Raw genomic sequence first — 57,260 nt, 5'->3', positions numbered from 1 at the left:
ACTGAAGAACAGCTTCGGGCGGCGGTCCAGGGAGCGATGGCGGGCCTGACGACGGCGGCGACCGAACAGCAGAACGCCAGTCAGGTAGCGATCGTCGAAATAACGTTTCAGGTGGCCGAAGGTGCCGCCCACGGCGCGGTCACGGGTGCTACCGAAAACCCGGAAGTAAGTCCAGAGATAATCGAAGCAGCCGCGAGGGGCACTGCTGCGGGCGCAGTCGATAGTTCGCTGTTGAATCTCAACGCGTCCCTCGACGAAATCTCGTACGTGACTCACCGTACTCCGTGGGCAGCGACGAACCTGGTGGGAGAGAACGAAGCTGACCCGTCGATCGAGATCGCCGGAGCGGCCTCGCAGTTGGCTGCGAACGAAACCGAACGGATTGCGTACGTCTTCACGAGAACCAGCCTCATCGAGTATCCCGCACCGCCATCGGTGACGAACGGGACGGTTGCCTGACCGCACGGTCTCTCGACTATTTATGAAATCCAGACGAAGATTTCTGCAAGCAGTCAGCGTCGGAATCGGAGCAGGCATCGCAGGATGTATCGGAGGCGTATCGACAGAGTTCGCAACTAACGGGGAGAACGCAGCACTGCAGGGAGGGGGTTCTGATCAAGAGTACGTTCCCATCTATCGAGCCGTCGCCGACTCTGTGACCGGGGTGCGAACGTACGACGCCGACGGGCCGACCGCATCGGGGTCGGGATTCGTCTACGACGACTCACACGTCCTCACGAACCAACACGTCGTTGAGGATGGAACGGCGTTCGAGGTCAGATACCGAGGCAACGACTGGCGAACCCCCGAAATCGTCGCGACAGATATTCTTAGCGACCTCGCAGTGCTCCGGGTACCAGACCACCCAGACTACGCAACTCCGCTCGCCTTGCGACGGAACGATCCGACGGTCGGCGAGGAGGTGATTCTCGTCGGGAATCCGTTGGGCTTCGAAGATTCCGTGTCGGCCGGTCTCGTCAGCGGCGTCGACCGCTCGGTCGATGCCGGAGGCTACACGATTCACGATACTATCCAGACCGACGCAGCGGCCAACCCCGGCAACAGCGGCGGGCCGCTCGTCACGATGAATCACAAGGTCGCGGGGGTACTCTCGCGTGGTCCCACCGAAGCACTCAACTTCGCAATCTCTGCATCGCTCGCCCGTCGCGTCGTCCCGGCACTGATAGAGAGGGGTGAGTACCGTCATCCGTTCCTCGGCATTCAGGTGGTGACGGTCGATCCAATCGTCGCGGAAGCGAACGGGGTCGTCGAACCTAGAGGCGTCCTCGTTACCGACGTGACGACAAACGGGCCTGCTGCGGGACCCCTCCGCGGAAGCAGCGGTCGGCAGGTCGTCAGGGGTGTCTCCGTCCCGACCGGCGGCGACGTCATCGTCGCGTTCGGCGGCCAACCGGTCGAGACTGAACGCGACCTCTTTACGTACTTGACGCTGCAAGCGAGTCCGGGGGAAACCGTTCGCCTCACCGTCGTTCGATCGGGTGAAGAAGAGTCGATCGACGTACCTGTCGGAGCGCGGCCGGAACCGTGATCTCGTTTTCCGGCCTTCTGCTACCGTTCGAACAGTTCGGTATCCCGTCGCCGGTCAACATTCTAAGTCCAGCAAGGCCTGATTCATCTCACACGGCACGCAGTTCCACTGGTCGGGTAATTGGATGTACTTGGGGGCTGAACCGACTTGTTCGACAACTTGACTCGGCAGTTCAAAGAATTCGTTGGGGTCGAGACGGGTTCTCCTGTAGCCGATTTCGATGTGGAGATGCGGCCTGGCAGCGTTCGCGTTCCCGCTGATCCCTACCGTGCCGATCTCTTCGCCAGCACAGTAGTAGTCCTCCGGCTTACGCGTCCCGAGGTGTGCGTATATGAAACTGTTTCTCGACCCGCTGTCTCGAAGGACAATGTAGTCGCCGAACCCTGTTTTCTCGCCGGTTTCCTTGTTCTCCTGAGTTCGATGAGTGATTCGCCCACTGACTGCAGCCTTTACCGGTGTGCCGACGGGCGCGTGAATATCCCACCCTCTGTGTCTCACCTTACAACCACTCCGGTAACAGCCGAAGATCGCTCCGCGCCATCCTGAAGGCCCAGGTGATTGGAGCGTAGACATATCGTCTAAGGGGTCGTGCTGGTTGTCACCGCCGCACCGCGTGAGCGAGTCGGAGACTTCTATCTCGTTACAGCTATCGACCCAATAGCCGCTCAACGTGTGACCATCTTCTGAAACCGTCAATTCGAAGTCTTCCCAGATGACCTGCCCATAGCAGGGCCAGTCCTCGTCGGTGGACGTGTAACAGATCTCTTGGGTCCCCGTGAGCGTGTCGTCGGTGAACGTTGCCTCCATTACCAAGTCGGGCGACTCCTGATCGCCCGTAGGAACCCAACCATTATCCCCGTCACATTCGGCGTCACCCATCGTGTATCCATACACAGTCGATCCGATGTGGTCGAGTGTCCACTCGTTTCCGTCTTCGGTCTCCCATCGACCCGTCAGGTCCGGCGGGCACGTGTCCTGCGCCAGCGTATCGGCTTCCGCTACCGCTTCGCTTGAGCCCCTGCTCCGAGCGCTGGTGACCCCCGTTCCGACGGCGAGGCCACTACTGGCACCCACTGCCTTGAGTAATTTTCGTCTGCTGAATTCCTGTGTCTTTCGCCCCGTGCTACGATCCCTCATGGTCCATCCACAGTCTTGGACGTCGCCGTCTTTCATAGCCTTATCGCGGGCTGGCAAACAGGTGCGTCGCGATATGACTTTCCGGACCGCCTAAACCGGGCTTCGTTCGAGAATTGCGATACGTCCACGATACCGTGCAATGGTGGCCCGCCGACGGTGGTGGTCTGACGTGGGCGACAGACGCATTCGGGAACCCCGGCGACGATTTCGAGCGGTTCCGTACGGTCGAATCAACTCGATAATCGAAAGACACGTGTCGATTCCACGCGGCGCTGACGGACGATAATCTACCTACGGTCGCCAGCCGATTGTTCGTAAATCGAAGACTACCACGTTCCCGCGACCTCTGGGATTGTTCAACTCGGGATTGTCGGGAGCGCGAATCACTCCGTACTGTAACGAATTCTGTATTGCGCGTGTCTTTCGGTGCGGGCGTCGCTGAATAACAAAGATGGAGAAGGTCGACGAAACTCGACATGCGAGTCCTGTACGTTTTCGTTACTGTCGGACTACTACTGGCTTCGACCACCGGTGCGAACAGCGTTGTCGAACAGAACACCGACGCCTCTCCGCAACAAATCGACTCCTGTACCACGATCACCGAGTCCGGTCGGTACGTCCTCACTGGAGATATCGTAAACAGTACTGCAGAAACGTGCATTCGGATCGAAGCGAGCGACGTCGTCTTCGATGGTGGTGGTCACGTCGTCGATGGGAACTGGAGCGTCCTCCGAAATCGAACCGTTGGCGACGAGAACATCACGGAGGAGTATCTCAATGATAGCGAGATTCCCGCAACGACTCCCAATCCGACGACGAATCGGTGGGCATATCATGGCGTTTTCGTCACAGGTTCGTCGAACGTTACGGTCACCGCGGTAACTACGACTGACTGGGTGTACGGTGTCGCTGTTGCTGGCACGTCCGATGGTCTAGTGACCGGAGTGACGACAGAGCAAACGGTGACCGGAGTCGGTCTCTATCGAACGACCGGGATTCGGGCGACGGAGAATCAACTGACAAACAATAGCGTTGGTATCGTTCTGGACGGTCTCGACGGAGGGTCAGCAACCGTCAACTCGATTGTCGAGAGCAAACTCGACGGTATTGCGCTCCTCGACTCGACCGGCGTGACAGTGTCGAATAACACGGTGAACAGGACGCAACGATACGACGGTATCTACCTCCGGAATTCGAGCCGCAACGTTATCACCAGAAACACAGTTTCGAATTCCGTCCTCTCTGGAATCACCGTTGCCGACAATTCGAACGGAAACACAGTAGCGGAAAACCTAGCAAGCGAGAACGGGCTCAACGGGATTCTGTTGATGCAGGACTCCAGTCAGAATACGATTCGCGGAAACGACGCGATGGCCAACGAGCACAGTGGAATCGCCCTCGTATCGGACGCCAACGAGAACAATGTTATCGACAACACCGTCGTCAACACGTCGGGAACAGCTACGTATACTGTTGAACTAAACTACTCTGCAGGTATCGTCGTCAATGGGTCCGACGACAATCGGTTCATCGGGAACTATCTATGGGGCAACGTGCATAGTGGAATCACACTCACGTCTCAAGCAACCGACAACGAGTTCGTCAACGACGTCATTCTGAATACGACTACACTTCGAGCCTTCGAGTTCGAAGGGAACTACACGTCCGCAATTGCGGTCAGAGGGTCGGGTGACAACAGCTTCAGGAATACGATGGTTCGCGATACCAATGGATGGTCGTACTTCTCGTTTGACAACCCCTCTCCTAACACAGTCCAGAACCTCACCATCAGTCATCTTAAGCGACTCAACGTCTCTTCGTCGCCCGAACAAAACTTCACGCTTGTCGACGTCGCTGCCGACGTTTCGTTCGTCGGCCGAGACGTCGCCGTCGATATCAACACGACTCGTTCGAAGATTGAACCGGACTGGAGTCCGCGTCGGATAGGCCCGCGAGTGACTTACGTCCAAACAAGTCCCGACGCACGCATCACGAATCTATCAGTCCAGTGGAGAATCCTGAACGTTTCGACGACGGTGCAGACGACCCCGCACACGGAACAAACATCTGATTCGACCGATCGAGGGAGCACAACGAACGAAATCCCCGTAGTGTGGCTTAATGTGAGGGAGGCTGGTTCTCCAATCGGCGAAGAACCAAGAACGTCGACTCGTTTCCCTCATCCCCCTCGTCGTCCCACGGGTGCCCAGTAGTCCTTGAGTTCTGCGTGCAGTTGAGTGAACGTCTCCGCCAACGTGACGAACGACCCACGGTAGTCTTCCATCGCAGTCACCCATTCCTCGTCGAGGAGGATGGTCTGGTCGTCGCCACCGAAGGGTGAATCGGCGAGTGCGTCAGTGACACTCGATTCGAACACCGACCACTGCCTCGGAGTGAGATTAAATACTTCGTTCACGTACGCCTGATTCTCGTCGGTTGCCCACCATTCGGTGAACTCCTCCGTCGCGACTTCACTATCGATCCCCGAATCTTCCACATCTGCTTCCTGTAGGATCGCGTTTATCTGCGACTGCAACGCGATTACATTGCTAACTAGTTTCGCAGCGTCTGCTGCATTTCGAGCGATGGCCCGAATTTGTTTTATTTCGATCTGTGCCAGTGACCAGGCGAACACTGAGTCGACATATGCCATCGATTGGAATTCTTGTCGAAGTCGGGTGACAGTCTCGTATCGCCGAAGACTCAGTGCGATGTTATATTGTGTCGATGCGAGGTACAGCGCGTTCGCAGCGAGGTCTTGAACGGTGGCCTCTATTTGGTTCGCGGGGTCGTCGAATTGGAGGTTCCACGGGTCGAACGCTGCGACCTCTCGGTAGTTGTAGTCAATCGATTCGTAATCGATTTCGATTCGAGTGGGTTGTGCGGCCAGAAAACGCCGTGATGACACTCCACTGTTCGATTCAGTACCCCTCTGAATTTCGCTCCGACCCGCATCCCAGGAGTTTCGAGCGCTTGTCGTTGTTGGTCCGTTGTCCGATTCTCCGTCAGCGCCTGCCCCGCAGTCTCCAAGTCGTTGCACCTGTTCTCCTGCTTGCTCTGCCATGTCATCCACTTCCAGGGTTAGTTCTTCGAGTTGGTCTATCGTGGCCAGCCACGACGAAATTGCTGCGCCCGCTGGTGGGACGAGTCGAAAGACTGGGACGAGTCCGCCGAGGACTTGTCGCGCCCCGTCTAACCCTTCTCGAAAGCCGTTCGTTAACTCTCCGAGGCTATCGAATAGGAGCCCGAACAGATCCAGTGCCACTTCACAAGGTAATTCGGGCGTCTCTTCCGGCGTTTGGGGCTGGCCCTGTCCACCACCTCCACCGGGTGATTGACCCGCCCCGTCTTCCGGTTGGTCGAGTGTCTCGCACGGTTGATTATAGGCCGCTTCAAGCTCGTCAACGCGTTCTTGGAGCCCTGTGCAGTCCGGGGCACTGTAGCCTTCTACAGGATCACGTCGGACACCGAATTCAGGGAAATTTTCGAAGAACTCTTCGATGGCTTGCTCTTGCTTCTGCTGAGCTTCAACTTGTGCTTTGAGACAATTTTCTAAGAGGTCGTTTGCCCAAGCGAGGTCTTGTAATATCTCTCTTCTTATTGCTTCACAGTCCGGTGGTTCTTCTTGCCCCCTAGACCTCCATAGAGCATCGGATGACCGCTCAGAAGACCGATGTTGTCCTCCCGAGCTACCTGATGCAAGTCCAGAATAGGAACCGATACCGACCGTAAGGGCACCTGTGGCCCCTACTTCTTGCAATATCGCACGTCTGGTCTTGGTTACTCCCTGAGCTTCGTTGGTTCGCTCGGCATCGTCAACAGTCTTGAATGCCGAAACTAGCTCATTGAGAAATGAAATATACGGCTGGCGAGCTCCGGTTTCGGTTACTTCTGTCCGTTCGTTCGTCGGCGTGTCGTTTGACATCGAACTGTTTTCTCTGCACTGTTCGTCTACTTAGTTATCTACTGGATTCCCAAGGTATTCACGATGAGTGACGTACTGTTCGTGATCTTCCAAGCCTCAAACACTCCGTGATAATACGTAACTTCATGTTAGAGAGACTATCGACGAAGCGAATATTTCGCTACAGCGAATCGAAAAACTAGGTGGGGGAACGGAGAACGGTTGATAGATTGCTCTTGGTGCACATCGTTACTGGCACTTCGCTAATAACAAATTCCGTAGAACTGTATTCGGTGACGACTATTATGGCGTGCGCCGTCCGTTCCTGCTGCCAACATTCAAGAGAAGTAGTTTCTAGCGTCTCTCCGAACAGGTTAGCGAGTCGTATGGGCACGACCGCTACAACGCGCTCATTTCTCAAACCACGCTAACAAATGTCGTTAGACCGAGCCGAAACTGCGGATGCCGTCGCGCTCGCACCGGTCGTGTTCGCGTACCTGCAACTGGGCTACCACGGCGACGTGACTGCGAGCGAGGACTACACGTCGCCCGGCCGGAACGCAGAGCGCGTGCTGGAGCGTGCGGTCCACGAAGCCAGTGTCGAGACTCGTGGGGAGTACGCGTGGACCGACCGCGACCTCGCGGTGTCAGAAGTTCGGTCGGAACTAGAACCGAGGGTGAACTCGTTGCGCTCTTCACGCGTCGAATCAGGAACCGCGTATCGCGTCTCGTACAACCAATCGGCGGCGCAGGCGTGGCGACAGGACAACTGTCTGTCCGGGTCGAATCGAGACTTTGGCGGGTGTATCGTCCGACAGGGTGTCGTCGTCCAGGAGCGCGCTGGCGAGACGCACGTCCTCGCGGTGGCCTTCTACGTTCGGGTGACGACGGAGCGCGGGACGACAGAACTGACGATACTCGTTCGGCCGGTCGGCCGGTAGGAATCGTCCTGTCTCACCACGCTATTCACCTCGACCGCGTCCCTTGCCGCCGAAGAGATATTGTGCCGCCGATCGAACCCAGAAGGACACGGATGTCCGACCGAACTGAATCCGCGGAGGTCGTCGTCGTTGGCTGTGGACCCGGTGGTGCCGTTCTCGCGTATCTCCTCGCACGGAGCGGTGTCGAGGTTGCACTCGTCGAGCGAGCGGCTACGTTCGAGCGCGAGTATCGGGGTTTCGGTTGGAATCCCGGCGTCATTCGGTTGTTCGAGGAGATGGACGTCCTCGAAGACGTGCTTGACCTCGCTCACGAGACGGTCACGGACGGGTCGTTCTCGTTGTACGGCGGAGCGGTCTCGGTACTCGATTTCGACCTGCTCGACACCGACTATCCCTACGCGCTCATGATGGAACAGCCCGCGCTCTTGGAGTGTCTGGTCGAGCGCGCCAGCGCGTACGACGGCTTCGCGTTCTACCCTGCGACGACGGTCACCGACCTTCGGACCGACGACTCGGGTGGAGTCTGCGGAGTGGTGGCCCACGACCGCGAGGTAGACGAGGACATCACCTTCGATGCGCGTGCCGTCGTGGGTGCCGACGGCCGGTACTCCACCGTCCGCGAGCGTGCGGGCATCGACCCCGGCTGGTTCGAGTCGCCCATCGACCTTGTGTGGTTCAAGCTCCCGCAGGGTGCCCTCGACGCCCGGAATCAGGGGCGAATCGACCGCGACGGCGTCCTCGTCTTCTTCGGACTGGGCGGCGGTGACGTTCAGGTCGGCTACATCGTTCGGGACGGCGAGTGGCCCAGTATTCGGGAAGCGGGTTTCGGTGCATTCTGTCGCCGAATCGCAGCCATCGACCCGGAACTGGCCGCGGCCGTCGATGCTCATCTGGACGGCTTTCGAGACACGACGTTGCTGGACGTCTCGCCGGGCGTCGCGAACTCGTGGACTCGCGACGGTCTCCTACTGTTGGGTGACGCCGCCCACACTGCGAGCCCTATCGGTGCGCAGGGCAACCCGCTCGCCGTCGAAGACGCCGTCGTCGCTCATCGCATTCTCGTGGATGCGCTCGCGGAGCGTGACGGCCCGGAGGGTGACGGGATACTGTCCGGCGACCGACTGCGCGAGTTCGAAGTTCGTCGTCGTCCGACGGTCGAGCGCGTTATCGCGCTCCAGCGGCGTGCCGCCCAGAACCTCCGTTTCTGGCTCGATTACGGTCGGTACGTCCCGGCGTGGCTCGTCCGCGGGTCAGCGTCGGCGTTCGGCTGGTTGGCTCCACACTCGCGCCGACTTCGGGGCTTCGTCGAATCGTTCGCGCTCGGTGACGAGTCCGTTTCGGTGGCCCGGTCGCGCTTCGTGGACTGATAGCTACCGGGTGCGTCGCCGACCGTCAGTCCGGTTGACGGTCAGCGCTGTGGTCTGGCGCGAGCGACCGAACTTTCACCACGAAGCCCGAACTCACGACCAACGAGGACGCAGACCATGACAACTGAAGACTACGATGTCATCGTACTCGGCGTCGGCGGGATGGGGAGTGCGACGGTATCCGAACTCGCCCGGCGTGGACTCGACGTACTCGGCATCGAGCGATTCGACGTGCCCAACGCCAGAGGCTCTTCCCACGGCGTCACTCGCATCATCCGCCTGCCACAGTACGAAGACCCAGCGTACGTGCCGTTAGTCCGGCGTGCGCTCGACCGCTGGATGGAACTCGACGAGCGGTACGACCGGCCGCTGTTCCACCAAGTTGGCTCCGTCGATTTCGGGCCGAGCGGGAGCGGCGTCTTCGAAGGATCCCGGCGCTCGGCCGAACTCCACGACATCGACCACGAGGTCCTTTCGGGGGAGGAACTCAACGACCGATTCCCCGGCTACGACGTGCCCGACGACTATCGAGCAGTGTATCAGGTCGACGGCGGATTTCTCCACTCCGAGCAGTGCATCGTCGCACACGTCGAGGACGCCCACGCCCACGGTGCAACCGTGCGAGCGCGCGAGCAAGTCGAAGCGTGGGACGCCGACGAGAGCGGTGTCCGCGTCACGACTGACCGTGGCGACTACAGCGCGGAGAAACTGGTCGTGACCGCTGGCGCGTGGACGGGGCAGTTGGTGCCGACGCTCGCGGACTATCTGCAACCTGAACGGCAAGTACTCGGGTGGCTCCAACCGAAACAACCGCCGCAGTTCGACCCGGAGCGATTCCCCGTGTTCGTCGGTGAGGTGCCGGAAGGCCACTACTACGGCTTCCCGGTGTACGACGTTCCGGGGTTCAAACTCGGCAGATTCCATCACCGCGAGGAGACTGGGAACCCTGCGGAACTCGACACGGAACCGGACCGCGAGGACGAACGCCTCCTCCGAACGTTCACGTCGGAGTACTTCCCGACTGCGAGTGGGCCGACGATGCGCCTCTCGACCTGCATGTTCACGAACACGCCCGACGAAGACTTCATCTTAGACACGCATCCGAACCACGAGAACGTCGTCGTCGGGGCCGGGTTCTCCGGTCACGGCTTCAAGTTCGCCAGCGTCGTCGGCGAGATTCTCGCCGACCTTGCGTTAGAGGGAGAGACGGACCTCCCCATCGACCCGTTCGCAGTCGAGCGGTTTCGGTGACAATCGGTTCAGTCTGGTCTGACCAGTGCTGTCCGGTTCACGACCCTGCTATCCGGCACAGTTTATTTCGTAGAAAAATTTAATAAAATCACGCGGGCATAGCTGTGTGTGAGACTTCATACCAACGCACTCACGACCCTCATCGTCGCACTGCTCGTCGCAAGCGTCGCGGTACCCGCGAGCGGTGCGCTCGGCACTCAGTCCATCGACAACTCGCCCCAATCGCCCGACTTCTCCACCCAGTCAATCAGCGGGTCCGTCGAGGTTACCGTCATCGACGTGACCGACGGCGACACAATCGACGTACGGTACGACAACGGTAGCACCGACACCGTTCGACTGCTCGGCGTCGATACGCCCGAAGTCCACACCGAGAACACGCCCGGAGAGTTCGAGGGCATCCCGTCAACGAGCGACGGCGAGACCTGCCTCGGCTACGAAGGCGAGGTCTCCAGCGCGGTCGCAAAGAGTCGGCTGCTCGGCGAGCGCGTCACCCTGAAGTTCGACTCGGAAGCCGACCGCAGGGGCTACTACGGTCGCCTGCTGGCGTACGTCTACCTCGACGGCGAGAATTTCAACTACCAACTCATCGAGAACGGCCACGCTCGCGTCTACGACAGCACGTTCAGCCAGAGCGACTCGTTCTACAGCGCGGAGAGCGACGCGCAGAACGCAGGCGTCGGCGTCTGGGCCTGCACGTCTCCCAGTAGTGAACTCGGCGGCATCTCCATCGAGAAGTTCAACCCCGACCCCGCGGGCTACGATTCCTCGAACCTGAACGACGAGTTCGTCGTCGTCCAGAACCGCAACACTGGTAGCGCGGACCTCGGTGGCTACACGCTCTACGACGACGCGTGGAACTCCTTCGCGTTCCCGAGCAGTCTCAGTCTCGACTCCGGCGAGACCGTGACCGTCCACACCGGGTCCGGAAGCGACAGCAGCGCCCACGTCTACGGCGACTACGAGTCGCCAATCTGGAACAACGACGGCGACACCGCGACGCTCTACGACGACGGCGGCGACTACGTCGTCTCGCGATCGTACTGAACGGAATCGAGTCCGTCTCGGTCCCGCGCTCGTCCGCGGTACCACGACTCAGTATTTTTCGAAGCACCATTTCTGGGTGCGCGAGCAAACGTTTCAAGCGCCTCGAACGACTTCCATCGGTAGAGAACGAATGAGGACCGCCACACTGACCGACGCCCACACGGTGGAGATTGGCGACCGGCGACGACCCGAACCGGACGCCGACGAACTGCTCGTTCAAATAAACGCCTGTGGCGTCTGTGCGACCGACCTCCACATGTACACCGGGTCACTGACCGTGGACTACCCGATGGTGCCGGGCCACGAGAGCGCGGGCGAAGTCGTCGCAGTCGGCGACGACGTCACCGACTTCGAAGCGGGCGACCGCGTCGCGATCAACCCGTCAGTCCCGTGCAACGAGTGCAAGGCGTGCAAGTCCGGCCGAGAGAACCTCTGTCGGGACCTCACGTCGCTCGGCGGCGCGGCCACGCACGTCATCGACGGAGCCTTCGCCGAGTACGCGAGCGTTCCCGTCGGAAACGTCGAAGCCATCGGCGACCTCGACTACCGAACGGCGGCGTTCGCCGAGCCGCTGGGGTGCTGTGTCAACGGCATCGACCAAATCGACTTGACGAGCGGCGAGACGGTCGTCGTGGCCGGAGCGGGAACGATTGGCCTACTGCTCGTCCAACTACTCAGGACGTGCGGTGCCGGAACCATCGTCGTCTCCGAACCAGTCGAACAACGCCGCGATGTCGCGCTCGAAGTGGGTGCCGACCACGTACTCGACCCGACTGAGCAGGACCCGACGACCGTCGTCCCCGAACTCGTCGGCGAGGTAGACGTCGCCATCGAAGCGGTCGGCATTCCGGCAGTCATCGAACAGGTACACTCGCTCACGGGACCGGGCGGCCGAACACTCGTCTTCGGCGTGCCGCCGGAGGACGCCACCATCGAACTCTCACCGTTCGACTTGTTCTTCGAGGAGCGCGAACTCGTCGGCACCTACTCGCTCACACCAGACGCGTTTGCACGGGCTGTGACGTTGCTCCGGAACGGCCGCATCGACGTAGAGACGCTCGTCACCGACGAGTTCGCCTTAGAGGGCCTCGAAGAAGCATTCGACCAGATGGAGGCACGTGAGGGACTGAAGAAGATGGTATACCCTCACCAGTAGGAACACAGAAAGACCCGAAAACAGCAATTCGATTTCACAGGCGCGTTACTCGAAAATCTTCTCGCGCTCACGGGACTTCGACCGCCCCGACCCGCCGCTCCCGCCCGTCAACTTCGAGAACGCGAGGTACGCCAAGTACAGCAGTAGTGCGAGGACGACCAGCGTCACGAGCGTGCTGACGAGCCACGAGACGAAGCCGAGGACGATAGCGACGACTTTCGCGACGACCCACAGCAGTACGAGGCCGAGCAACACCCAGCCGCCGAGTCGAATCCACTTGGACATACCAGATTGGTTTCGGTTCCGACGATATCAGTGTTTGCCCGCACGTGGCAGTTACTCCAGTTCGCCGTCCAGTCTCACTCCAACTCACCGTCCAATCCCCACTGCTCGGCCCGTTCCTGTGCTTCCTCGCGGGCTTGCTCCCGAATCGCCTCGATCTTCTCGGTGTCCTCCAAGAACGCCTTTAGAAAAAATAGCAGCACTCAAACATGGCCAGCCGAACAGATAGGACCGAATTTCTGTACGTCGTGAACCTTGATCAACTACCACGCCTGTCTGAGTCTCTTTCTGAAGACCCATCTACTTGGCTTGGTTTGTCCGTGAGTCGTTCTTTGTCACCATGGTGGGGGAAATATTCTCCACTCGGTGCGATTGCTCCGGACTTCAGGGCACATTGACTGACACCCGTCCATGATGACGACTTGTGGCCATCACGGACTGCGCGCAAACCGATATTCTTCGCCGCGTTATAGTCGGCATGCACTTCGTATCCGCACTCCGTACACTCGAATCGATGTTGCACAGGCCGATTCTTTGCGCTCACTGATTCACAACTCACCTGAGAACACTGCTTGCTCGTGTTCCGTGGGTTCACCGTCACTACACGAATCCCGACTTCTTCAGCTTTATACTCTACAAATTCACGGAGACGACGGAATGCCCACGTGTGGAATGTAGTTGCACCAGGCAGTCGGTCTGTTATACCCTCTAGATTCTCGAACGCGATTATGCCACACTGCTGTGATTGGGCTTCTTCGACGAGTTCGTTTGAGGTGCAGTGAAGCGTGTCATTGGCAAACCGGCGTTCACGACGACTCATTGTTGAGAGTGTTCGGTGAGCGCTCCTTGTGCCGGTCTTCTGGAGGTTGCTTCGACGTTGCTCGTATTGTTCTCGTACGTGGGTTAGCTCTGCGCCGGAACCGAATCGGCCAGTGCTTGTCACGGCGAGGTTCTCGATACCAAGATCAACGCCAAGAACCGTTCCGTTCTCGACTGTCGAATCCTCAGTGTCTTTTCGCGGACCTCGAAATCCCAGATGCAAGAACCAGCCGCCATCACGGCGCGTTAGAGTACTCTCTGTGAGTTCCCACGAATCACTCTCAAGAAAACGGTGCTGATATCCATCCGCTTCTGACGGAAGGACGAGCGAACACCGAATCCGAGACTCAATCGTCGATAGTGAGACTGTTCCGTCCTCAAATAACGTCATCGTCCGCGAGTCATACCGGATTGTCGGCGCGGTAAACGACGGCTTTGAGGCAGCATACCCGTTCTCTAAGCGACTCTGGCAAGCAGCGACAGCTGTTGCCGCTTGATGGCTAGCGAGGATTGCGTGTTGGCTTCCAAGGCCTGTTGTGTCCCGAATAGAATCGTAGGCTACTGATTGGACGCGCCGCTTCGAAGTACAGTCGGGCCACGCTTTGTTACCTGCGAGTTGGCAGGCTTTCGTGTAGTCACTAATTGTTTGCTCAAGAAGCTTCGATTGCTCCTCGGATGCCTGAAGGCGTGTGATCGCAGTCCGGCGCTGGTACTCCTCAGCCACACCATGGGTTGGTCCCACTCTCGTATTTATATCTACGCACCAGATTACGGCTGCTGAGGCCGTATCGCACTTCGAGCCTGTGAAGCGACTTCTTCTGGAGTATTATCCCTTGGTGTGAGTTGAGCAGCAACATCTCGAAAGGTAGTGCTGAACTCTGTATTCGGTTTTCGTGAGAGAATCGGCTCTCCAGTATTCTCTACACCAGCCAATTCCTCTGAATTCGGGATGCTTCCTAATACTGGTCCATCAAAATAGCGTTCCGCTTGCTTCTCAACCTTCTCTGGAACTCCCGAATCGGGGACCTTGTTGAACAGCACGCCCGCGGTCTCGGTGCCGTAGGAGGTGGCGTACTCCTGTACTTTCAGGCCGTCGCTGAGTGCGGGAATCGTCGGTTGGAGGACGACCACGACTCTATCGGCGAGGACGATAGGGAGAATCGCGCTCTTCGAGCCGAGTGCGGCGGGCGAGTCGAGTAGGAGGACGTCCGTGTCGGCGGCGAGTTCGGCGACTACCTCCCGTAGTCGGTCGGGGTCGGCGTCTTCGAAGGCGGCGAGGCTCGTGCCGCAGGGGACGACGTTCATCCCGAATCGTTCGTAGACGGCATCCTCGACTGCGGTGGTGGTCTCCGCCACGAGTAGGTCGTGGAGCGTCGTGTCGGCCGATTCGAGACCGGTGTGAAAGAGCAGGTTCGCCATGCCAGTGTCGGCGTCCACGACGGTCACGTCGTACTCTTGGGCCAGTGCCATGCCGAGCGCGACCGTCGTGGTGGTCTTTCCGGTCCCGCCCTTTCCGCTTGCGACTGCGAACGCCTCGACCATCACGCCGGGGTTGCGCGCGATGCCTTAAAAATCTGCTCGTCGGAGGAAGAAATCTACGCCTTCGATTGGGCTGAGGGGGAGAAATCAGTCACGCGCGGCGAGCCACGCGGGAACTTCGGCGAGCGAGTCGTCAGTGAAGGCGTCGGCGATTGCTTCTGGTCGCTCGCCGTCGCAATTCGCGTAGCGAAGCTCGTCTGGGGCGACTCCCAACTGCTCCGCGCAGTTCTCGAACGCCTTGGGGTGGGGTACTCGCCACCCGCAGGCCGCGCTCGTCACCACTGCGTCGAAGGCGTCGCGGTCCACCTCGGAGCGAATCAGTGCGCGTCGAGCGAGTTCAGGCACGCGACAGTTCGAGAGGACGGCGACGGGACCCCGTTCGCTCGCGGCTTCGACGGCTTCGACTGCTCCCTCGCGCGTCTCGACTTCAGGGTCGAATGCCGAGACGACTGCGCGCCGGGGCGCGTTGCCGGGCGCGGTGACGCCCCTGCTGGCGAGCGCCCGACTGACGTGTGCCGGAAGCGGCACTTCCGCGCCCTCGGGTGGGTCGATGTGCGTCTCGTGGTAGGCGTCCTGCCAGTCGTCGGGGACGGCTACGTCGCGGTTTTCGAGTTCCGCGGCTATCGCTTCGGCAGGGTGTTTGGGAAATTTGGCTTCGACGAGCGTGTCGAAGAGTGCGAATGCGACGGCCACTACGTGGGAGTTCGTGCAAACGGTCTTGAATCACTCGGTGACTAGTCGGGTGACGCAGAGAACGGAACAGACCGATAGGAGGTTTCCGAAGCATACCCTTCGGTTGAATAGAGAACGCCGTTTGATGAGAGATGGTTTAGTCTGAGCGCTACGGATCGACAGTGAACAAAGTGACGCTAGCTACTCCCGAAACCTATGAGAAACCGCAACCGCACTGCGACGGCCACACCCTCCCCAACCGACTGTGTGACTCGGTTCCAGAAGACGCGACCACGTGGGTCGCGTCTTCTGCGCTCGTTACTCGTCCCTCGCGCGGTTCGGCGCGACGACATGCCGTCGCGCCAGCGCGCCGGTTCGGAAACCCCATATAGCGTTCTAAACTCCAAAATCAATCCCGTGAAACCGTCTACTCCACGTCGATAATATTCGACTCTAAGTCCCGCGGGAAGTACGTCAGCATGTCCGTGCCGTCTTCCGTGACGGCCACCGTATCGGAGTGGCGATAGCCGTACTCGTCGGTGTAGATACCCGGCTCGATGGTGTAGATGTGGCCGACTTCCATCGCGTCGTCTTCGGCCTCGCGGCCGTCCTCTTCCTCGCAGTGGTCCGCCCACCCGCGGTCGATGTACGGCGGTTCGTGGCCGCCGAGGCCGATGTTGTGGCCGACGTGGTGCTGTGCGAGGTCGGTGACGCCCTGTTCTTCGAAGTAGTTCCAGACCTGCTCGTCCACGTAGGAGATGGAGACGCCCGGCCCGAGCGCGTCGATGGCGATGGTCTGAGCCTCCAGCATCAGTTCGAAGTAGTGGCGTTGGTCGTCGCTCGGCTCTCCCAGGAACATCGTGCGCTCCAGTTCGGAGTGGTAGCCATCGACGTTCGCGCTTGCCCCCGTGACGAGTACGTCGCCCTCCTCCAGTCGGCGATTCGCGGTGTGGCCGTGGGGAAGCGCAGTCTGTTCGCCGGTGATGTAGCCCGCCATCGCGGGACCGTCGGCGCGCGTGCGCGGCACGTACTCGTCACCGAGGGTATCGAGCATGGCTCGCGACGCCTCCATCGAAGCGCGCTGGCTGACCGTCGCGGGGTGTGCCCCGACTTCTGTGTAGTCGGCGAGATAGCGATGCGCGAGGTTCCCCCAGCGCGCCGACTCGCGGACGAGTTCGACCTCCACGTCACTTTTCGCCCAGCGCATCCGGTCCACCCAACTCTGGCTCTCTACGTCCACGAACTCCGAGAGCGCGGGGCCTTCGTAGCCCATCACGCCCGGCGCGCCGTCGGCGTCGGTGACGACTGCCGACACGCCGAGATTCGATAGCATCGACGCCGCAGTTTCGATGGGTGCGCCACCGGGGTAGTCGAAGTAGTGGTGGACGCTATCGATTCGGGGATTCTGCTCGACGCGCTCGACTTCGAGGCGGGGCACCGTCACCTCGACGCGGTCGTCGGTCACCGCGAGGACGACCGGGCGTTCGGTCTGGATGTGGTCGAAGCCGGTCAGATACTCGATGCTCGTCGCGCCGAACCAGACGCCAGCGTCGGCGTCTGTCTCGGCGATTCGGTCGCGGACGCTGGCGAGTCTCGTGTCGAACTCTGCGTCGGGTACGCGGGTCGGCATTTGCTCGCAGGGACGGAAGCCTCCCTGTTAAGCGTTCACCCGGAGGCAAGCCGGGAGTTGAGACGAAACCAGTACTCGGTCACTCCACTCGAACGGTGTCCCCGACTTCTACGCCGTCCGCACTGCCCGCAGGTAACTCGATTAACTGGTCCGCTTCGGCCTTCGCGATACCCGTCCACGCGCTCAGTCGCTCTTTCCGCTGGACTTCCTCGTCCGTTAGCCAGAGCACGTCCAGCGCGAACGGGACGAACACCATGTGAACGTCCCGGCTCCCGACCTCGTCGAACCGGAAGACGAGCGCGTAGTCGTCGGGAATCGACCGCTTGAACATCAATCCGCGGGCCTGCGAGAGGAACGAATCGGCGGTGTCTACGTCCGTCGCCAGCGTGTTCCCCGCTCGCGTCCCGTCGTCGTGTACGACTCGCACGGTCGGACCTGTCGCGGTCGGGGCAAAAACGTTGCGCTGGTGGGGCGACCATTTTTATCCGATCAGACCCGAAGCGACAGTACGAACGCATGGAAGAGACGCCCTCCGGAACTCCCGTCGGCGTGGACGACCCCTACGACCACGCGGGGGTCTGTGACCACCTTACCGACGAGGGCAAGTGTCGGTTCGCCTTCGAACATCCCGAGCAGGACCCCAAGTTCGCCCGCGAACGCAGGCGCGACGAACTGCGGTGCCCCGCCGCAGACCCCGATGGCGACTGGAACTGGGAAGACTGTTCGCACTACCGCTGTCGAAACCGCGAGCGCGAGTGCGTCCGTTGTGGACTGGACGAGCGTCGGATGGCCCACTCCGACGAGCGACCCCTGCTCGAAGAGCATCACCTCTCGTACTCCGGTGGCGGCGAGACGCTGAGCCACGAAATCACGGTCTACCTCTGTCGGTGGTGTCACGCCAAGGTCCACAAGTCGTGGGCGCGCATCGACGACGACGTGAACCCCGACCCGGAAGCGATGGCCGAGAAGGAGGGCCGCCGGTCGCGCGAGCAGGCCGAAGCGACCTTCGAGTCGGCCGCCGAGCGGTACGACCCCGATTCGTAGTCGTCTCCGAGATACCGACCACTTCGGCCGCGAACCGCCAGTTTTTGCTCGGAGCGGTCGAATCGTCTGCATGGCTCATCCGACGAAACTCGGTCACGTGCACCTCAAAGTCCGCGAGTTGGACCGCGCCGTCGAATTCTACACCGAGGTGGTGGGACTCGACGTCACCGAACGGGTCGGCGACTCGTTTGCGTTCCTCTCGTTTGGCGACCACCACCACGACGTAGCGTTGCAGGCACTCGGTCCGGACGCGCCCGGACCGAGCAGTGGCGTCGGACTCTATCACACTGCCTTCGAGGTCCCAGACGAAGACGAGTTGGGAGCGACCCTCAAGCGACTCGAAGAACGCGGCGTGGAGGTGTCGCCCGTAGACCACGGAATCAGCCAGGCGCTGTACTTCGAAGACCCCGACGGTAACGGCGTCGAAGTGTATCTCGACACCCGAGAGCGGAACGACCGTTGGGAGTGGCGTGGCGAGAACGAACGGTTGGATTCAGACCAACTATTATAAACACCTATCGCATCGTGACCATACGTTTTTTGATACTGCCTCCCATCTGGAAGGTATGGACAGGGATGCACAGCCACGAATCGGCCATGTCCACCTCCACGTCGCGGACGCGGACGAGGCCATCGAGTTCTACGCGGGGATTCTCGGATTAGAAGTCCGCGAACGATACGACGGCTACGCCGCGCTGACGTGGGGAGAGAATGGCCACGACATTGCGCTCCACGGCGGAGAGGCGGCACGTGGCTGTCGCGTCGCCATCGAAGTTCCGAGCGCCGACTCGCTCGTGACCGTCTACCGAGCGTGCGACGATCACGGCGTCAGCATCGAACCGATCGACCACGGCGTCACGAAGTCGCTGTACTTCGAGGACCCCGACGGTAACGAGTGGGAAGTGTACCTCGACACGCGCGGTGAGGAGGGCGACCTCGAAACGTACTTCGAAGCGCTCGAAACCGCAGAGAAACCACCGTCGGAAGCCCGCGAGACGCAGTTCGACCCCGAATCGCTGGTCACCTGAGTTCCGCCGTCGAATCGCTCGTGACCTGACGTTCTGCTTCGAGACCCCTTCGAACTGCTTTTGTACTGCTATCGGCTACCTCCTGCCAATGACGCGTATCGTCGTGGTTGACAACCACGGGCAGTTCACGCACCTCGAACACAGAACGTTGCGAGACATGGGCGTCGATACCGAAATCATCGACAACACGACGCCACCGGAGGAAATCGACGCCGACGGCATCGTCCTCTCGGGCGGTCCCGATATGGACGACATCGGTAACTGTGCCGAGTACCTCGAACTCGGCGTCCCCGTGCTGGGCATCTGTCTCGGCATGCAAGCCATCGCGCACGTCTTAGACGGCGAAGTCGGGTCGGGCGACTACGGTGGCTACGCCGACGTGACGGTCGATATTCTGGACGACGACGACCCGCTCGTCGGTTCGCTTGCTCCCGAAACTCGGGTCTGGGCCAGCCACGCCGACGAAGTGAAGGCCGTCCCGTCTGGCTTCGAGAGAACTGCGGAGAGCGACGTCTGCGGCGTCGAAGCGATGAGCGACGACGAGCGCGACCTCTACGGCGTCCAGTGGCACCCCGAAGTCGCCCACACCGAACGCGGCGAAGAAGTATTCGAGAACTTCCAGGAAATCTGCGAGTAGCATCTTTTAACCTTCCACCGCGTAACCTCCCGAACAATGACGGCTACGCAGGGGGACCTCGCCGACCTGTCCCGATACATCTTCCGCGCGCCACGGTGGTACGCGAGCGTCGCGTTCGCGCTCCTCATCGCCGCCGTCGCGGGCGTCGGGGCGTTCGACGCAGGGTACGTCCTCGAAGACGCGTGGCAAGGACTCTTCTTCATCGGCGTGCCGACAGTCGTCGCCAGTCTGCTCACGACGCCAGTGGACCGACGACTCGGCGGGCAACTTACCTACAATCGTTCTTCGCTGCTGGCGCTGACCTGCGAGGGCATCGTCGTCGCGGTCATGGCGGGCGCAGGAGCGCTCGCCGTCCTCTCGGCGCGACTGAATCAGCAGTTCGTCTTCGACGCGCTCATCGCCGGATTAGCGTCGGTGTTCGCGCTCAGACTCCTCGTCGTGATGGCGGTCTCGCGACGGTCGCTCATCGTTGCGGCTATCCCTGCCAGCATCCAGACGGTCGCAGCAGCAGTGCTGTTCTTCATCTACAGTGGAACGATGCGGTTTCTGGAGGTCGGCGGCCCACTGCTCGACATCTTCCTCAACCGCGCCGACGAAGCCCCGAAGGAACTCGGTGCCATCGTCCCGGTAGACTTCGCACTCCTCGCGGTGATGTGTGCCATCTACGGCCTCGCCGTCTGGACGTTCGTCACGTTCATCGACCGGCCGTGGAAGCGCGGACTCGGGGTCAGTATGCTCGACTTCCTGCGCGGATTCATCGGCCACATCGCGGAGGGCACCCGTGAACTGGAGGACTTCTTCGAGGACATCGGCGAGAAGGCCGTCGTCCCGGTTTCGGTCCTGTCCTTTCGGCGCGAGGACGGCACCGAAAAAGCTCGGTTCGTCCTGCCGATGATTCACCCGGGTCCGATGGGCGAAATCGGCGGCGGCAACCTCCCGCGGCGCGTCGCGGCGGAAGCCGACGGACTCGCTTTTCCGCCCCACGCGACTGCGGGCCACGACTTCAACCTCGTCACCGAGCGCGAAGTGGACCCGATTCTCGAAACCGCTCGCGAGGCTTACGAGGAAATCGAGTACCACGACACTGCCACCCAGAGTTTGCGCGTCCAGTCGGGCGACGCAAAGATGGTCGGCCAGCGGTTCGGCGACGACGCCTTCCTCGTTGCGACCTACTCGCCGGAGTTCGCCGACGACGTGGAGTACGCCGTCGGCCTCTCTGCGGCCGCGGAAGCGCGCTCTGCGGGCGTCGAGGACGTGATGCTCGTAGACGCCCATAATTGCAACAACGGCCTCGAAGGCCCGGACCTCGGCCACGTCTACCCCGGGAGCGAACGCTCCTTCGAGATGATGCAGGCCGCTGGCGAAGCGGGCGAGAAACTCGCGGACGCATCACAGGAACCGCTCCGACTCGGGGCGGCGTGGGACGAGACGGACTGGAAGCCACGGGACGGCATCGGCCCGCTCGGCGTCCGCGTGGCCGTCCTCGAAGTCGGCGACCAGACCACCGCCTACGTGTTGGTCGATGGCAACAACATGGAACCCGGTCTGCGAGAGCGTATCGTCGAGGCACTCCCCACGGACGAAGTCGAGGTGATGACGACGGACACCCACATCGTCAATCAGGTCGAGGCGTCGAATCAGGTCGGCGAAGCGATCGACCATGACGAACTGCTCGCGGTGATCGAACGACTCGTGGACGAGTCAATCGCGGACCTCGAACCCGTCGAGGGCGGCATGGCGAGCAGTCGCGCGGAGGTCACCGTCTTCGGCAACGACCGCACGGAGACGCTCGCGAGTCACGCCAACGCCGTCATGGCGATGGGCGGTGCGCTCGCGGCCGCAGTCGTCCTCGCGGCGATGGCGGTCAGCGTCCTCATCTTCTTCCTCGCCTGAGGTGTCGCTTCTGCTTCGATTTGGCTTATCTTGACCGCCGTCGTAGCCCTGCTCGGTGGGGGAAATGACGACAAACGAACTGCCAGCAGACGCACTCTCGACGCTCGAATCGACCTTTCGGGGACAAATCGTCGTCCCCGGCGACGAGTCGTACCACGACGAGCGACGCGTGTGGAACGGCATGATAAACAAGTATCCGGCGGCCATTACTCGCTGTGACGACGTCGCCGACGTACTCGCGGTAGTGAACGTCGCCAGCGACCACGACCTGCCGCTCTCCGTTCGCGGCGGCGGCCACGGTGTCGCCGGAAACGCCCTCGTAGACGGCGGCCTCGTCGTTGACCTCTCGGAGATGGACGATGTGCGCGTAGACCCGGAAGGCCGAACGGCGCGCGTCGGCGGCGGCGCGACGTGGGGCGACGTGGACCGCCAGACTCAGCAGTTCGGACTCGCCGCGCCCGGCGGGGTCGTCAGCGAGACCGGCGTCGCTGGCCTGACGCTAGGCGGCGGCATGGGTCACCTCCGGCGGAAGTACGGCCTCTCCTGTGACAATCTCGTGTCCGCGGACGTGGTGACCGCCGACGGTCGCCTCGTCGTCGCCAGCGAAGACCGCAACGAAGACCTCTACTGGGCGCTCCGCGGTGGCGGCGGCAACTTCGGCGTCGTCACGAGTTTCGAGTTCGACCTGCACCCGGTCGGCCCCGAAATCGAGTCGCTGTTCGTCTGGTACCACGGCGACGAAGCACGAGCAGTGTTCGAGCAATTCCGCGAGTGGGGTCCAGACGCCCCCAGAGACGTGAGCGTCCTGCCGTTCTACGCGTGGGTGCCCGAAATCGAGGAGTTCCCCGAGGAACACTGGGGCGAACCCGCGGTGGCGATTCTGGGTTGTTACGCTGGTGATTCGAGCGCAGTTGAGAGCGCGGAAGGCGAGCCATTCGGCCCGCTGAAGACTATCGCCGACCCGATTGCCGACTTGAGTAGCCCGATGCCCTACGTCGAACTCCAGCAGATGCTCGACGTTGACTACCCCGACGGGCGCAACTACTACTGGAAGTCGGTGTACGTGGACGAACTGACCGACGAACTAATCGACCGCATTCTCGACCACGCAGCGGGGTGCCCGTCGAAACTCTCGACCATCGACGTGTGGCAGGGCGGCGGCGCGATAACCGACCTCAGTCAGGAGGACGCCGCCTTCCCGTACCGGGACGCATCGTTCGGCCTCAACTACGAAGCCAACTGGGACGACCCCAGAATGACGGCAGAAATCGTCGAGTGGGTCCGCGAGAGCGTCGAAGACGTCCGGAAGCTCGACGTAGTCCGCGGCCAGTACGTCAACTTCGCCGGTCTCGGTGAAGACGCGGCCTCGGTCGCCTACGGCGACAGCTACAGTCGTCTCGCACAGGTCAAGGAGCGATACGACCCCGAGAACGTCTTTCGGGGTCACCAGAACGTGCGCCCGGAGTAGTCACTCCCAGCAAACCCCGTCGCAACGGTAACGAAACCCGTGGCTATCGAGTCGTAGCGCCGAAAGAAAACCGCATACCGCAAGTACCCCTACCCGCGGTATCTGGTCGTAAATCGCGGGCACGGGATATGTCTTGTGGTGTCTGTGCGGATATATGACCGCGAAAAATACGCTCTGAGGCGTTTTCAGGCCTCTTCGTCGGCGAATAGCTCGTCCACGGCCGCTCGCGCCGCGAGTGCGGCGTCGTCGGCGACCTTCTCCTCGTCGTGGGCACCGTTCGGTGCGTTCAGATACACGTCAACGTCGAGGATACCGTCCTCGAACGTGACCGTCACGTCGAGGTCTTTGACCGCCGAGGACTTGTATCGGGAGAGGACGAGTCCCTCCGCGGCCTCGGCGGCAGTCTGGACGACTTCGTCGTCAGTGGGCATCTACGCGCCGCCAGCGCCGCCGCCCATGCCGGGGCCCTGCGGGCCTTGCGGGCCGCCGCCGAGCATGTTCTGGAGTTCGGTCTGGAGGCTCTCGAACTGCTCTTGTACGCGCTCTTCCTGCTTCTGGAGGGTCTCGACGCGGATTTCGAGACTATCGACTTTCTCTTCGAGGTCGTCCTGTGCGGTCTCGTAGTCGGTCTCGACGAGGAGTTCGCCGACTTCGTGGTACATCGTCGTGTCCTCGTCGATGTCGTCGAGTTCGTCGAGTGCCGTCTCGGCCTCGTTCAGTTGGGTCTCGGCCGAGTTCTTCTGGGCCGCGACCTGCTGTGCTGTCTCCTGAAGGTCCTGCAACTCTTCGAGCTTCTCCTGCGCTTCCGGTGGCAGATTACCCTGCATGACTAGGGCGTCGCTCCGCGGACAGAAAAACCCCCGCTTTCAGTTCTATCGGAGGGTAGTGCAGGGAACGCTCCGCGTGCTTTCGGTCGGTCCTCCTACCTGCTCGTACTCCTCGACTTTCGAATCGGCGCGCGCTGGTCGCGGACGGGAGACCGCGACCAACTCCGTGCGGGGTCTTCGTGAGCAGAGCGACCGTAGGCTCGCCAGAGCTTGCTCTGTCGGTGGATGAGGGCCGCAACGAAGTGAGGACCGTAGTCGGACGGGGAGGTGTGTGGCTGTCGCAGTGTGGTCGCGGTGCGGTGTTCTAGGTTTTGGGAGTAGCTAGCCTCACTGCAACTTCTTTCGTCTCTACGTTGCAGTTGATAACAGTCCAGTTTCGTCCTCGAAAGCCCCCGTCCGTTCGGCCCCTTTCAGTTTTCCCCCGTGATTTGTGTCACCGGCCGATTCTCACGCTAACCCGTTCACCGTCTCCGCAACAGAAATCAGCGACTGCCACGTGTTCAGGCCCGCGCGAAGTGCCACGAGGTCGTCGGCGACGACTTCCACGACGAGTGTGTCACCGTCGCGCGAGACGCTCGTCGCCGACCGGTCACCGTCGATTTCGCCGATTTCCTGCGAAACGGCGCGCGTCACGACGCGGGCACGCTCGGCGGACTCGTACTCGAACCTGAGCGTGGCGTCGTGTGGTCGCATTGCTATCGGCGTAATAGAGAAAGGGGAGAACGCGTTACTTCACTTCGACTTCTTTCACGTCGCGACTCCGCTCTTTGAGGAGCACGCGGTGACCGCAGTACGGACAGCGGACGCCACCGTACTCGTCCAGTTCCACGTCGCGCTTGCACCGCGAACACTTGTAGCTCATTCTTATTCTTCGTCGTCTGCGAGGGCGGCACGAATCGAACGCGTGACGGTGCGGCCTGCAGGGGTCTCGGGCTTGTAGGACCCACCGGCGAACTTGTATCCGCACTTGCCACACTGCCAGATGCCGGTGCCCTGCCGGTCCACGTCGTCGGTGCCACAGTCCGGGCAGGTGTGGTCGTCACGCATCTCGTTCTCGATTTCCGCGACCCGTTTCCGGGAGACGCGGCCGTACCGCGCGCCGAATCGACCGGCACTGCCGGTTCGACTCTGAGTGTCTTCGGCCATAGTACTGCGAATTTGATTCGGCGCGCTGATAAAGCCTTTGAGTCGAGACGGTCAGGCGACCGTCGTCTCTGCCCCGCCGTCGCCGTCGCTACCGCCGGATTCGTCGCCACCGGAGTCGCCGTCCGACTCCCCGCCGCCTTCCTCTTCGCCGCCCGGAACGCTCGGGTCCATCGGCGCGGAATCCTCGCCGTCCGGCACCCCGTCGCCGTCGGTGTCTGGATTCGTCGGGTCTAGTCCTCCCTCGACTTCCTCGCCGTCGAGGAGTCCATCGCCGTCCGTATCCGCGACGGTCGGATTCGTCCCGATGTCGCTGAACTCCTCTCCATCACTGAGGCCGTCGTCGTCCGAATCGGCAACTGTCGGGTCGGTGCCGACCTCGCGGACTTCCTGCCCATCGGGGATTCCATCGCCGTCGGTGTCGGCGTTCGTCGGGTCGGCCCCAACGTCGTTTACTTCCTCGCCATCGCGGAGTCCATCTTGGTCGGTGTCCGCGACCGTCGGGTCGGACCCGATGTCGGTGAACTCCTCTCCATCGGAAAGTCCGTCGTCGTCAGAGTCTGCCACGGTCGGGTCGGTCCCGACCTCCGAAAGCTCTTGACCGTCCGGGATGCCATCGTCGTCGGTATCAGGGTTCGTCGGGTCCGTCTCGGTTTCGAGGACTTCTTGTCCGTCGGAGAGGCCGTCTTCGTCGGTATCGGCTACCGTCGGGTCAGTATCGAGTTCTTCCACTTCACGGCCGTCCAGCAGGCCATCCTCGTCGGTGTCGTTCACCACTGGGTTCGTCTCCAGTTCGTTCAGTTCTCGACTGTCGTTCAGACCGTCGTCGTCGGTGTCGGCAACGGCCGGGTCCGTGCCTGCCGCCTGCTCGTCGGTGTCCACGAGGCCATCACCGTCAGAATCGACGGGTCCGGTCGTCGTCGTCGGAGTCGGTTCTTCGGTCGTGGTCGGCGTTTCTGTCGTCGTCTCAGTGGTAGTCGGCGTTTCTGTTGGTGTTCCAGTCGCTGGCGGTGCCGTAGTCGGCGTCGCTGTCTCCGTGGTCCCACCCCTTTCGGTACCGGGACTCGTCGTCACGACCAGCGACGTTTCGGTCGTCGTTCCGGTGGCCGTTTCGGTCGTGGTCGTTCCCGCCTCGCTCGCTGCACCGGGACTCGACGCGTCGAGTGGGTCGCTCCCTCCCTCGACTTCCTCGCCATCGAGGAGGCCATCGTCGTCGGTGTCCGGCAGTGTCGCGTTTGTGCCGACATCTACCTCTCGACCATCGTCCAAGCCGTCGTCGTCAGTGTCGGAGAGCGTCGGGTCCGAGAGCGGTTCTTCGAGTAGTTCCGCGCCGTCTTCGATTCCGTCGCCATCGGTGTCAGCGTTGGTCGGGTCGGTGCCGGAGATGCCGTAGTTCGTGATACCCGCGACCTCGAAGCCGTCGCTTAGTCTGTCGCCGTCAGTGTCCGGATTTTCGGGGTCGGTGCCCAGTTCCTGCTCGCGCTCGTCCGAGAGGTTGTCGCCGTCCGCGTCGGGTCCTTCGACAGTGGTGACGTTCTCGACTGTCGTCGGTGTCGTGGTCGGCGTTTCAGTGGTGGTAGTCGGCGTTGTGGTTGGCGTCTCGGTAGTCGTAGTCGGCATCTCAGTCGTGCCAGTCCCAACGTCACTCGTCGTCTCGTTTGCGGTAGTCGCCGCGTTCACGCCTTGCAGTTCGTCTACTGGCGGAGTCTGGGCGGTTAGCGTCCCGTGCCCGAAGTAGCTCAGGTCGAGGAACCAGACGAGTTGCGCGTCCTCCTGCTCGGGCGTCCACTCGACCGTAAACGTGTGGCGACCCGGTTCGAGTGCAGTCGGCGGTGCCCGATTCGTCTGTCCGTACGACCCGTCGCTTCGACTGTCGCGCCGGTCGGAGAGGTCGTAGTTCGTCGCAAACAGCGACAACGTGCGACTGATGTACGGCGGCGGAACCGTCATCCGATGATCGTTCGGATTCTCGTAGCTGAACGTCACCTCGTAGGTGTTCTCGCCGATTGCAGTCGTATCGACGACCGAGAGAGACGGCTTCGCTGGCCGGAGTTGGTTGGCGCAGTCGTCGGCGTTCGGATTGTATTTCGCGTCGTAGTTTCCGCCGGGCGTCACGTCCACGTACGCGATGTAGCCGCGTTCGTTGAACACCATCTCGTCGGAGGGTTCGTGGTCCTCTTCCTCCGTCGGTGGCCGGATGAGTTTCGACCCGTTGACCGTCTCCGTCACGAGCCCGTAGTTGTTCCCATACTCGAAGTAGCCGATGTACTGCATCTCGACTTCGGCGTCGCCAGTCACTCTCGCGGCCGTGCAGTTGATGAACTCGACGCTCGCGTTGTCGGTGGAACTCTCACCTTCGTTCTCCGTCGTCGTTTCGTTGACCGTGGTCGTCACGTTGCCACTGACTCCGCCGAGTTCTTCGGCAGGTCGTGTCTCCGCTCGCAGAACCTCGTCGTAGCCGAACCGGTTCATATCGACCTGCCAAACGAGTCGCTCGTCTTCGGACTTCGGTTCCCACGTCACGCTGAACGTGTTTTCGCCCGTGCGGAGTGCATCCGGTGCGGATTCCGAAGCAGACCCGGAGAAGTTGCTGAAGACGGTCAACTCCTCGTCGTTGGGGTTCGTGTACGAGAAAGTGACTTGGTAGGTCCCGTCGCCAGTCGATTCGACGTTCTCGACACCGGTCGAGATTCGTTTCGGTCGAACCGGGTCGATGCAGTTTCGTGGGCCGTCGGGCGGTTGTCCCCCACCGAGGCGATTTTCGAGGACGCCCCGGTCGTTGGTTCCCCACGCGACGACGAAGATGAACATCGCGCCCCCGACGCCGCTGTCGCCGACCTCGTTCGCAGACAGCACGCCGTCGTTCGCTCTGTTCTGGAACTCCTCGTAGGAGAAGCGGTTGTACGTGTCACCGATGCCGTCCTGAGCGAACCAGTTCGTCTTCAGTTCGAGCGTCTCGAACTCGCCCGTGATGCGCACTGCCGAGCAGTTGAGATACTCGACGTTGACTTGACTCGGAGTCTGCCCACCGTCACCATCCGCCGTCGTCGTAGTCGTCGTCGTGGTCGTCTCCTCCGGCGGACTCGCCGAATCGAGCGGGTCGGTTCCCTGCGCAACTTCTTCGCCGTCCCAGAGGCCATCGTCGTCGGTATCAGCGTCTTCTGGGTCTGTGCCGAGCGTCCGCTCGCGGCCGTCTGTCAGGCCATCGCTGTCCGTATCTGTCTGCTTTGGGTCGTTCGAATCGAGCGGGTCGCTCCCCTGCACAACTTCTTCGCGGTCCGGGATGCCGTCACCGTCCGAATCGCTCGCCGTGGGGTCCGTGCCGAAGTCGTCGATTTCCTCGAAGTCGTCCAGCCCATCACCGTCCGTATCGGGGTCATTCGGGTCGGTGCCCAGTTCCTCTTCCTGTGGGTCTGCGAGTCCGTCACCGTCGGTATCCACCGACGCAGGGTCGCTGGAATCGAGGGGGTCGCTTCCTCGCTCGATCTCCTCGCCGTCGGTCATGCCATCCCGGTCGGTGTCCGGGTCCGTCGGGTCCGTGTTGTGGATGTCGGCCTCTCGTCCGTCGCCGAGTCCGTCGTCGTCCGAATCCGTCGCCGTCGGATCACTACCGAGCGCGTAGAACTCGTCGCCGTCGGAGATACCGTCACCGTCGGTGTCCGCATTTCGCGGGTTCGTTCCGAGGTCTTCTTCGCGTTCCTGCGTGAGGCCGTCGCCGTCCGAATCAGTCTCGTCGGGGTCGTTCGGGTCGCGTGGATCGCTTCCCCGCCGAACTTCGCTGCCGTCCTCGATACCGTCGCCATCCGTATCCGGGTCCGTCGGAATCGTCCCCCACTGGTTCTGTTCGGTACCGTCGCCTAACCCGTCGTTGTCCGTGTCCGGGTTGGTCGGTTCGGTTCGCAGGACGAACACTTCGTCGCTGTCGCTGATGCCGTCGCCGTCGGTGTCTGCGTCGTTCGGGTCAGTGCTGAGACGGCGTTCCCTGTCGTCCCGCAAGCCGTCGCCGTCTGCGTCTTCGACTTCGTAGTGGACGTGGCGGTCGTGTCTGTGGTGGTCGTGTTCGTAGTAAGTTTGTTCGTAGTGGTTGTGAACCACGATTCGCTTGTTGATGACCGTCTTGCTCTGTTTGACGATGATGGTTGGATTGACCTCCTCGCGGCGAACGAGGTCGTGGACGACGATTGCCGCGCTCTGCTGGACCGTAATCTGTATCTGGACAACGTTAAGGTTGAGGACGCTGATTTGGTTCTGCGAGCAGGTCGGACAGTACGAGAGCGCGCTCCGACAGGTGCCCAGCGCGGCGTACAGAATCTGAATCACGGTCGCCTGCTGTGACTGCGAGATAGCACCCGAAGCGGACGCCTGTGCGGCGATTTGCTGTTGTTCGACGGTCGCACTCTGGCTCTGAGAAATCGACCCCTTCGACGCTCCTTCGGCCGCCGCCTGCACCTGTTTGACGGTGGCACGCTGGCTTTGGGAGAGTGCCCCTGAACTCCCACCGAGTGCCGACACCTGCACCTGCTTGACGTTGGCCGTCTGACTCTGCTCTACCGCCCCCTTCGCCGCCCCGAGCGCGGCGTACTTCGACTGCTTGGTCCCGGCGACTTTCGACTGCTCCAGCGACCCGTACGACGCTCCCTGTGCGGCCTCTCGAATCTTGCCTACGTCGGCGGCTTTCGGCTGTTTCTTCTCGGCTTTCTTCCCCTCCTCGACGTCCTCTTCTCCGCCGCCCGCTTGCTTTTTCTCTGCTCGTTTCACTTTCTTCGCCTGCTTCTTCGCGCCCTCGACTGCTCCAGCGGCCGCGCCTGCGGACGCTTCCTGCAACTGCTCGACGCTCGCCTTCTGGTGCTGAGCGACCGCACCGTGAGTGGCCCCGTAACTCGCGGCTTGCAGTTGCTCGACGGTTGCGTTCTGGCGCTGCGTGAGCGACCCCTTCGTCCCGCCGCCGACGCCTGCCGCGATTTGCTCCTGTGTGACGTTCGTCTGCTGGCTCTGGAGCAGTGCACCGTAGGCCGCGCCTCTCACGGACGCCTGTATCTGTTCGACTTCGGCGTCCTGCACCTGCTCGACGGCCGACAACGCTCCATCGCGGGCGGCCACGAGTTGCGTTTGGCTCACGTTCACGCCTTGCTGTTGGGCGTAGGAAGCGGCCTCGCGCACGGCGCTCCGGACTGCGTCCTGCTGAGCCCGACTAACGGCGTACGATTCGTCCGTCGGCGGGAGTGAGGGCACGTCGCTGAGGTTCGCTTTCACCGCACTGAAATCCGCGGGCGGCGGCATCACCGCGAGCGTCGTCGGCGGTTCGATAGCTGCTAACGACGCAATTCCCGTGTTCTTCGGTGACTCGCCTGCTACCGGTTCTCCGCTGGCGGCGTTCGGCGGCAGTTCGCCGCTCGGGGTCGGCGGTGGTCCGTAGTCGGCCGTTTTCTGTGCTTCGTCTCTCGCAGTCGTTTCAGCGTCGCCCGCGAGCGTCGGTGCGGCGACGCTCCCCGCAACGAGCAAGACGACCACGACCACGAGCAATCGGTTTCGGTCCGGTAGTCTGCGCTGGGGACCCATGACTCGTCCCAAAACATGCTACAATTTACCATAACCTGGGCCGACAGTTCTGGACCGTTCACGCAGCGAAATCGCCGATTTCGTCGGAGCGGTCGCTGGGTCGGTATCTCCGGGGCCATCGACGCACCGCTCTTCGTCGTCGCTCGCGCGACTGAAATCACCGTGACTGCAAAAGAAATCCGCGTGGAAGTCGCTCTGGTGATCTTTCAACTGTTCGTCGAGTTGTCCGTTCCGGCGTCGTTGTCACCGTTCGGTTGGTTCGGGTCGAGCGGCGCGGGGTCGTCCCCGTCTTCGACGCCGTCGCCGTCGGTGTCGGGGTCGTTCGGGTCCGTTCCGATTTCCACGACTTCCGTGAAGTCGCTCAGTCCGTCACCGTCGGAGTCGGGATTCGTCGGGTCCACGCCGAGTTCGACTTCTTGCCCGTCGCTCAGGCCGTCGTCGTCGCTGTCTGGATTGTTCGGGTCGAGTCCAGGCGTGTTGACTTCTTCGGCGTCGCCGAGTCCGTCACCGTCGGTGTCAGGACTCAGCGGGTCCGACCCGAAGTTGGCCAGTTCGTCGAAGTCGTCGAGTCCGTCGCCGTCGGTGTCTGGGTTCAGTGGGTCGGTCCCGAACTCGATGACTTCCTGTGCGTCGGTGACGCCGTCGCCGTCCGTGTCGGCGATTTGCGGGTCGGTCCCGATGGACTCTTCGTCGGCGTCTGAGAGTCCGTCGTTGTCCGTGTCTACTGCGCCGTCTTGTTGGCCGTTCGGTTGCTGGTCTTCGGCCGTCGTCGTCTGATTCTGTTCGCCCGGCACGCTCGGGTTGAGCGGTTCGGGATCGTCGCCGTCCGGCACGCCGTCGCCGTCGGTGTCAGGGTCGTTCGGGTCCGTGACCGGTTCCTGCAGGATTTCTTGGCCGTCCGGCACGCCGTCGCCGTCGGTGTCCGGATTCGTCGGGTCGATCGCGTTCAGGCCGATGTCCGGCAAGACGACGACTTCCTCGAAGTCGGTCAGGTTGTCACCGTCGGTGTCGGGGTCGTTCGGGTCCGTCCCGAGTGCCTGCTCGTCGGCGTCGCTGATGTTGTCACCGTCCGAATCGACCGGTCCTGCGGCGGTCGTCGTTCCGGGTGCTTCAGTTGTCGTGCCTGGTGTTTCCGTGGTGGTGTCGGGTTCAGGCTCGGTAGTCGTGGTGTCCGGTTCGGGGCCGACAGTCGTCGTGGTCGTTCCCGGTGCTTCGGTCGTAGTGCCGACGATGCCGTTCGGCTGGCTGGCCGGGTCGGCGGGGTCCGTCCCGGCTTGCACTTCTTCGAGGTCGGTGAAGCCGTCGTCGTCGGTGTCCGGGTCGCTCGGGTCGCTGAGCGGCTCTTCGAGGATTTCCTCGCCGTCGGGGATGCCGTCGGCGTCGGTGTCAGGGTCGTTCGGGTCACTCGGGTCGAGTCCGATTTCCGGCAGACTGATTATCTCGTCGAAGTCACTCAGGTTGTCGTCGTCGCTGTCGGTGTCGTTCGGGTCGGTGCCGAGTTCTTCGATTTCCTGCTCGTCGGTCAGGCCGTCGCCGTCAGTGTCGTTGGCTTCTGGCCCGAAGCCATCTCCGTCTTCACCGGCAGGAGTCTCGTCGTCGCCGTCCACGATTCCATCGCCGTCGGTGTCCGCTTCGAGCGGATCAGTGCCCGCGTCTCGCTCTTCGCTGTCGTTCAGGCCGTCGCCGTCGGTGTCGGGCGTCGATGGGTCACTGAGTGGTTCTCCCAGTAGTTCCTCGCCGTCGGTCAGGCCGTCACCGTCGGTGTCGGGATTGTTCGGGTCCGTCGGGTTCAGGTCCAAGTTCGGCAACTCCACGAGTTCCGTGAAGTCGGACAGTCCGTCACCGTCGGTGTCGGGGTTGTTCGGGTCCGTTCCCTGCTGTTGCTCTTCGGCGTCCGTCAGTCCGTCTTGGTCCGAGTCGGCACCTGGTGCCGCCGTCGTCGTGGTCGTCTCGTTCGGCGTCTCCGGGACGGTCGTCGTCTCTGGCGGCGTCGTTTCCGTTGGTGTGGTCTCCGGTATGGTCGTCGTGACGTTCTCTTCGACTGTTGTGGTGACGTTCTCCTCAGCAGTCGTGGTGACGTTCTCCTCGATAGTGGTGGTCTCGACAGTCGTCGTGACGTTTTCCTCGACCGTGGTAGTGACGTTCTCTTCGACTGTGGTGGTAACGTTGTCCACCGCAGTGGTGGTAACGTTCTCCTCGACTGTCGTCGTCACGTTCTCTTCGGCAGTCGTCGTGACGTTTTCGTCAACCGTCGTCGTGACAGTCGTGGTCTCGTTCGGTCCCGTTCCAGTGATGCCCTCGGGGTCGTTCTCGTCCAGTGGGTCACTGCCTTGGGCGACTTCCTCGCCGTCGAAGAGGCCGTCGCCGTCGGTGTCGGAGTCGTTCGGGTCCGTGCCGATGTCCTCCTCTTCGGCATCCGGCAGGTTGTCGAGGTCCGTGTCAGTCACGTCGGGGTCGTTCGGGTCGAGCGGGTCGCTGAACGGTTCGACCAGCACTTCCTCGCCGTCCGACTCCGTGTCGTTGTCCGTGTCCGGACTCAGCGGGTCGGTACTCTGAACGTTGACCTCCTCGAAGTCGTCGAGTTCGTCGTCGTCGGTGTCCGAACTGTTCGGGTCCGTCCCGAGGACTTCCTCTTCGGCGTCGGCGAGACCGTCGCCGTCGCTATCTGCTGATTCGGGGTCGCTGGCGTCGAGCGGGTCGCTCCCGTCTTCGACTTCTTGCCCGTCGGCGATGCCGTCGTCGTCGGTGTCCTCGTCAATCGGGTCGGTGTCGTACTGGTCTATCTCCTCGAAGTCGGTCAGGTTGTCGTCGTCGGTGTCCTCGTCGAGTGGGTCGCTCCCGAGTTCGTCCACTTCGTCGCCGTCCGGCACGCCGTCGTCGTCGCTATCCGGGTTCTCGGGGTCGGTTCCGAGGTCCTGCTCGCGGTCGTCGGTCAGTCCGTCGTCGTCAGTGTCGGTCTCCTCGGGGTCGTTCGGGTCGAGCGGGTCGCTGTCTTGGTCTATCTCGTCGCCGTCCGAGACGCCGTCGTTGTCCGTGTCCTCGTCGTTGGGGTCGGTGTCGTACTGGTCAACTTCGGTTCCGTCTTGCAGTCCGTCACCGTCCGTGTCCTCCTCCAACGGGTCCGTGTCGTAGACGAACACTTCGTCGCTGTCGCTGAGTCCGTCTTCGTCGGTGTCCTCGTTGTCGGGGTCGGTGCCGAGTTGCTCTTCTTGGTCGTCCAGCAAGCCGTCTGCGTCACGGTCGTTCAGCTTGTACTTCTCGTTTTCGGGGTCCAGCACGGCGATGCGCTTCTGACAGCCGTAGCGGCCCTGCTTGGCTATCTTGTGCGGCTTGTTCTCTCCCTTGCGCGCCGCCTCCTTCGCGGTGACCGACGCGCTCTGCTGGACCGCAATCTGAATCTGGATGATGTTGACGTTGCTAATCTGGATGATGGTCGAACCGGCACACGCCGGACAGTAACTCAGCGCGCCCTCGCATGCACCCTGCGCGGCGTACTGAATCTGCTTGACGTTGGCCACCTGCGACTGGGAGATGGCACCTTTCGCCGCAGCCTGCGTGGCGACCTGAATCTGCTCGATTGTCGCCTGCTGGCTCTGTTTCACGCCGCCCGCAGCCGCTCCCTCTGCGGCCGCCTGCACTTGCTTGATGTTGGCCTTCTGGCTCTGCTCTATCGCTCCTGCGCTCGCGCCGACTGCGGCGACTTGCACCTGCTTGACGTTGGCCGTCTGGCTCTGTGAAATCGAGCCTTTGGCCGCGCCGAGCGCGGCGTACTTGGTCTTCTCGTCGTCTTTCCGCTTGCTCTTGTCGAGCGACCCGTACGCGCCGCCCTGTGCGGACTCGCGAACTTTACCGGGCGCTTCGATTCGCTTCTTCTTCGCACCCGAGACCGCGCCGCTCGCGGCACCCGAGGCGGCCTTCTGAATCTGAGTCACGTCGGCCTTCTGGCGCTGTGCGACCGCGCCGTGGCTCGCGCCGTATCCGGCGGCCTGGAGCTGTTTGATGCTGGCTTCTTGGTGTTGGCTCAGCGCCCCCTTGCACGCGCCGCCGACGCCCGCCGCGATTTGCTCTTGGTCGATGTCAGCGTCTTGGGTCTGAATCAGCGCGCCGAGCGCGGAGCCTTGCACTGCGGCCTGAATCTGGTTGACGTTCGCCTCCTGATTCTGTTCGACCGCCTCGACTGCGCCCTCCTGTGCGGCGGCGATTTGGGCTTGGTCTACGTCCGCGCCCTGCTGTTGGGCGAGCGCGGCGGCGTTCCGGAGTCCGCGAGCGATAGCTTGGCGCTTCTGCGGCGGAAGCTCTTGGGCCGCCGGGCCGAAGCTAATCTCCGGGACGTTCGACGTGTCGAGGTTCTCGGTACTGAGCGCCGGAAGCGTCTCGACGCTCGCTAACTCGTCCGCTGTTTCGACGCCCGCCAACTCGTCTGTAGCGACGTGCGATACGCCCGACGCTGCGCTCGCCATCGCCGAACCCCCTCCGGCGTCGCCCGTGGCGAGTGCTGGCGCGGCCGGACCGAGTAGCATGCACACCGTGAGTGCGACCGCGAGAAATCGTTTCTGCCTGTCCGTTCGTCGGTTGTCTGTCCCCATGGCTCCCTTCGACTGAAGCCAGACGACAGCAAAAGCGAGTCAGACGGTTCGAGACGGTTCATTCGGCGGAATTTTACCTTTCGCTGACCAGTCGCGCCCGTGAAAACTGCCCAGTCCGCCCAACTATCGACGGGCGGAAACGCCGCGTGACGGCGAGAATCCGGCGACACGACCGGCTACTGTGTCTTTGCCGACCGGTCGAAGCGTACGCCGTTCGTTGGGTCGTGACGGCAGGGTGTCTTGTCCCGGCCGCGAAAACGGAAATGGCGATGTCCGACTCCGAAACGCTCGTTGAACCCACCTCGAAACCCCTGCCGAACCCATTCGTCCCCTCGCGTGCTGTCGTCGCGCGCCATCGGCTACCGACACCCGAAGCCGTCGTCTATCCGCTCGACGCGCCATCGGTCGGCGGGTTGAACAGCTCGTGGCCGATGACCAGCAGCGAGGCCACGAACCCCGCGACGGCCAGCGGCAACTGCGTGAGCTGGCCGACCAGATAGCCGCCCCCCGAGAGCATCGGAATCGCCGCGAGGACTGCGTCGTAGTGGGTGACCATGCGTAATTAGATATAATTACCAGCCCTAAGAAGGTTGTGGGCGAGTGTCGTTCGCACCTCTCAGAAGCACGTTCGCACGGAAAGATACGGGGTTCGTAAGCCGAGCGAAAAGACGGCTTTCGAGCGTTACGCACCGTTTAATCGCGCAGTTCGGCCTCGGCGAGCGCGTCGTTCAGGTCCTCGCGCACCCACTCGCCGGACTCCCGGTCCATCGCCGTCGTGACGACGCGGTTCTCTTGGACGCTGGAGCCATCTCGCAACAGCATCCGAACGTTCCCGTTCTCGTCGGCGCGGGTCGCCTTCGCGCGCACGCCGCCCCGAGCGCCGGAACCACCGGCGTCGATAGGTCCTGGAATCACCTTCTTGACGTGCGGGTGCGCGGCGACGGTGCGAATCGCGCGCTGTCCGGCGCGATTGCCGATGAGCGTCGAGTGACTACCGCCGATCTTCTCGCTGGGGGCCGCCTCGACGACTTCCAGCGCGCGGTCGCCCTGTCTGGCGAGGACGGTCTCGACCGGTTCGTCGGTCTCGACGCGGTAGAACGAGTATCGTAACTGGGCGCGGGTCGCCCGAACCACCTCGCGGTCGCCCGCGGCGTACACTTCCTCGGGTCGCTTGCGCCGCACTTCGTCGGCGACTCGGCCCGCGAAGTTCCGCAACTCGACCACGCCTTCCTCGCCGCCGTCTTCGGGCGTCGTCGTGATGCCGGTCTCGCCGACGACCTCCTCCTCGTGGAGCATCGTCAACTGGGCGTGGTCGCGCGCGAGCTCGAGAATCACGGTGTCGGCGTTGGGCGTCCGGCAGACCAGACAGTAGTCGCCCGGTCGTTCCAGCGGGGACGCACACTGCCGACACTCCATGTCCGAACCTATCTACTGGGCGGGTTTAACCCCGGTGTTTCTCCATCGTCCGCTCGTCGTTTTGTTATCGAAACTCCCACCGGGTCGCGTCCGTCGGGTAGTCGGTCCACGCGAGGACGGTTTCGGGGTGGACGGCGAAGACGGGCGTCCCGTGAGGCGTGTCGTACTTCGCCTCGTAGGCCGCGTCGATGCGTTCGAGTCGCGCGTCGTCCGCGCTCTCTTCGGTCAACTTCTCTGCGGTGCCCTCGACGATGACGACTTCGGTGCCGCTCTCGCGGTGGACCGTAATCGCGGGATTCTCGGCGAGGTTCCGCACCCAGCGCGTGCGCTCGCCGCCGCCGCAGTGGAACCGGCCGTCTACCCAGACGCCCCAGACCGGCCGTGCGTGTGGTCGTCCGTCGGGCCGGGTCGTCGTCACCCAGAACGTCTCGTCGTCGGCCATCGTCTCGGCGACGAACTCCCACGAGAGCATGCCGGAGTCGTCCTCCGGGATGCCGTACTCCGACTGGGTAACGGGGCGACTGCGGACCGGGTTGGCTCGGATGGTCGGGTCGGCGTCCTCGTCGGATTTCGGGTCCTCGATCCGCTCGTTCATCTCGAACTATGCCTCGGTCGTTTCGGAGGCTTCTGGCGTCTCTCCGGTCGCCGATTCTGCGAGTTCTGCGCCGCAGTTCTCACAGTACTGCGCACCCGGGGCGACGCCGCTCCCGCACTCTGGACAGGAGTCCGTGGTCGCGGTGATAGGGGCCGTCGCGGGCATCTCGGCACCACAGTGCTGGCAGTACTCGGCGTCGGCGGCGACGGACATCCCACACTCCGGGCACGAGCGCGAGTCGCGCAGAACCCGCCGCTGGGAGTCGTTGACGTACTTGAACGCGCCGTAGGCGATGTTGATGAGACCGAACGACCACCACGCGGTGAGGACGGCCAGCAGGACGTGAATCCCGAGGTCCCCGTAGTTGCGCTTGACGAGGACGACTCGCTCGGGCGTCTCGGACTCGATTCGCCACCCCTCCACGATGGCGTCGTCTATCTCGCGCTGGAGGTCTTCGGTGCGCTTGGCGTAGCCTGTTGAATCGTAGCTCATGGTTTGGGACTCCCGTTGGGTAGGGTCTCTACGCCGTGCGCGGGGATATGGTTTGAGGCTACGAAGGGTGGTTTCTGTTAGCGGTGGCAAGAGTTGCGATGGCCGTATTCGTCGTGAGTGAATCGACGGGGTAGTCGGGAACGAGCTAGCTTCTCTCGGTACGATTGAGAATACGACGAGCAACGAGTTTCTACCAGCAATCCGGGAGAAGCTAGCCACTCCCGGTGCAACGGAGAAACCGCACGGCACAGCACCGCACAAACCACACGCCTCCCCACCCGACTGCGCGACTCGATTCCGGAAAACGCGACCGAACCGGTCGCGTTTTCCGAGCTACGTTGCTCATCCCTCGCGCGAGTCGCTCCTTCGTCGCTCCCGCGCGCCGAATCGTTAGTGAAGAGCCGCGAAACTGGCCTTTGGTCACGGCGCGCGCTGGCGCGACCCGACAGTGGTCGCACCGAACTCGTGCGAGGTCTTCGGGAACGAAGTGACCGAAGGCTCGGAAGACAAGCGAAGCGCAGTCTTCCGGTGGATGAGCGAACGAATGTGAGCGAATCGGCTGGGGAGGCTCGTGGCCGTCACGGTGCTGTGCGGGGCGGTTGCGGTATTCTAGGTATCGGGAGTAGCTAGCTTCACTGCGTTCGCTTCCTCTTAGTTGGTGCTCGTCGTTCCTTCTCAGCCTAATTCGCCTGTAAAACCACGAAAACCCACAAATCCGGGAATCCACAAACTCACTCGCTCGCGGGGTCAGTCTTCAGGAACTCTCGCAGAACCACCGTCGCATAGGACCCCTTCGGGAGCGAAAAGCCAAACCGAAGCGGCCCTTCCTCAATCTCCAACTCGCTCCGAACCAGAATCGCCCGCCGCGTCCCCGTCGAGTGGAACTCCCCCGGCAGGTCGAAGTCTTCGGGAGCCAGCCCCAACTCGTCCAGCACTTCGCGCTCGATTTCGCCCGGCTCACCCTCCGCCAACTCCGTCTCGGTCCCGACCAGCGGCGCGGTGACGAACGCCCGGCCGCGTTCGCAGTGGCGGGTCACCGTCTGCACGCGCTTCTCGCTGACGCGCTGTTGACGGTCCACGTCGGGCAGGGTCAACTCCCCAACCTGCTCGGAGAAGCAGACGACATCCCCGGCGACTGGCTCGTCGAACGGAAGCCCCCGAGAAAGTCGCTCGCTCAGGATTTTGTTGAAGGCATACGACTGAGCGGCGTTGACGAACAGTCGCTGGAGGTTCGAGGGCGTCGTCTCTAGCGCCGCACGGAAGTCCTCCGGCGAGTCGCCACCGTTCTCGACCAGTTCGTTCAGCATCGCGCGCTCGAAGCCAAGATGGCCGGGCGTCGCTTCCAGCGCACTGCTCCAGTCGCGGTCTTCGAAGGCGTCCTCGACCGTTTCGCGCGCTTCCTGCGTGCGCTCGGGTTCGCTGTCGTAGGGATTGCCGACGTAGGCCCGGACTGCCTCTTCCCACTGGTCGCGCACCACGTGCAGGCCGACTTCGTGGGTGACCGGCCGCCGACTGCCGAAGCGTTGCTGGCCGAAGACGTTCGGGACCCCCACTTTTCCACCGCCAAACGCCTGCAACTCCGACCGAATCTGCTCGGCATTCTCAGGTCGTTCTGCGTCTCGAACGACGATTTCGAACTCGTTGCCAGCTAAATCGCCGAACTGGAGCGCGCGGCCCGAGCGTCCGACGAGTTCGATGTCCGCGTCCTGAATCCGCACGTTCTCCATCTCCTCGGCGTCCACCTTCCGAAGCGTGAACAGTTGGGTCGTCACGGCGTGCTTGTCCTTCGTCCCGGCCCACGCCACGCGCTCTCGGCTGATTCCCAACTCCTCGGAGAGTCGCTTGGCGAAGTCGTTGGTGTCCCACTCGTGGAGCGTCGCCCGCAGGACGAGATGGCCGTAGGCCCCCGAATCGGCGTCGAGCGGTTCTGCGTCGAAGCGCTCGATTTCCCGCACGCGAAAGTCCTCGCTCGATTGCTTGATGCGGCCGCCGACGCCGTCTGTGTCGCTGACGAAGTAGTCGATACCGACCGCCTGCTCGACGGGGAACGAGTCACGCATGGTCAGTAGAGTGAGAGGTCGCCGGTGACGCGGTCCACGAGGTCGTCGCGCGCTGGCCCGACCGCGAGCGTCGTCGCGGTCCCCGGTTCGAGTTGCGTGTGGCCAGCGTCCCGGATGATAGAGTGGGGCAGGCCTTCGGCGCGGGCCTTCTCAGCGAGGCTGAACAACTGGTCCTCGCCGCTGGCTTTCAGTACGACCTTCTTCTGACCCTCTCCCTTCCACTCCTTCTGTGCTTTCCTGCTGGCGTCCTCGTAGGCCGACAGCGAGGCGTGGGCGACCTGCGCGGCCAGTTTCCCTTTGCCCATCCCGAGGTCGGTGCGGGCGACGATGGCTTGTTTCATGCCGGATTTTCGGGTGGCGTGGGGTTTAGGTCTGCTGATGGAGCGCGTGTTCGTCTTCGCTGAGAAGATTTTTGACAGCTCGCTATCGATTCGTCTGCATGGTCCTGAAAGCCCTCCTCTCCCCGGACGACTACTTCGCCGAGCGCGACTCGCAGTTGGCGCGCGCGGTCGCCGTCGTCCTCGTCGTCGCCATCGTGACGACGACCGTCGTCGGCGCGTTCGGGTGGGTCGTAAGCCAGCGCGTCACCGCGACGACCGAAGTGGACAACAGTGAGCGCCCGCCAGACTGGATGTGTGACGGGGAGACCGAAAGCGAAGCCGAGGGCATGGTACAGGAGAACTGCGACGAACCGAAGACCAAGACCGTCGAAGTCGGCGACCTGCTCTGGGACGCGTTCAACCAGCAGTTACCGTTCGTCTTCGTCGGCGTGTTCTTCGTCTGGGGACTGTACGCAATCGGACTGCACGCCGTCTCCGCGGTACTGGGCGGCGACGGTTCGTTCCTCGACACGCTGGCGGTCGCGGGAGTGGGGATGGCCCCCAGCGCGATACAGGCGCTCGCAGGTTTCGGACTGCTGTACGTCTCGCTCGGCGGTATCGACCTCTCGGCGTCGAACCCCGAACTGCTGGCCGAACAGGTCCGCTCGTTAGCCCAGCGTGCGCAGGGCCAGACGATGCTCCTGTCGCTCCTCGGGGCCGCGTGGCAGGGGTACGTCTGGACGTTCGGCGTGAAACACGCCCGCAATCTACCGACCGGTGCGGCGGCCATCTCCGGCGGCGTCGTCGCGCTGTTCGTCTTCCTCTCGGGCCTCGCCTGAGAGACCGGTTTCTTTACACCACCTCGCGCTAATCCTCCGAGTATGATACTCTCGGACGCCGACATCCTGCGCCGACTGGAGGACGGCGACCTCGTGGTCGAACCGCTCGACGACCCCGACTTGCAGATTCAGCCCGCGAGCATCGATTTGAGACTCGGTCGGGAGTTTCTGGAGTTCAAGCGCGCGAACATCCCCTGCATCCACCCCGACAGCGAGCAGGAAGTGGACGAGTACGTCGAGGAGACCGTCGTCGAAGACGGCGAGGAGTTCATCCTGCATCCCGGCGACTTCGTCCTCGGCACGACGAAAGAGCGCGTCGAAATTCCGGCCGACCTGCTGGCCCACGTCGAAGGCCGCTCGTCGTTCGGTCGCCTCGCGGTCGTGATTCACGCCACTGCGGGTGTCGTAGACCCCGGTTACTGCGGTCAGATAACGCTTGAACTGTCGAACTTGGGGACTGCACCCGTCGCGCTCACGCCCGGCACTCGCATCTCCCAACTCATCTTCACGGAACTCAAGACCGAGGCCGAGCGCCCCTACGGCGAGGGTCGCGGCTCGAAGTACCAAGACCAGGCTGGCCCACAGGCCTCCCGCATCGGCGGTGACCACGAATTTGGGGGCGAGCAGAAATGAGCGACGGTGAGACGCGATGAAATTCGCCGAGGAAATCGTCGTCGAGGAGTTCCTGCCGACGATTCGGTCGATGCTCGCCGAGGACCTCCGCGAACGCGGACTCACCCAGAGCGAAGTCGCCGAGTTGCTGGGCATCAGCCAGAGCGCGGTCTCGAAGTACGCCAACGGCGAAGTCGAGCGCAACGACCGGTTTCTCGACGACGAGCGAGTCCAGAATCTGGTCGAGACGGTCGGGTCGGGACTCGCCGACGGCACGATGAGTCGCGTCGAAGCGCTGGTCGAACTCGAAATCCTGATTCGCCGCCTCGAAGACCACGACCTCATCTCGGAACTCCACGAGTTGGCGATGCCCGAACTGTCGGGCCACGGCGGCGATTTCAACGTCCACGACCCCGACGGCGAACTGCGCGTCACCGAGCGCGTGCGTTCTTCGCTCCGGCGCGGCATCCGCGCCGTCGAGAGCGCCAGTGGGTTTGCGTCGCTCATCCCCGCGGTCGGGTCGAACCTCTGTGAGTGTACGCCCGACGCCGACGGTATCGACGACGTGGCTGGCGTTCCGGGCCGCATCTTCGACGTGAAAGGCAGAGCGACCATTCCGGCGGACCCGGAGTTCGGCGTCAGCGAACACGTCGCCTCACTCCTGCTGGCGGCCCGCCGAAACGGCAGTTCCGCCCGCGCCGCACTGAACATTCGTTACGACCCGGACCTCGTCGCGACGCTCGAAGAATTGGGCTACGAGACCGCGGAGTTCGACGCCGAGTACGACGACTTAGACGCGGTTGTCGGGGCCGCGCTCCGGGAAAATCCGAACGTCAACGTGCTGTACCACACCGGCGGCTACGGCATCGAACCCATCACGTACCTGCTCGGCGACGACGCCGAAGTCGTCGCGGAGATGGCGCGGAGCCTGTTGTAACACTCAGTACTCAGCATCGAGAACGACTTCCTCGTCGGTAATCTCGGCAATACTGTCTCCGTCGAGCGCGTACCGATTCTCGCCGGTCCCGCCCGTTTCGAGCGCCCGCTGCATCTTCGCTACCGTCGCGTCGTCCGCGCTGACGTGTGCGACGCCGTCACGCACCGTCTCTACCGTGCCCAGTCGTGTCCCCGCGGCGTCTACGACTCGCTTCCCCATCTCGTCGTCCGTCAGTGCGAATGCCATGGCGCGACGGAGTTCGACGCCCTGACTAAAGACGGCAGTGGCCGTTCTGTGTCGGTGGTTCGAGACCTCGCCCGACCTCAGTCGTTTTGTCCCCAGCCGACCTACACGCGAACATGTCGAAGGACGCGACGACGGCGGCCCAGCAGTTCTACGGGCGGTGGGCCGCCCTCTACGACTGGCTGGCACGTGAGACGCCCGGACTCGGCAGATTGCGCGCTCGCGCGGCGGACGCGCTCGCGCTCGAATCCGGCGATACGGTCGTAGAGATGGGCTGTGGCACCGGGGCGAACTTCCCGCACCTGCGCGAGCGAGTCGGTCCCGAGGGCCGAGTCGTCGGCGTCGATTTCACTCGGGGAATGCTCGCACCGGCCCGCAACCGAATCGAACGCGAAGGCTGGCGGAACGTCCACGTCGTACAGGCTGACGCGACCGAAACCGAGTTTCTAGAGCCACCCGATGCAATCTTAGCTACCTTCGTCGTCGGGATGCTCGGCGACCCCGAGACCGAAGTGCATCGGTGGGCGGACATGCTCGCGCCCGGCGGGTCGCTCGCTCTCCTCGACGCAGGTCAGAGCACGCGTTGGTTCGCGTGGCCGGTCAATCAGGCGTTTCGCGGCCTCGTTGTCGCCTCCTCGCCAGAGGGGATGGACCGCTACTCGGAACCGCCGTGGACCTTGCTCGACAGGCGAGTCGTGGACGCGCGCCGCGCCTTGCGCGAACGCGCGAGCGAGACGAGTCATACCGAACACGCGCTCGGCGTGGTGCGGGTGACTGGCGGGAAAATCGAGTGACGAGTGGGGTAATAAAATAGCGTTCTCAGCGCACGTTCCGCAAATCAGAGCCGAACTCGCTCTCGGCGTACCGGCCTCGGGCGTGCCAGTCGGCAATCGATGAGCCGACCGAGTCGAGTGCGGCGAGGAAGTCCTCGGTCGTCGCGGTGTGGTCGTCCCGTAGCGCGGCGCGCGCTGCACTCTCGGCGACCAAGCGGAGGTCTCCAACGGAATGCCCGACTGCTTGCTCGGTCACGCGTTCCCACTCGACGTCGCCAATCAATCGCTCGTCTACGGCCGTCTGTAGGACTGCCTCGCAGGTCGCCCGACTCGGCGGCGGGACCTCGATTCGCTCGTCGAAACAGCCAGCGCGGAGGACCGAATCGGCGACGTCTTCGACGAGGTGGGTCGCGCCGACGACCAGCACGTCCTCGGGGACCGCCGCCAATTCTGCGGCGAGTCGGTGCGTGACACCGCCCTCGCCGCCGTTCCGGCCAGTAGGCGCGAGCGCGTCCAAGTCGTCCAAGAACACGAGACAGGGCGCGTTCGCCTCGGCGAGTTCGAACGCCTCGCCGACGTTCTCGGCGGGCGACCCTTCCCACTCGACGGCCAGTTGGGTCGGGGTGACGCGCAGGAAGTGCCACCCGAGTTCGCCCGCGGCGGCGCGACTGAGGAACGTTTTGCCACACCCCGGCGGGCCGTAGAGTAGCACGCCGGAGAGCGACTCGACGCCGTAGGACTCGTACTGCTCGGCGCGCTCGATTGGGTCCAGCACGCGCTCGCGGAGCGTCGTCGTCTCCCGTTCCATGCCGGGCACGCCGTCGAAGTCCCGCGAGGGCGCGGGGTCGATGAGTTCCGTGGCGGGCAGTGAGACGCTGGCGGGCACGCTCAGACCGTCGTCTCGCTCGCTCGCACCTGCACCCAACTCGACGTGGTCGTAGCGGTCCAGCCACGAGGGAATCGACGTTTCGACCTCCTCGATTCCGCTCCCAAGGTGGTCGGCGTCGATGTCCGCGTCGTCGGCGAGTGCGGCGCGCGCTGCGCGCTCTGCGACGAGTTCGAGGTCGCTGGCGGCGTAGCCCTCTGTCCGCCTCACGGCCTCTGTGAGCGACAGGTCCTCGACCGTGGGTCGCCCGGCGAGATGTACGTCCAAAATCGCCTCGCGGGCGTCGGCGTCCGGCGGCGGTACTTCGATACGCTCGTCGAAGCGTCCCGAGCGTAAGATCGCGCCGTCCACGTCGTCAACGAGGTTCGTCGCGGCGAGGACGACCACGTCGTCGTCGCTCGCGCCCTCCAATTCGGTCAGCAACTGGTTGACCATCTGCTGCTCGGTGTTGGTCATCTGGCCACCGCGGTCGCTGGCGACGGCGTCGATTTCGTCGATGAAGACGAGGCAGGGCGAGTTGGCACGGGCGACGTCGAAGAGGTCGGCGACGTTGTCGGCCGCTTCGCCGACCCACTTGCTGGTCAGGTCGCTCGGCGAGATTTCGAGGAAGTGGCGGTCGAGTTCACCAGCGAGTGCTTCCGCGACGTAGGTCTTGCCACACCCCGGCGGGCCGTGGAACAGCACGCCGTTAGTCACACCGAGGTCGTAGCGCTCGTACTTCTCCGGTTCCGCCAACGGGTCTACGACGAGTTCGGTCAACGTCGATTTCAGCTCCTCCATGCCGCCCACGTCGGCGAAACAGCGGTCGGGATTCGCCTCGAGGACGGAGGAAACTGATAGCTCTACGTCGTCTGGAACGACGACTTCGCGGCCCGCCTCGCGAGTCTGGTCGCTGAGTTCCGGAATCGTCCGGATTTGGGAGAGCAGTTCGCTGTCTCGCGCGACGAGCGAGGAGAGCCACGCCGCTTCTTTGGCCGGGCCGTCGCCGCCTATCCAGTCGATGTCCCGCAGCGCGAGGATGCGGTCGTCGTCGGGCGTGCCGTCGGCGAACTCTGCAATCCAGAACGGCAGGTAGAGCCGGGTCGCGTCCTCGATACCTGCGAAGCCGTCGGGGTCGAAGTTCTCGGGGAGACCGAACTGTTGGTGGAGGTCGGTGTTTGCTTTGGAGTCCCGTACTGCATCTTCGACCGCCTGCACCGCATCGCGGTCCGAGCAGTCGAAGTCGAGCGAGAGCGTCGATTCCGGACCGGCGTCCGTCCCGAGGTCGTAGTGGTCGGCGACCGAGACGGACTGGGGCGCAGACGCTTCCTCGGCGTATGGTGCGAGGTGGGAGTTTCGATCTCTCCCGCGGCCATCGACCAGCACGTCCGTGGTGGTCGTCACGGACTGGGGGTCGCCGCTGGGACTGTACGCCACGCGGACCCTGATTGCGGGGTAGAGAACGCGACAGAGCCGGACGAGTCGTTCGTCGGGGAGTGACTCGTCGAGTTCCGACAGTGCGTCGAGGACGGCAGGAACGTCCGGGAGCGTGCGGTCCACGTACCCGACGTTCTGGGCGGTCACTGGAGACCCTCCGGGGAAGTGTGTCGCGGAGTCATTCGAATCAATTGTCTGTAGTGTTCGATAGAAGAAAAATGCTGTTCTACGGCGGGCGACTCCTCAGTCGAGGTCGCCCTGCCGAATCGCCCGTTCTGCGGCTTCGAGTGCTTCCTCGCGGTCGAACTCCGCGACGATAGCTTCCAGTTCCTCGCGGGAGGTGTTCTGTAACTCCCGAGCGTACTCGGTCATGTTCGGTACGGCGCGAATCACGTTGTCTACGATTGGAATCGTCGCAGTTTGAGCGGAGCGCGACATCGGGTTGAGGTCGATGACGAGTTCGGTTTTGCCCATCTCGGCGAGTGCTTCCGCCCGGTCGCCGTCTTCGAGGGGGACGACGACCACGTCGGCGTCGTAGATGCCGTCCTCGTCTACCTTCGCGCGCTCGTGGTCGATGCCGGGAATCAGCGCGTCCGCGGCGAGTCCCTTCACGTCCGCCGCGCCGTGTTCGTGCAGGTGGTCGGCGATAGCCTGCATGCGCGCTTCGGTGCGGTTGAACAGGTTGACCTCGATGTCGGCACCGACGGCCTCGGCCAGTTCGACGGTTTCCCCCGGAACGAGCGCGGCGACGTTGCCGTTCACCGAGAGGACGGCGTGGTCGGCGAGCAGGAGCTTGGCGGCGGCGGCCCGCTCTGCTTCGGCGGCGCTCTCGGTCGTTCGCTCGCCGAGGAGGTAGTCGAACGCCTCGCCGCGCCCCTGCGCGATGAGACCCTGCTTGCTGGTGATTCCCTTCTCGACGCCCTCCTCGATTCGATGGCGCGTGAGGAGCGACTCGTACCGCGGGTGGTCCTCGGGTATCTCGGTCATTGGCGGCGTTTGGAACGGTGAGGGGAAAAATTAGTTCGTTTTCGGTGAGGGGTACTTGTTTGTGATTGCGAGTTCGGTGTCCACCCGGCGCGCGCTGGCACGACCTCGTGTCGTGCCGAACGTCGCGCGAGGTCTGCGTGAGCGAAGCGAGCGCAGGCTCGGCGGACGCGGTTTGTCCTCCGGTGGATGAGCGAACGAACGTGAGCGAATCGGTTGGGGAGGTGTGTGGCCGTCGCGGTGCTGTGCGGTCTCCTAGGTATCGGGAGTAGCTACCTCACTGCGTTCGTCGGTGCTACGTAACAGTGATTCACACCCCAGTTTCTTCCTCGAAAGCCCCCGTCCGGTCGCGGTCGCTGACCGACATATCCGCTCCTCTCCGCAACGGCCGTCGCGGATAGGGGTCGGTCAGACGACCACGTTCTGCGGACGCGACCGGACGGCCCCTTTCAGTCCCACCCCGTGGTTTGTCTCACCGGCTGTTTCGGATGGTTGGTGTCACCGGCAGTTTTCCGTGGTTTGTGTCACCCGCAGTTTCCGGTCGCCCGCCTCACCGGTCGTAGACTCCCCAAAAACCACTCCAAAACTCTCTCCTACTCCATCTCCAGCGTCGCGCCCGCTGGATGGGTCTCACACGACACAGCATCGTACCCCGCGTCAGTCAGCCCAGTCCCCAGCGCGAACACTGTCTCGCCGAGCATCGCCATCGCCGCTTGGCCGCCCTCGGCGCGCACGTCGTCGATGACCTCCTCGACCTCTGTCGCGAGCAGGTCCGCTTCCTTGCTGAACTCCCACGAGAGGTCCACGAACGTCTCTAGGGTCGGTTCGTTCACCAGTTCGACCAGCATGTCCACGCCGACTTCCGAGAGGTGGTCGGTGTTGCCCGCCAGCACGTCCTCAGTCGAGCGCTCGCCGAGGGTGAGATACTCGACTCGCGTGCGTACGGGGACGCCGTCGAGGCGGCCGTAGTCTGGCGCACCGGGGTCGAGGCGGATGGGGACGCCACCCCGTGCTTGCGCGACCACGTCGCCGAGTCCCGTGCCGGACTCGACCTCCGCCGCGTGGGCGATGCTGACCAGTTCGTTCTCCGAGCGCCCGCAGTCGAACGCCTCGTTCGCGGCGAGTGCGGTGCCGAGCGCGGTTGCGCCGGAGACGCCAAAGCCCGCGCCGACGGGGAGGTCAGTTCGCGCGACCACGTCGGCATCGACTTCGAGCGCGTCCAGCACGCGCGTCGCGGCCTCGATAGCCGCCGGTTCGTCGTTCAGTTGCATCGTCGTCTCCGCGGCCGCTTCGAGTTCGACGGTGACGCCGTCCGAGAGAGTGACGCCCGCACCGCGAGAGCCTGCCTGCTCGGGGTCTTCGGAGTCGTGGACGCTGAAAAAGCCCGTGACGTGACCCGGCACGAACGCCCGCGCCGACTTGCCGTTCATATCTCGCAGGTGGCGTCGCGGGTTTTTAAGGGTTGCAGAATCGGGTTGATGCTTCTGGTCGAAAGATAAGTGACTCCGCGGACGACTCGCTATCGATGACCCTCGTAGACGACGCCGAGCGAGAAATCGTCGCGTTCCACGACTTCTTGGAAGGATGGTTAGGCGGCAGTCTCGACCAGACGGACGAACAGTTCGAGCGCGCCGAAGCGGTGCTTCCCGACGAGTTCGAAATCGTCTCGCCCTCCGGAGAGCGCCGGAGTGGGACAGCGATTCGGTCGGACCTCAGAAACGGGCACGGGTCGCTCGCCGCCGACGATTCGGACCCCGGCTTTCGAATCCGAATCGAGAACGTCAGGACCCGCTTCGAGCGCGAGGATAGCTGTCTGCTGACCTACGAGGAGTGGCAACGACAGGGGAGCCAGTGGGAAGGCAGACTGAGCAGTGTTCTGTTCCGCGAAAAAGAAGGGACGCCGAACGGCGTCGAGTGGGTGCATCTGCACGAGACGTGGTTGCCGAACCGCGTCGAACAGGATTTGTCGTGGATGTCTCCAGCGGACTTGGAAGACGATGCCGAGGCAGTAAAGGACCTGTAATCGCCGTAGACAAGGTTACGGACGCCAGAAAGAAGAGTAACCGAAAACCGGCTCTACGGACTCAGCCGCTGACGATCTCGCGGGAACAGAACCGCTTCACGGATGTTCTCCAGACCGAGCATCGTCATGATGAGACGCTCGCCACCGAGACCCCAGCCTGCGTGGGGCGGCATGCCGTACTTGAACATCTTCGTGTAGTAGTCGAACGACTCGGGGTCGAGTCCCTGCTGTTCGAAGCCTTCGACCAGCTTCTCGTAGCGGTGTTCACGCTGGCCGCCCGAGACGAGTTCCATGTTCGGGGCCATCATGTCGAACCCGGTCGAGAGTTGCGGGTCGTCGTCGTGGTCCTTGATGTAGAACGGCTTGATTTCGCTGGGCCAGTCGGTGATGAAGTAGTGGCTGCCGACGTCCGCGCCGAGCGCCTTCTCGCCCTCGGTCGGGAGGTCGTCGCCCCAGACAAGTTGCTCGTCGAGTTCGCCCGTCGCGTTGATGCGCTCGATGGCTTCCTCGTAGGTGAGTCGCGGGAACTCGCCCGACGGAGCCTCGAAGTCCTCGTAGCCGAGTGCTTCGAGTTCGTCTTGGCAGTTCTCGGCGACGCCCTCGTAGGCGGCCTTGACGACCTGCTCGCAGGCGTCCATCGCGTCCTCGTGGTCGTAGAACGCGCTCTCGAAGTCGATGGAGGTCGCTTCGTTGAGGTGCCGCGGCGTGTTGTGCTCCTCGGCGCGGAAGATGGGGCCGACTTCGAAGACGCGTTCGAGTCCGGAGCCGACCATCAGCTGTTTGAACAGCTGTGGCGACTGGTTCATGAACGCTTCCTGACCGAAGTACGTGATGGGGAACAGCTCGGTGCCGCCTTCGGTCCCTGTCGCGACGATTTTCGGCGTGTTGATTTCCGTACCGCCGAGGTTGCGGAAGGCGTCACGAACCGAGCGGAGGACTTCTGCGCGAATCTCGAAGATGGCTTGCACCTCGTCTTTGCGCAGGTCGAGCGTGCGGTTGTCGAGTCGCGTCGAGAGGTCGGCGTCCACCTTGCCGGAGGGGTCCAGCGGCAGTTCCGGGTCGGCAGGCGCGACGACTTCGATGGACTCCGGCACGACTTCCACGTCGGTCGGTGCGCGCGGTTCTTCTTTGACCTCGCCGGTAATCTTCACGACGCTCTCGCGGGAGACGTCGAGACCGGTTTCCACGAGGTCTTCGTCCATCTCGTCCTTCTCGAACTTGACCTGAATCTTGCCGGTCGTGTCCCGAACGATGAGGAATGCGATGCCACCGAGGTCGCGGATCTCGTGGGCCCAACCGGCTACCGTCGCCGTCTCGCCGGGTTCGGCGTCCGCTGTGTAGGTGCGGTCTTCCATACCTCCGGGTTTCTTGGGCGTCGTCTTAAACGCGGTCATTTCCTTGGAACGAACTCGCTCGTACAGACTCCTAACGGTGATTGAGGTGTGAAAACAAATACCACGAAGTCGGAGGCTACGACTCGTCTACTTCCTCTGTCTGCACGTCTGCTCGTTGTACCAACCCGGCCGCTAGCGTCTCGATGAACGCGTCGCGCACGTCCTCGTAGAACTCGTCGTCGTGATAGTCCTCCTTGTGGTACGGCAGGAACTTCGCTGCGCCGAGGACGCCCGCGAGGACCTTCGTGTCGCCGTCTCGAAGTCGCCCCTCCGATTGCCACTGTTCGATGTAGGGTGCGAGGTACGACAGCGACTCCTCTGCCTCGGCTTCCATCTCCTCGTCGGTGAACTGCTCGGTGAGTCGGCGAAAGTCGTCGTCCACGATGAGTTGGTGGAACAACGGATTCGTCTCCATCAGCTCACACAGTCTGGTGAGAAACGCCACGATGGCGTCCTCTGGGTCCTCTTCGGCTTCGAACGACTCGGCGATTATCTCTCTGGCGAACCGTTCGCCCTCCTCGCGGAGTATCTCGAAGTAGAGTCGCTCTTTCGAGTCGTAGAACCGATAGAACGTCCCGTTGGCGATGCCGACGGCGTCGGTCAGTTCCGAGATGGTCGTCTTGTCGAGGCCGTACTGCGCGAACAGCTCTTTGCCCGTCTCGCGCAACTGGTTTCGAATGCGTTCGCGTTCTTGGTCGCCGAAGCCGCTCATCGTCCCCCCAAAATCGTAGTGTTCGTCGTGTTCATGTGGTCGCGTTTCGTCTCGCTTGTCGTAATTGTCGTGTTCACGTCGTCTTGATTGCCGCGTTTCTCACTGGATGTCCGTCCGCTCGAACCACCAAACGCTCGCCGCCACCAACAGCGCCGTGCCGACCAGCAGAACGACTGCGCCCGTCAGGTCGTACTCGCTGGAGACCAGAATCGCCGTCGGGTCGTAGTAGTGAGTCGGGCTGATGTTACCGAGCCAGCCCATGTCTGCGGCCTTGCCGATGGAGTCGAGCAGGAACAGCCCGAAGATGGCTCCGAGACCGCCGCGCTTCGCCACGTCTGCGTCGTCCACGAGGACCGACAGCAGGATACCGATGCCACCGCAGGCCAGCAGGTACGGAATCGACAGTAGGTGTGCCATCGCGAGGTCGGCAATCGGAATCGACTCGCCGATGGCGACGACGGTACCGAAGACCACTGCGCCGACGATGAAGTTGAGCGCGACGATACCCGGCACGAGCGCGAGGAACTTCCCGACGACGACCGACCGCCGCGAGATGGGCGCGGCGAGCAGGGTGTCCATCCGGTCGCGCTCCACGTCGCCAGCGATGAGGCCACCGGCCTGATACGCGACGTAGATGCCGAGCATCAGCAACCAGAAGAACTGGTAGAGTTCCACTGCGAGAAAGCCCTCGATGCTCGTAATGGAGAACGCGCCCGACGCGCCGAACGCGACACGCATCGCTGGCGGCAGACTCTCCATGTAGGCGTCTAAGTCCGCGCCCGAGTTGGCGATGGACGGGAACAGCGCGACGAAGAACAGCGACATCACGCCGAGCAGTCCCGAGAGTATCAACACGCCTTTGATTCGTCGCTCGGACTCGTAGCGGGTGATTTCACGCATCGGTCTCACCTCCGGTTGCCGTGGCGGTTTCCGGCTCCGCTTGCGATTCGCCGACTGTCTCCGCAGTCTCCGTCTCCTCGCCGTAGAAGCGCATGAACACGTCTTCGAGCGGCGCTTCCTCGATGTCTAAGTCCCGGACGTGATACGTTTGGAGGTGGTCGAGTAGGTCGTCGTACGCGCCGGTGAACATGAACTCGGCCTCGCCGTTTTCGCCGTTCAGTTCGAAGCCGTGGACGCCCTCGAAGTCGAACTCCTCGGGGGTGACGGACCGCTCGACTTTCAGTCGCACCTTCTTGCCGCTTCGGTCGAGCAGTTCTTCGATGTCCTCCATCTCCACGAGGTGGCCCTCGCGGATGATGCCCACGCGGTCACAGACTTTCCGAACCTCACTGAGGATGTGACTGGAGAAGAAGAACGTCGTGCCACGTTCCTGTTCGGACTCGATGAAGTCGTAGAAGTGGTCCTGCATCAGTGGGTCGAGTCCGGAGGTGGGTTCGTCCATGATGACGAGGTCCGGGTCGTGCATGAACGCCAGCACGATAGCTAGCTTCTGTTTGTTCCCACGGGAGTACTCGCCGATTTCGCGCTCGACGGGCGCGTCGAAGATTTCGAGAAGCTCCTCGCTTCGCTCGTCGCCTTTGAGTTCGGCGTGGTAGCGCACGAGTCGCTCGCCGGTCGTTCCTTCGTCGAAACCGGGGTCGCTCGGGAGGTAGCCGATGTGACGCTTGGCGTCGATGAGTTCGGACTCGTCGGTCACGTCGCGGCCGAGAACGCGCGCGCTCCCCTCGGTCGGCGCGAGGAACCCTAGCAGGGTCCGAATCGTCGTGGTCTTGCCCGCGCCGTTGGGGCCGAGGAAACCGAATACCTCGCCGTCCTCGACGGCGAACGAGAGGTCTTCGACCCCTCGAGTGTCGCCGTAGTACTTCGTCAGTCCCTCGGTTTCGATAGCAGTCATAGCTTGTTCATCAGCACGTTGGCACTATGAATATATGAATCATTCGTTTTTTCGTTCACGAGGATGGAGAAGCGGCTTGTGAATCTCTGAAATGGTCCAAAATAGCATTTAACGCGAAATGGATTCTATACTACTCGTGGTCGATGCGAACGCCAGAAAAATGCGAAAGAATCCTCAGACCGATTCGGGGGCCGCCGCCTTGGCGTCCTTCGCACCCTTCACAGTCTCGCGAACTGCCTCGACGCCCTCGTCGTGGACGAGGTCACCGACGATAATCGTGTCTGCGTGCTCGGCCATGGTCTTGGCCGACTCGTAGTCGTGGATGCCGCCGCCGTAGAACAGCGTCGTCTCGTCCAGTGCATTTGCGGCGGCTTCGACTGTTTCGGGGTCGCCGAAGGTGCCGGAGTACTCGATGTAGACGATTTCTTGGCCGTACATCTGCTCGGCGATTTCGGCGTAGGCCGCTACGTCTTCCGGCGTCTGGTCGCAGTCGGCGTCGGTCAACTCGGCCACGCTCGCGTCGGGGTTCAGGACGATGTACGCTTCTGTGGCGGTGCGCTCCCAGTCGATGTCGTCGATGCGCGCCCACTCCTTGTGCGCGCCAGTGACCCACGACACGTCGCCCGCGTTGAGGACGATGGGCACGAGGTAGCCGTCGAGCGCGTCGTCTTCGACCACGACGGCCGGATTGGACGGTTCTTGGTAGATGGGCACGTCGTGTTTCGCGCAGGCATCGATGACCCGCTCCATCTTCTCGGTGGTCATGTCGAGCGTGCCGCCGATTTCGAGCGCGTCGGTGCCGGTCTCGCAAACGTCTTCGAAGGTTTCGCCGTCCGCCAGCGTCTTGTCTGGGTCTAACTTCACGATGTGGTCCCAGTCGTCCCACGGTTCGGTCATTATGGGGTCAAACCCTATGTGGGTGTATAAACCCCTCGAAACGGGGAATTGGGACTGATGTTGTGGATGGCGAAAGTGACGCCACCGAGAACGCTCTGCCAAATGAACCACAGGGAGGGACTTTCGAAGAAGAAACGTCGGTTGTATTCGATTGCATCGTAGCAGCGACGAACGCAGTGACGCTCGCTACTCCCGAAACCGAGGAAGACCGCGACCGCACGGCACCGCGACCGCCCCGCATCAGCCACACCCTCCCCAACCGACTGCGTTGCTCAGGTTTGGAAGACGCGACACGTCGCGTCTTTCGCGTTGCGATACTCATCCCTCGCGCGTTTCTCGCGCGCCGATTGGAAAGTCGAGTGTTAGAAACCGCAGAAAGACCGATTTTTAATCCGCTTTCGCCTGCCAACCTCGCAATCTATCCTCGCTCACACCGGCCACTTGGTCTGCGACCGTCTCCACTTCCGCGGACTTCAGGTCGTCGATGCTCTCGATGCCAGCGTCGGCCAGTTTCTCGGCGGTCTTCGCGCCGAGGCCGTCCAGCGTTTCGAGGTCACTGCCAGACTCGCTGTCTTGGGCTTTGAACTCCCGGTAGTTGCAGATGGGACAGCCGAGTTCCCACGGTTCGTCACCGCTGTGGACGACCAACTCGGGTAGGTCGTGTTCCTCGCAGTACTCGTCGGTGACTTCGATGTCGCCCCGGCGCGGGAGCGGGAGCGAGTAGTCACAGTCCGGATAGCGCGTACACCCGACGAGTCGAGAGCCGTTTTGGAGGTGCTTGATTGCCAACTCGCCGTCTTCGTGCTCGTCTCCACACTCCGGACACTCCCCAATCACTTGGTCCTCCTCTTCGTCGGCCTCCTCGGCCTTGCAGAGCGGACACCCGTGGACGAACGTCTGTCTACCTGCGAGCATCTTCACGTGGTGGAGGTCGTGTTCGTCGCAGGTCTCCTCCAAGATGAGCGGCTTGCCGGTGTTCGGGAGCGGCAGGGTGTACGTGCAGTCCGGGTAGCCGTCACAGCCGATGAAGTACGAACCGTGTCTGCTCTGGCGAACCAGCAGGTCGTGGCCCGACTCGGGGCACGGCCCGAGCGTCTTGTCCGCTTTGAGGGACTTCTGGAGCAGGTCGCCGACTTCCTCGCGGGACTCGCGCAGTCCCTCGAAGACTTGTTCGAGGTACTCCCGAGAGTTGTCCGCGACTTCGTCCAAGTCAGTCTCGCCCGCCGCGATGTCGTTCATGTCCTGCTCTAGCTCGCTGGTCATCTCTTCGCTGACCACGAGGTCGGCGTACTGCTCTGCGGCCTCCACGACTGCCTGTGCCAATTGGGTCGGCCGCGGCGGGTCGTTCTCGACGTAGCCGCGGTCGTAGAGCTTCTGAATCGTCTCGTGGCGGGTCGCCTTCGTCCCGATACCCATCTTCTCCATCGTCTCGATGAGTCGCGACTGGCCGTATCGGCGGGGTGGCTGGGTCTGCTTGTCTTCGATGCGGGCGTCGCTGAGGCCAAGCGTCTCGCCCTCAGTCACGTCGGGGACGAAGTTCTCGCTGGTGTTGTAGTACGGGTACACCGCGTGGTAGCCCTCTTCGACGAGGCGCTTGCCGTTGGCCTTGAGTTTGTGGTCGTCCACGCCAGCGACGACTTTGAGGTGTTCCCACGTCGCCGAATCGGCGACGGTGGCGAAGAAGCGCCGGACGACCAGTTCGTAGACTTCCCACTCGTCGTCCGAGAGGTCCGACTTGGTCGGGATGTCCTCGGTCGGATGAATCGGCGGGTGGTCGGTCGTCTCTTCGTCGCCTTCCGTCGGCGTGATGTCGTCGGCCTCCAGCAGGTCCTCGGCGTCCTCGTTGAAGTGGTAGTTCGCCGAGAACGTGTCGAGCAGTTCCTCGGGGTCCAAGTCGTCCGGGTAGACCGTGTTGTCGGTACGCGGGTAGGTCATGTACCCCGCAGTGTAGAGGTCCTCGGCGATGCTCATCGCGCGTTGGGCCGAATACCCCAAACTCCCGGCCGCGCGGATGAACTGCGTGGTGTTGAACGGCGCGGGCGGGTCGTCGGTACGAGTGCGGCGTGAGACTCTCTCGACGGTGGCCTCGGTCGCAGATTCGAGTGCGTCGAAGACAGCCTCGGCGGTCTCCTCGTCCCAGACACGCTCGGCCTCGTTGTCGTCCTCGTCCAGATAGAAGTACTGGGCTTCGAACGGCAGTTCCTCCTCGTCGGTATCTGCTTCCTCGGCGCGCTTCTGGAGGTCCGCGAACATCTCCCAGTAGTCCTCGGGGTCGAACGCCTCGATTTCGCGCTCGCGGTCCACGATGAGCTTTAGTGTGGGTGACTGGACCCGGCCCACCGAGATGAAGTCGTCGCCCAACTGGCGAGCGGAGAGCGAGAGGAACCGCGTCAGTGCCGCGCCCCAAATCAGGTCGATTTCTTGGCGTGCTTCACCTGCGGCCGCCAAGTCGAAGTCCAACTCGTCGGGGTCGTTGAACGCTTCCGTAACCTCGTTTTCGGTAATCGAGGAGAAGCGTACCCGGCGAATCGGCACGTCGTCGTTCACGTCTCGAACTAACTCCCACGCTTCCTTGCCGATGAGTTCGCCCTCGCGGTCGTAGTCCGTCGCAATCGTGACAGTACTCGCTTTGCGAGCGAGGACTCGCAATGTCGAGACGATGTTCTCCTTCGTCGCTTTCTTCTCGATGGGTGCGTCGATGAGTTCGACCGGTTCGACGTCGCGCCAGTCGTTGTACTCGTCGGGGAAGTCCACGCCGACGACGTGGCCCGAGAGGCCGATGCACCGCTTGCCGCCCCACTTGTAGACGTTGACGCCGTTCTTGCGTTCGGCGTCGGCGGACTCACCGCTCAGGATGTCTGCGATACGTCGCGCGGCGTTGTCCTTCTCGGTGATTATCAGTTCCATACCTCACCTCCGATGGTATCCAATCTCGTGTCGGTCATCTGTTTTCGATAGGCCAACGGGGTGGGTAAAGCTTTCGCCGCCGGGAAATCGCAAGCAGGCGTCGGGGCAGAGCGCGAGCGCGCGTAGGTGTGCGAGCGTGTGTGAGGTGGTACGCCACCTCGCCACGAACCGGCAACTGTGTGCAATACCCACACGTTTAGGACCCCAACACTCGATTCTCCATCGAGAACTGTGTCGGACCCAGCCGAGAGCAGAGTGGACATGACGACCGGCGCGATAACGCCGAAGTTGTTCGCGCTGTCGTGGCCGCTCGTCGTCGGCAACCTGTTCCAGACGTTCTACAACCTCGCGGACATGTTCTGGGTCGGGCGAGTCAACGCAGAAGCCGTCGCCGCCGTCTCGCTGATGTTTCCGACGGCG

General features: G+C 62.6%; 51 protein-coding genes (2 of these 51 running past the window's edge). 20 read left to right on the top strand and 31 right to left on the bottom strand.

Annotated features, from left to right (window positions below):
• Positions 1-459, top strand: partial view of a hypothetical protein gene (locus F7R90_RS13330; RefSeq protein WP_158057911.1) — the 3' portion only. It extends 438 nt beyond the left edge of the window; only the last 459 of its 897 coding nucleotides appear in the window; its start codon lies off the left edge, out of view; the stop codon is at positions 457-459.
• A 22-nt stretch (positions 460-481) separates the two neighbouring features.
• Entirely contained in the window at positions 482-1,549 is a 1,068-nt protein-coding gene (locus tag F7R90_RS13325; RefSeq protein ID WP_158057910.1) for a S1C family serine protease, read from the top strand.
• Positions 1,550-1,603: 54 nt separating this feature from the next.
• Here the strand turns inward: F7R90_RS13325 and F7R90_RS13320 are convergent, their stop codons facing one another.
• Positions 1,604-2,722 carry a M23 family metallopeptidase gene (locus tag F7R90_RS13320; protein WP_158057909.1) on the bottom strand — a complete coding sequence of 373 codons (1,119 nt, stop codon included), beginning with the start codon at positions 2,720-2,722 and terminating at the stop codon, positions 1,604-1,606.
• Between the two features lie 440 nt (positions 2,723-3,162).
• On the opposite strand from F7R90_RS13320, the gene F7R90_RS13315 reads away from it, so the two are divergent.
• Positions 3,163-4,899: a right-handed parallel beta-helix repeat-containing protein gene (locus F7R90_RS13315; protein ID WP_158057908.1), complete on the top strand. Its 1,737-nt coding sequence runs from the start codon at positions 3,163-3,165 to the stop codon at positions 4,897-4,899.
• Here the strand turns inward: F7R90_RS13315 and F7R90_RS13310 are convergent.
• Positions 4,866-6,611 (bottom strand): hypothetical protein, encoded by a 1,746-nt coding sequence (locus tag F7R90_RS13310; protein WP_158057907.1) that lies wholly within the window; start codon positions 6,609-6,611, stop codon positions 4,866-4,868. The two genes, F7R90_RS13315 and F7R90_RS13310, sit on opposite strands and share 34 nt — an antisense overlap.
• Before the next feature lie 413 nt (positions 6,612-7,024).
• On the opposite strand from F7R90_RS13310, the gene F7R90_RS13305 reads away from it, so the two are divergent.
• From F7R90_RS13305 to F7R90_RS13285, 5 genes are all read left to right on the top strand, one after another.
• On the top strand, positions 7,025-7,531 hold the full coding sequence (locus F7R90_RS13305) for a DUF7261 family protein (protein WP_158057906.1): 507 nt from the start codon (positions 7,025-7,027) through the stop codon (positions 7,529-7,531).
• A gap of 92 nt (positions 7,532-7,623) precedes the next feature.
• Positions 7,624-8,898, top strand: a complete 1,275-nt coding sequence (locus tag F7R90_RS13300) for an FAD-dependent monooxygenase (protein ID WP_158057905.1) — start codon at positions 7,624-7,626, stop codon at positions 8,896-8,898.
• 117 nt (positions 8,899-9,015) lie between these two features.
• A complete protein-coding gene (solA, locus tag F7R90_RS13295; protein WP_158057904.1) occupies positions 9,016-10,149 on the top strand; it encodes an N-methyl-L-tryptophan oxidase in 1,134 nt (377 codons plus the stop codon).
• A 108-nt stretch (positions 10,150-10,257) separates the two neighbouring features.
• Positions 10,258-11,196 (top strand): lamin tail domain-containing protein, encoded by a 939-nt coding sequence (locus F7R90_RS13290; RefSeq protein ID WP_225741170.1) that lies wholly within the window; start codon positions 10,258-10,260, stop codon positions 11,194-11,196.
• Positions 11,197-11,326: 130 nt separating this feature from the next.
• Positions 11,327-12,352 (top strand): alcohol dehydrogenase catalytic domain-containing protein, encoded by a 1,026-nt coding sequence (locus tag F7R90_RS13285; protein ID WP_158057903.1) that lies wholly within the window; start codon positions 11,327-11,329, stop codon positions 12,350-12,352.
• A 45-nt stretch (positions 12,353-12,397) separates the two neighbouring features.
• On the opposite strand, the gene F7R90_RS13280 is transcribed toward F7R90_RS13285, so the two are convergent.
• From F7R90_RS13280 to F7R90_RS13255, 6 genes are all read right to left on the bottom strand, one after another.
• Positions 12,398-12,637: a hypothetical protein gene (locus F7R90_RS13280; RefSeq protein ID WP_158057902.1), complete on the bottom strand. Its 240-nt coding sequence runs from the start codon at positions 12,635-12,637 to the stop codon at positions 12,398-12,400.
• Positions 12,638-12,893: 256 nt separating this feature from the next.
• Entirely contained in the window at positions 12,894-14,177 is a 1,284-nt protein-coding gene (locus F7R90_RS13275; protein WP_158057901.1) for an RNA-guided endonuclease InsQ/TnpB family protein, read from the bottom strand.
• 44 nt (positions 14,178-14,221) lie between these two features.
• Entirely contained in the window at positions 14,222-14,995 is a 774-nt protein-coding gene (locus F7R90_RS13270) for a nucleotide-binding protein (RefSeq protein ID WP_158057900.1), read from the bottom strand.
• An 84-nt stretch (positions 14,996-15,079) separates the two neighbouring features.
• Positions 15,080-15,685, bottom strand: coding sequence for an HAD family hydrolase (locus F7R90_RS13265; protein ID WP_158057899.1), 606 nt, complete (start codon positions 15,683-15,685; stop codon positions 15,080-15,082).
• Positions 15,686-16,091: 406 nt separating this feature from the next.
• Entirely contained in the window at positions 16,092-17,294 is a 1,203-nt protein-coding gene (locus F7R90_RS13260; protein WP_158057898.1) for a M24 family metallopeptidase, read from the bottom strand.
• Positions 17,295-17,373: 79 nt separating this feature from the next.
• Positions 17,374-17,721: a DUF192 domain-containing protein gene (locus F7R90_RS13255; protein WP_158057897.1), complete on the bottom strand. Its 348-nt coding sequence runs from the start codon at positions 17,719-17,721 to the stop codon at positions 17,374-17,376.
• Between the two features lie 89 nt (positions 17,722-17,810).
• Here F7R90_RS13255 and F7R90_RS13250 point away from each other — a divergent pair, with 89 nt between their 5' ends.
• The 6 genes from F7R90_RS13250 to F7R90_RS13225 all read left to right on the top strand — a co-directional run bounded on the left by F7R90_RS13250 (position 17,811) and on the right by F7R90_RS13225 (position 23,364).
• The gene (locus F7R90_RS13250; RefSeq protein ID WP_158057896.1) at positions 17,811-18,338 is read left to right on the top strand and encodes a DUF7097 family protein; all 528 of its coding nucleotides are present in this window, start codon (positions 17,811-17,813) and stop codon (positions 18,336-18,338) included.
• Between the two features lie 70 nt (positions 18,339-18,408).
• Positions 18,409-18,849 carry a VOC family protein gene (locus F7R90_RS13245; protein WP_158057895.1) on the top strand — a complete coding sequence of 147 codons (441 nt, stop codon included), beginning with the start codon at positions 18,409-18,411 and terminating at the stop codon, positions 18,847-18,849.
• A 55-nt stretch (positions 18,850-18,904) separates the two neighbouring features.
• On the top strand, positions 18,905-19,366 hold the full coding sequence (locus tag F7R90_RS13240; protein ID WP_158057894.1) for a VOC family protein: 462 nt from the start codon (positions 18,905-18,907) through the stop codon (positions 19,364-19,366).
• Positions 19,367-19,454: 88 nt separating this feature from the next.
• Complete coding sequence (locus F7R90_RS13235; protein ID WP_158057893.1) at positions 19,455-20,003, top strand: GMP synthase subunit A; 549 nt, start codon at positions 19,455-19,457, stop codon at positions 20,001-20,003.
• 36 nt (positions 20,004-20,039) lie between these two features.
• Positions 20,040-21,896, top strand: coding sequence for a DUF2070 family protein (locus F7R90_RS13230; RefSeq protein WP_158057892.1), 1,857 nt, complete (start codon positions 20,040-20,042; stop codon positions 21,894-21,896).
• Positions 21,897-21,960: 64 nt separating this feature from the next.
• Positions 21,961-23,364 carry an FAD-binding oxidoreductase gene (locus tag F7R90_RS13225; RefSeq protein WP_158057891.1) on the top strand — a complete coding sequence of 468 codons (1,404 nt, stop codon included), beginning with the start codon at positions 21,961-21,963 and terminating at the stop codon, positions 23,362-23,364.
• A gap of 185 nt (positions 23,365-23,549) precedes the next feature.
• On the opposite strand, the gene F7R90_RS13220 is transcribed toward F7R90_RS13225, so the two are convergent.
• The 13 genes from F7R90_RS13220 to pth2 all read right to left on the bottom strand — a co-directional run bounded on the left by F7R90_RS13220 (position 23,550) and on the right by pth2 (position 40,383).
• On the bottom strand, positions 23,550-23,795 hold the full coding sequence (locus tag F7R90_RS13220; RefSeq protein ID WP_158057890.1) for a DUF3194 domain-containing protein: 246 nt from the start codon (positions 23,793-23,795) through the stop codon (positions 23,550-23,552).
• On the bottom strand, positions 23,796-24,191 hold the full coding sequence (locus tag F7R90_RS13215; protein ID WP_158057889.1) for a prefoldin subunit beta: 396 nt from the start codon (positions 24,189-24,191) through the stop codon (positions 23,796-23,798).
• A gap of 447 nt (positions 24,192-24,638) precedes the next feature.
• On the bottom strand, positions 24,639-24,884 hold the full coding sequence (locus F7R90_RS13210; protein ID WP_158057888.1) for a KEOPS complex subunit Pcc1: 246 nt from the start codon (positions 24,882-24,884) through the stop codon (positions 24,639-24,641).
• A gap of 34 nt (positions 24,885-24,918) precedes the next feature.
• Positions 24,919-25,053: a DNA-directed RNA polymerase subunit P gene (locus F7R90_RS13205; RefSeq protein WP_158057887.1), complete on the bottom strand. Its 135-nt coding sequence runs from the start codon at positions 25,051-25,053 to the stop codon at positions 24,919-24,921.
• A 2-nt stretch (positions 25,054-25,055) separates the two neighbouring features.
• Entirely contained in the window at positions 25,056-25,337 is a 282-nt protein-coding gene (locus F7R90_RS13200) for a 50S ribosomal protein L37ae (protein ID WP_158057886.1), read from the bottom strand.
• A gap of 51 nt (positions 25,338-25,388) precedes the next feature.
• Positions 25,389-30,893 (bottom strand): hypothetical protein, encoded by a 5,505-nt coding sequence (locus F7R90_RS13195; protein ID WP_158057885.1) that lies wholly within the window; start codon positions 30,891-30,893, stop codon positions 25,389-25,391.
• A gap of 206 nt (positions 30,894-31,099) precedes the next feature.
• The gene (locus tag F7R90_RS13190; protein WP_158057884.1) at positions 31,100-35,413 is read right to left on the bottom strand and encodes a hypothetical protein; all 4,314 of its coding nucleotides are present in this window, start codon (positions 35,411-35,413) and stop codon (positions 31,100-31,102) included.
• A gap of 448 nt (positions 35,414-35,861) precedes the next feature.
• Positions 35,862-36,035, bottom strand: a complete 174-nt coding sequence (locus F7R90_RS22245; protein WP_192498311.1) for a hypothetical protein — start codon at positions 36,033-36,035, stop codon at positions 35,862-35,864.
• Between the two features lie 137 nt (positions 36,036-36,172).
• Positions 36,173-36,895 (bottom strand): DUF2103 domain-containing protein, encoded by a 723-nt coding sequence (locus F7R90_RS13185; protein ID WP_158057883.1) that lies wholly within the window; start codon positions 36,893-36,895, stop codon positions 36,173-36,175.
• A 64-nt stretch (positions 36,896-36,959) separates the two neighbouring features.
• A complete protein-coding gene (locus F7R90_RS13180) occupies positions 36,960-37,490 on the bottom strand; it encodes a pyridoxamine 5'-phosphate oxidase family protein (protein ID WP_158057882.1) in 531 nt (176 codons plus the stop codon).
• 6 nt (positions 37,491-37,496) lie between these two features.
• Entirely contained in the window at positions 37,497-37,982 is a 486-nt protein-coding gene (locus F7R90_RS13175; RefSeq protein ID WP_158057881.1) for a zinc ribbon domain-containing protein, read from the bottom strand.
• A gap of 731 nt (positions 37,983-38,713) precedes the next feature.
• A complete protein-coding gene (gene truD, locus F7R90_RS13170) occupies positions 38,714-40,042 on the bottom strand; it encodes a tRNA pseudouridine(13) synthase TruD (RefSeq protein ID WP_158057880.1) in 1,329 nt (442 codons plus the stop codon).
• A gap of 2 nt (positions 40,043-40,044) precedes the next feature.
• Positions 40,045-40,383 carry a peptidyl-tRNA hydrolase Pth2 gene (gene pth2 / locus F7R90_RS13165; RefSeq protein ID WP_158057879.1) on the bottom strand — a complete coding sequence of 113 codons (339 nt, stop codon included), beginning with the start codon at positions 40,381-40,383 and terminating at the stop codon, positions 40,045-40,047.
• A gap of 98 nt (positions 40,384-40,481) precedes the next feature.
• Here pth2 and F7R90_RS13160 point away from each other — a divergent pair, with 98 nt between their 5' ends.
• From F7R90_RS13160 to F7R90_RS13150, 3 genes are read left to right on the top strand one after another with little or no spacing between them, the layout of a single operon-like run.
• Positions 40,482-41,201 carry a Yip1 family protein gene (locus tag F7R90_RS13160; RefSeq protein WP_158057878.1) on the top strand — a complete coding sequence of 240 codons (720 nt, stop codon included), beginning with the start codon at positions 40,482-40,484 and terminating at the stop codon, positions 41,199-41,201.
• Between the two features lie 42 nt (positions 41,202-41,243).
• Positions 41,244-41,834 carry a dCTP deaminase gene (gene dcd / locus F7R90_RS13155; protein ID WP_158057877.1) on the top strand — a complete coding sequence of 197 codons (591 nt, stop codon included), beginning with the start codon at positions 41,244-41,246 and terminating at the stop codon, positions 41,832-41,834.
• A gap of 16 nt (positions 41,835-41,850) precedes the next feature.
• Positions 41,851-42,750 carry a thiamine-phosphate synthase family protein gene (locus tag F7R90_RS13150; protein WP_158057876.1) on the top strand — a complete coding sequence of 300 codons (900 nt, stop codon included), beginning with the start codon at positions 41,851-41,853 and terminating at the stop codon, positions 42,748-42,750.
• Positions 42,751-42,753: 3 nt separating this feature from the next.
• On the opposite strand, the gene F7R90_RS13145 is transcribed toward F7R90_RS13150, so the two are convergent.
• Complete coding sequence (locus tag F7R90_RS13145) at positions 42,754-42,996, bottom strand: PRC-barrel domain containing protein (protein WP_158057875.1); 243 nt, start codon at positions 42,994-42,996, stop codon at positions 42,754-42,756.
• Positions 42,997-43,109: 113 nt separating this feature from the next.
• Between F7R90_RS13145 and F7R90_RS13140 the strand changes: the two genes are divergently transcribed.
• Entirely contained in the window at positions 43,110-43,787 is a 678-nt protein-coding gene (locus F7R90_RS13140) for a class I SAM-dependent methyltransferase (RefSeq protein WP_158057874.1), read from the top strand.
• Positions 43,788-43,812: 25 nt separating this feature from the next.
• Here the strand turns inward: F7R90_RS13140 and F7R90_RS13135 are convergent, their stop codons facing one another.
• The 3 genes from F7R90_RS13135 to F7R90_RS13125 form a co-directional block, all read right to left on the bottom strand.
• Positions 43,813-46,215 (bottom strand): ATP-binding protein, encoded by a 2,403-nt coding sequence (locus F7R90_RS13135; RefSeq protein WP_158057873.1) that lies wholly within the window; start codon positions 46,213-46,215, stop codon positions 43,813-43,815.
• A 96-nt stretch (positions 46,216-46,311) separates the two neighbouring features.
• Positions 46,312-47,055: a 4-phosphopantoate--beta-alanine ligase gene (locus F7R90_RS13130; RefSeq protein WP_158057872.1), complete on the bottom strand. Its 744-nt coding sequence runs from the start codon at positions 47,053-47,055 to the stop codon at positions 46,312-46,314.
• Between the two features lie 590 nt (positions 47,056-47,645).
• Complete coding sequence (locus tag F7R90_RS13125) at positions 47,646-48,482, bottom strand: pantoate kinase (RefSeq protein WP_158057871.1); 837 nt, start codon at positions 48,480-48,482, stop codon at positions 47,646-47,648.
• A 95-nt stretch (positions 48,483-48,577) separates the two neighbouring features.
• Here F7R90_RS13125 and F7R90_RS13120 point away from each other — a divergent pair, with 95 nt between their 5' ends.
• Positions 48,578-49,075, top strand: a complete 498-nt coding sequence (locus F7R90_RS13120; RefSeq protein ID WP_158057870.1) for a hypothetical protein — start codon at positions 48,578-48,580, stop codon at positions 49,073-49,075.
• Between the two features lie 53 nt (positions 49,076-49,128).
• On the opposite strand, the gene aspS is transcribed toward F7R90_RS13120, so the two are convergent.
• From aspS to F7R90_RS13090, 6 genes are all read right to left on the bottom strand, one after another.
• Positions 49,129-50,430, bottom strand: coding sequence for an aspartate--tRNA(Asn) ligase (aspS, locus tag F7R90_RS13115; protein ID WP_158057869.1), 1,302 nt, complete (start codon positions 50,428-50,430; stop codon positions 49,129-49,131).
• Between the two features lie 115 nt (positions 50,431-50,545).
• Entirely contained in the window at positions 50,546-51,181 is a 636-nt protein-coding gene (locus F7R90_RS13110; RefSeq protein WP_158057868.1) for a TetR/AcrR family transcriptional regulator, read from the bottom strand.
• A 99-nt stretch (positions 51,182-51,280) separates the two neighbouring features.
• Entirely contained in the window at positions 51,281-52,081 is an 801-nt protein-coding gene (locus F7R90_RS13105) for an ABC transporter permease subunit (RefSeq protein ID WP_158057867.1), read from the bottom strand.
• Positions 52,074-53,036 (bottom strand): ABC transporter ATP-binding protein, encoded by a 963-nt coding sequence (locus F7R90_RS13100; protein ID WP_158057866.1) that lies wholly within the window; start codon positions 53,034-53,036, stop codon positions 52,074-52,076. Before F7R90_RS13100 ends, F7R90_RS13105 begins: the two co-directional genes overlap by 8 nt.
• Before the next feature lie 174 nt (positions 53,037-53,210).
• Entirely contained in the window at positions 53,211-53,933 is a 723-nt protein-coding gene (locus tag F7R90_RS13095; RefSeq protein WP_158057865.1) for a phosphoglycerol geranylgeranyltransferase, read from the bottom strand.
• 387 nt (positions 53,934-54,320) lie between these two features.
• Complete coding sequence (locus F7R90_RS13090; RefSeq protein WP_158057864.1) at positions 54,321-56,840, bottom strand: DNA topoisomerase I; 2,520 nt, start codon at positions 56,838-56,840, stop codon at positions 54,321-54,323.
• 261 nt (positions 56,841-57,101) lie between these two features.
• Here F7R90_RS13090 and F7R90_RS13085 point away from each other — a divergent pair, with 261 nt between their 5' ends.
• On the top strand, positions 57,102-57,260 hold the start of the coding sequence (locus tag F7R90_RS13085; RefSeq protein ID WP_158058935.1) for an MATE family efflux transporter. Its footprint extends 1,251 nt past the window's final position; only the first 159 of its 1,410 coding nucleotides appear in the window; its start codon is at positions 57,102-57,104; the stop codon falls past the right edge of the window.

It is taken from the genome of Halorussus halophilus (assembly GCF_008831545.1).
Lineage (GTDB): Archaea > Halobacteriota > Halobacteria > Halobacteriales > Haladaptataceae > Halorussus > Halorussus halophilus.
The sequence above is the reverse complement of the archived record's forward strand: the minus strand, read 5'-3'. Positions and strand labels throughout refer to the sequence as shown.

Coding starts and splice junctions, on each gene's coding strand:
- F7R90_RS13185 (WP_158057883.1), bottom strand. CDS start 36,895: ATGGAGTGTCGGCAGTGTGCGTCCCCGCTGGAACGACCGGGCGACTAC.
- F7R90_RS13120 (WP_158057870.1), top strand. CDS start 48,578: ATGACCCTCGTAGACGACGCCGAGCGAGAAATCGTCGCGTTCCACGAC.
- F7R90_RS13270 (WP_158057900.1), bottom strand. CDS start 14,995: ATGGTCGAGGCGTTCGCAGTCGCAAGCGGAAAGGGCGGGACCGGAAAG.
- F7R90_RS13150 (WP_158057876.1), top strand. CDS start 41,851: ATGAAATTCGCCGAGGAAATCGTCGTCGAGGAGTTCCTGCCGACGATT.
- truD (WP_158057880.1), bottom strand. CDS start 40,042: ATGCGTGACTCGTTCCCCGTCGAGCAGGCGGTCGGTATCGACTACTTC.
- F7R90_RS13230 (WP_158057892.1), top strand. CDS start 20,040: ATGACGGCTACGCAGGGGGACCTCGCCGACCTGTCCCGATACATCTTC.
- dcd (WP_158057877.1), top strand. CDS start 41,244: ATGATACTCTCGGACGCCGACATCCTGCGCCGACTGGAGGACGGCGAC.
- F7R90_RS22245 (WP_192498311.1), bottom strand. CDS start 36,035: ATGGTCACCCACTACGACGCAGTCCTCGCGGCGATTCCGATGCTCTCG.
- F7R90_RS13100 (WP_158057866.1), bottom strand. CDS start 53,036: ATGACTGCTATCGAAACCGAGGGACTGACGAAGTACTACGGCGACACT.
- pth2 (WP_158057879.1), bottom strand. CDS start 40,383: ATGAAACAAGCCATCGTCGCCCGCACCGACCTCGGGATGGGCAAAGGG.
- F7R90_RS13190 (WP_158057884.1), bottom strand. CDS start 35,413: ATGCTACTCGGTCCGGCCGCGCCAGCACTCGCCACGGGCGACGCCGGA.
- F7R90_RS13090 (WP_158057864.1), bottom strand. CDS start 56,840: ATGGAACTGATAATCACCGAGAAGGACAACGCCGCGCGACGTATCGCA.
- F7R90_RS13200 (WP_158057886.1), bottom strand. CDS start 25,337: ATGGCCGAAGACACTCAGAGTCGAACCGGCAGTGCCGGTCGATTCGGC.
- F7R90_RS13180 (WP_158057882.1), bottom strand. CDS start 37,490: ATGAACGAGCGGATCGAGGACCCGAAATCCGACGAGGACGCCGACCCG.
- F7R90_RS13320 (WP_158057909.1), bottom strand. CDS start 2,722: ATGAAAGACGGCGACGTCCAAGACTGTGGATGGACCATGAGGGATCGT.
- F7R90_RS13145 (WP_158057875.1), bottom strand. CDS start 42,996: ATGGCATTCGCACTGACGGACGACGAGATGGGGAAGCGAGTCGTAGAC.
- F7R90_RS13205 (WP_158057887.1), bottom strand. CDS start 25,053: ATGAGCTACAAGTGTTCGCGGTGCAAGCGCGACGTGGAACTGGACGAG.
- F7R90_RS13285 (WP_158057903.1), top strand. CDS start 11,327: ATGAGGACCGCCACACTGACCGACGCCCACACGGTGGAGATTGGCGAC.
- solA (WP_158057904.1), top strand. CDS start 9,016: ATGACAACTGAAGACTACGATGTCATCGTACTCGGCGTCGGCGGGATG.
- F7R90_RS13280 (WP_158057902.1), bottom strand. CDS start 12,637: ATGTCCAAGTGGATTCGACTCGGCGGCTGGGTGTTGCTCGGCCTCGTA.
- F7R90_RS13235 (WP_158057893.1), top strand. CDS start 19,455: ATGACGCGTATCGTCGTGGTTGACAACCACGGGCAGTTCACGCACCTC.
- F7R90_RS13210 (WP_158057888.1), bottom strand. CDS start 24,884: ATGCGACCACACGACGCCACGCTCAGGTTCGAGTACGAGTCCGCCGAG.
- F7R90_RS13260 (WP_158057898.1), bottom strand. CDS start 17,294: ATGCCGACCCGCGTACCCGACGCAGAGTTCGACACGAGACTCGCCAGC.
- F7R90_RS13225 (WP_158057891.1), top strand. CDS start 21,961: ATGACGACAAACGAACTGCCAGCAGACGCACTCTCGACGCTCGAATCG.
- F7R90_RS13140 (WP_158057874.1), top strand. CDS start 43,110: ATGTCGAAGGACGCGACGACGGCGGCCCAGCAGTTCTACGGGCGGTGG.
- F7R90_RS13215 (WP_158057889.1), bottom strand. CDS start 24,191: ATGCAGGGTAATCTGCCACCGGAAGCGCAGGAGAAGCTCGAAGAGTTG.
- F7R90_RS13105 (WP_158057867.1), bottom strand. CDS start 52,081: ATGCGTGAAATCACCCGCTACGAGTCCGAGCGACGAATCAAAGGCGTG.
- F7R90_RS13300 (WP_158057905.1), top strand. CDS start 7,624: ATGTCCGACCGAACTGAATCCGCGGAGGTCGTCGTCGTTGGCTGTGGA.
- F7R90_RS13245 (WP_158057895.1), top strand. CDS start 18,409: ATGGCTCATCCGACGAAACTCGGTCACGTGCACCTCAAAGTCCGCGAG.
- F7R90_RS13110 (WP_158057868.1), bottom strand. CDS start 51,181: ATGAGCGGCTTCGGCGACCAAGAACGCGAACGCATTCGAAACCAGTTG.
- F7R90_RS13305 (WP_158057906.1), top strand. CDS start 7,025: ATGTCGTTAGACCGAGCCGAAACTGCGGATGCCGTCGCGCTCGCACCG.
- F7R90_RS13250 (WP_158057896.1), top strand. CDS start 17,811: ATGGAAGAGACGCCCTCCGGAACTCCCGTCGGCGTGGACGACCCCTAC.
- F7R90_RS13125 (WP_158057871.1), bottom strand. CDS start 48,482: ATGAACGGCAAGTCGGCGCGGGCGTTCGTGCCGGGTCACGTCACGGGC.
- F7R90_RS13195 (WP_158057885.1), bottom strand. CDS start 30,893: ATGGGTCCCCAGCGCAGACTACCGGACCGAAACCGATTGCTCGTGGTC.
- F7R90_RS13095 (WP_158057865.1), bottom strand. CDS start 53,933: ATGACCGAACCGTGGGACGACTGGGACCACATCGTGAAGTTAGACCCA.
- F7R90_RS13315 (WP_158057908.1), top strand. CDS start 3,163: ATGCGAGTCCTGTACGTTTTCGTTACTGTCGGACTACTACTGGCTTCG.
- F7R90_RS13160 (WP_158057878.1), top strand. CDS start 40,482: ATGGTCCTGAAAGCCCTCCTCTCCCCGGACGACTACTTCGCCGAGCGC.
- F7R90_RS13240 (WP_158057894.1), top strand. CDS start 18,905: ATGGACAGGGATGCACAGCCACGAATCGGCCATGTCCACCTCCACGTC.
- F7R90_RS13310 (WP_158057907.1), bottom strand. CDS start 6,611: ATGTCAAACGACACGCCGACGAACGAACGGACAGAAGTAACCGAAACC.
- F7R90_RS13130 (WP_158057872.1), bottom strand. CDS start 47,055: ATGACCGAGATACCCGAGGACCACCCGCGGTACGAGTCGCTCCTCACG.
- F7R90_RS13220 (WP_158057890.1), bottom strand. CDS start 23,795: ATGCCCACTGACGACGAAGTCGTCCAGACTGCCGCCGAGGCCGCGGAG.
- F7R90_RS13325 (WP_158057910.1), top strand. CDS start 482: ATGAAATCCAGACGAAGATTTCTGCAAGCAGTCAGCGTCGGAATCGGA.
- aspS (WP_158057869.1), bottom strand. CDS start 50,430: ATGGAAGACCGCACCTACACAGCGGACGCCGAACCCGGCGAGACGGCG.
- F7R90_RS13175 (WP_158057881.1), bottom strand. CDS start 37,982: ATGAGCTACGATTCAACAGGCTACGCCAAGCGCACCGAAGACCTCCAG.